55 protein-coding genes, 1 pseudogene and 1 other annotated feature (1 of these 57 running past the window's edge) are annotated in these 57,671 nt (G+C 47.6%); of the genes and pseudogenes, 16 read left to right on the top strand and 40 right to left on the bottom strand.

Features of this window, described 5'->3' with window-relative positions:
* Positions 1-60: 60 nt before the first annotated feature.
* On the top strand, positions 61-975 hold the full coding sequence (locus POF51_RS19820) for an NAD(P)/FAD-dependent oxidoreductase (RefSeq protein WP_069846110.1): 915 nt from the start codon (positions 61-63) through the stop codon (positions 973-975).
* Positions 976-1,082: 107 nt separating this feature from the next.
* Here POF51_RS19820 and POF51_RS19825 read toward each other — a convergent pair whose 3' ends face one another.
* The 4 genes from POF51_RS19825 to POF51_RS19840 form a co-directional block, all read right to left on the bottom strand.
* Complete coding sequence (locus POF51_RS19825; RefSeq protein ID WP_017250720.1) at positions 1,083-1,637, bottom strand: peroxiredoxin; 555 nt, start codon at positions 1,635-1,637, stop codon at positions 1,083-1,085.
* 36 nt (positions 1,638-1,673) lie between these two features.
* Positions 1,674-1,922: a glutaredoxin family protein gene (locus POF51_RS19830; protein ID WP_069846112.1), complete on the bottom strand. Its 249-nt coding sequence runs from the start codon at positions 1,920-1,922 to the stop codon at positions 1,674-1,676.
* 21 nt (positions 1,923-1,943) lie between these two features.
* Complete coding sequence (locus POF51_RS19835; protein ID WP_017250718.1) at positions 1,944-2,867, bottom strand: NAD(P)/FAD-dependent oxidoreductase; 924 nt, start codon at positions 2,865-2,867, stop codon at positions 1,944-1,946.
* Between the two features lie 204 nt (positions 2,868-3,071).
* The gene (locus POF51_RS19840; RefSeq protein ID WP_271755951.1) at positions 3,072-4,769 is read right to left on the bottom strand and encodes a hypothetical protein; all 1,698 of its coding nucleotides are present in this window, start codon (positions 4,767-4,769) and stop codon (positions 3,072-3,074) included.
* Between the two features lie 361 nt (positions 4,770-5,130).
* On the opposite strand from POF51_RS19840, the gene nhaC reads away from it, so the two are divergent.
* Positions 5,131-6,483 carry a Na+/H+ antiporter NhaC gene (gene nhaC, locus POF51_RS19845; RefSeq protein WP_017250716.1) on the top strand — a complete coding sequence of 451 codons (1,353 nt, stop codon included), beginning with the start codon at positions 5,131-5,133 and terminating at the stop codon, positions 6,481-6,483.
* Here the strand turns inward: nhaC and POF51_RS19850 are convergent.
* The 9 genes from POF51_RS19850 to POF51_RS19890 all read right to left on the bottom strand — a co-directional run bounded on the left by POF51_RS19850 (position 6,480) and on the right by POF51_RS19890 (position 15,676).
* Positions 6,480-7,694 (bottom strand): sensor domain-containing diguanylate cyclase, encoded by a 1,215-nt coding sequence (locus tag POF51_RS19850; protein WP_271755953.1) that lies wholly within the window; start codon positions 7,692-7,694, stop codon positions 6,480-6,482. The two genes, nhaC and POF51_RS19850, sit on opposite strands and share 4 nt — an antisense overlap.
* A gap of 27 nt (positions 7,695-7,721) precedes the next feature.
* A complete protein-coding gene (locus tag POF51_RS19855) occupies positions 7,722-8,036 on the bottom strand; it encodes a DUF3870 domain-containing protein (RefSeq protein ID WP_007725309.1) in 315 nt (104 codons plus the stop codon).
* Between the two features lie 12 nt (positions 8,037-8,048).
* Entirely contained in the window at positions 8,049-9,461 is a 1,413-nt protein-coding gene (locus tag POF51_RS19860; protein WP_271755956.1) for an ATP-binding protein, read from the bottom strand.
* A 127-nt stretch (positions 9,462-9,588) separates the two neighbouring features.
* The gene (locus POF51_RS19865; protein WP_271755957.1) at positions 9,589-10,569 is read right to left on the bottom strand and encodes an N-acetylglucosamine kinase; all 981 of its coding nucleotides are present in this window, start codon (positions 10,567-10,569) and stop codon (positions 9,589-9,591) included.
* Positions 10,556-11,380, bottom strand: coding sequence for a carbohydrate ABC transporter permease (locus POF51_RS19870; protein WP_069846125.1), 825 nt, complete (start codon positions 11,378-11,380; stop codon positions 10,556-10,558). The genes POF51_RS19865 and POF51_RS19870 overlap by 14 nt, the downstream gene beginning before the upstream one ends.
* Positions 11,381-11,413: 33 nt before the next feature.
* Positions 11,414-12,379, bottom strand: a complete 966-nt coding sequence (locus tag POF51_RS19875) for a carbohydrate ABC transporter permease (protein WP_271755958.1) — start codon at positions 12,377-12,379, stop codon at positions 11,414-11,416.
* Between the two features lie 66 nt (positions 12,380-12,445).
* Positions 12,446-13,729 carry an ABC transporter substrate-binding protein gene (locus tag POF51_RS19880; protein WP_271755960.1) on the bottom strand — a complete coding sequence of 428 codons (1,284 nt, stop codon included), beginning with the start codon at positions 13,727-13,729 and terminating at the stop codon, positions 12,446-12,448.
* Between the two features lie 25 nt (positions 13,730-13,754).
* A complete protein-coding gene (locus POF51_RS19885) occupies positions 13,755-14,792 on the bottom strand; it encodes a serine hydrolase domain-containing protein (RefSeq protein WP_069846130.1) in 1,038 nt (345 codons plus the stop codon).
* A 17-nt stretch (positions 14,793-14,809) separates the two neighbouring features.
* Positions 14,810-15,676 (bottom strand): MurR/RpiR family transcriptional regulator, encoded by an 867-nt coding sequence (locus POF51_RS19890; protein ID WP_017250708.1) that lies wholly within the window; start codon positions 15,674-15,676, stop codon positions 14,810-14,812.
* Positions 15,677-15,886: 210 nt separating this feature from the next.
* On the opposite strand from POF51_RS19890, the gene POF51_RS19895 reads away from it, so the two are divergent.
* Entirely contained in the window at positions 15,887-17,179 is a 1,293-nt protein-coding gene (locus POF51_RS19895) for an amidohydrolase (RefSeq protein WP_069846133.1), read from the top strand.
* Positions 17,180-17,191: 12 nt separating this feature from the next.
* Here POF51_RS19895 and POF51_RS19900 read toward each other — a convergent pair whose 3' ends face one another.
* From POF51_RS19900 to POF51_RS19910, 3 genes are all read right to left on the bottom strand, one after another.
* Positions 17,192-17,650: a TspO/MBR family protein gene (locus POF51_RS19900; RefSeq protein WP_271755961.1), complete on the bottom strand. Its 459-nt coding sequence runs from the start codon at positions 17,648-17,650 to the stop codon at positions 17,192-17,194.
* Positions 17,651-18,332: 682 nt separating this feature from the next.
* Positions 18,333-19,028: a metal-dependent hydrolase gene (locus tag POF51_RS19905; protein ID WP_017250705.1), complete on the bottom strand. Its 696-nt coding sequence runs from the start codon at positions 19,026-19,028 to the stop codon at positions 18,333-18,335.
* Between the two features lie 133 nt (positions 19,029-19,161).
* The gene (locus POF51_RS19910; RefSeq protein WP_007726095.1) at positions 19,162-19,359 is read right to left on the bottom strand and encodes a hypothetical protein; all 198 of its coding nucleotides are present in this window, start codon (positions 19,357-19,359) and stop codon (positions 19,162-19,164) included.
* Positions 19,360-19,628: 269 nt separating this feature from the next.
* On the opposite strand from POF51_RS19910, the gene POF51_RS19915 reads away from it, so the two are divergent.
* The 6 genes from POF51_RS19915 to POF51_RS19940 all read left to right on the top strand — a co-directional run bounded on the left by POF51_RS19915 (position 19,629) and on the right by POF51_RS19940 (position 24,328).
* The gene (locus tag POF51_RS19915; RefSeq protein WP_271755962.1) at positions 19,629-20,222 is read left to right on the top strand and encodes a hypothetical protein; all 594 of its coding nucleotides are present in this window, start codon (positions 19,629-19,631) and stop codon (positions 20,220-20,222) included.
* A gap of 307 nt (positions 20,223-20,529) precedes the next feature.
* Positions 20,530-21,531, top strand: coding sequence for a helical backbone metal receptor (locus POF51_RS19920; protein ID WP_069846140.1), 1,002 nt, complete (start codon positions 20,530-20,532; stop codon positions 21,529-21,531).
* A gap of 12 nt (positions 21,532-21,543) precedes the next feature.
* The gene (locus tag POF51_RS19925; protein WP_069846142.1) at positions 21,544-22,539 is read left to right on the top strand and encodes a FecCD family ABC transporter permease; all 996 of its coding nucleotides are present in this window, start codon (positions 21,544-21,546) and stop codon (positions 22,537-22,539) included.
* A gap of 1 nt (position 22,540) precedes the next feature.
* On the top strand, positions 22,541-23,320 hold the full coding sequence (locus tag POF51_RS19930) for an ABC transporter ATP-binding protein (protein ID WP_271755963.1): 780 nt from the start codon (positions 22,541-22,543) through the stop codon (positions 23,318-23,320).
* Positions 23,321-23,337: 17 nt separating this feature from the next.
* A complete protein-coding gene (locus POF51_RS19935) occupies positions 23,338-23,841 on the top strand; it encodes a HugZ family pyridoxamine 5'-phosphate oxidase (RefSeq protein ID WP_271755964.1) in 504 nt (167 codons plus the stop codon).
* A gap of 16 nt (positions 23,842-23,857) precedes the next feature.
* On the top strand, positions 23,858-24,328 hold the full coding sequence (locus tag POF51_RS19940; RefSeq protein WP_017250699.1) for a DinB family protein: 471 nt from the start codon (positions 23,858-23,860) through the stop codon (positions 24,326-24,328).
* Between the two features lie 83 nt (positions 24,329-24,411).
* Here the strand turns inward: POF51_RS19940 and POF51_RS19945 are convergent, their stop codons facing one another.
* The 10 genes and pseudogenes from POF51_RS19945 to POF51_RS19990 form a co-directional block, all read right to left on the bottom strand.
* Positions 24,412-25,596 carry a M20 family metallopeptidase gene (locus tag POF51_RS19945; RefSeq protein WP_271755965.1) on the bottom strand — a complete coding sequence of 395 codons (1,185 nt, stop codon included), beginning with the start codon at positions 25,594-25,596 and terminating at the stop codon, positions 24,412-24,414.
* A gap of 50 nt (positions 25,597-25,646) precedes the next feature.
* Entirely contained in the window at positions 25,647-26,870 is a 1,224-nt protein-coding gene (locus POF51_RS19950) for a Zn-dependent hydrolase (protein WP_069846155.1), read from the bottom strand.
* 137 nt (positions 26,871-27,007) lie between these two features.
* A complete protein-coding gene (locus POF51_RS19955; protein WP_334312670.1) occupies positions 27,008-27,427 on the bottom strand; it encodes a methyltransferase domain-containing protein in 420 nt (139 codons plus the stop codon).
* The gene (locus tag POF51_RS19960; protein ID WP_271755967.1) at positions 27,343-27,630 is read right to left on the bottom strand and encodes a class I SAM-dependent methyltransferase; all 288 of its coding nucleotides are present in this window, start codon (positions 27,628-27,630) and stop codon (positions 27,343-27,345) included. Before POF51_RS19960 ends, POF51_RS19955 begins: the two co-directional genes overlap by 85 nt.
* Positions 27,631-28,301: 671 nt before the next feature.
* Positions 28,302-29,240 (bottom strand): annotated as a pseudogene (locus POF51_RS19965) (aminoglycoside phosphotransferase family protein); the annotation flags it as partial.
* 137 nt (positions 29,241-29,377) lie between these two features.
* Positions 29,378-30,964: a M4 family metallopeptidase gene (locus POF51_RS19970; protein WP_271755968.1), complete on the bottom strand. Its 1,587-nt coding sequence runs from the start codon at positions 30,962-30,964 to the stop codon at positions 29,378-29,380.
* 244 nt (positions 30,965-31,208) lie between these two features.
* On the bottom strand, positions 31,209-32,795 hold the full coding sequence (locus POF51_RS19975; RefSeq protein ID WP_069846162.1) for a M4 family metallopeptidase: 1,587 nt from the start codon (positions 32,793-32,795) through the stop codon (positions 31,209-31,211).
* Between the two features lie 151 nt (positions 32,796-32,946).
* The gene (locus tag POF51_RS19980; protein WP_271755969.1) at positions 32,947-34,275 is read right to left on the bottom strand and encodes an ArsR family transcriptional regulator; all 1,329 of its coding nucleotides are present in this window, start codon (positions 34,273-34,275) and stop codon (positions 32,947-32,949) included.
* A 92-nt stretch (positions 34,276-34,367) separates the two neighbouring features.
* A complete protein-coding gene (locus POF51_RS19985; RefSeq protein WP_069846165.1) occupies positions 34,368-34,904 on the bottom strand; it encodes an HXXEE domain-containing protein in 537 nt (178 codons plus the stop codon).
* Between the two features lie 15 nt (positions 34,905-34,919).
* Positions 34,920-35,510, bottom strand: coding sequence for a TetR/AcrR family transcriptional regulator (locus POF51_RS19990; protein ID WP_069846167.1), 591 nt, complete (start codon positions 35,508-35,510; stop codon positions 34,920-34,922).
* A gap of 131 nt (positions 35,511-35,641) precedes the next feature.
* Positions 35,642-35,919, top strand: a binding site (T-box leader).
* Positions 35,920-36,167: 248 nt separating this feature from the next.
* On the opposite strand from POF51_RS19990, the gene trpS reads away from it, so the two are divergent.
* A complete protein-coding gene (gene trpS / locus POF51_RS19995) occupies positions 36,168-37,154 on the top strand; it encodes a tryptophan--tRNA ligase (protein WP_069846170.1) in 987 nt (328 codons plus the stop codon).
* A gap of 59 nt (positions 37,155-37,213) precedes the next feature.
* On the opposite strand, the gene POF51_RS20000 is transcribed toward trpS, so the two are convergent.
* The 4 genes from POF51_RS20000 to POF51_RS20015 form a co-directional block, all read right to left on the bottom strand.
* On the bottom strand, positions 37,214-42,691 hold the full coding sequence (locus tag POF51_RS20000; RefSeq protein WP_271755970.1) for a chitobiase/beta-hexosaminidase C-terminal domain-containing protein: 5,478 nt from the start codon (positions 42,689-42,691) through the stop codon (positions 37,214-37,216).
* A gap of 171 nt (positions 42,692-42,862) precedes the next feature.
* Positions 42,863-43,543: a queuosine precursor transporter gene (locus tag POF51_RS20005; protein ID WP_017247334.1), complete on the bottom strand. Its 681-nt coding sequence runs from the start codon at positions 43,541-43,543 to the stop codon at positions 42,863-42,865.
* Positions 43,544-43,612: 69 nt separating this feature from the next.
* Positions 43,613-44,248 (bottom strand): Crp/Fnr family transcriptional regulator, encoded by a 636-nt coding sequence (locus POF51_RS20010; protein ID WP_244521713.1) that lies wholly within the window; start codon positions 44,246-44,248, stop codon positions 43,613-43,615.
* Positions 44,249-44,388: 140 nt separating this feature from the next.
* The gene (locus tag POF51_RS20015; RefSeq protein ID WP_069846175.1) at positions 44,389-44,916 is read right to left on the bottom strand and encodes an HPP family protein; all 528 of its coding nucleotides are present in this window, start codon (positions 44,914-44,916) and stop codon (positions 44,389-44,391) included.
* Between the two features lie 138 nt (positions 44,917-45,054).
* On the opposite strand from POF51_RS20015, the gene POF51_RS20020 reads away from it, so the two are divergent.
* The gene (locus POF51_RS20020) at positions 45,055-46,011 is read left to right on the top strand and encodes a GntR family transcriptional regulator (protein WP_069846177.1); all 957 of its coding nucleotides are present in this window, start codon (positions 45,055-45,057) and stop codon (positions 46,009-46,011) included.
* Positions 46,012-46,172: 161 nt separating this feature from the next.
* Positions 46,173-47,243 carry a hypothetical protein gene (locus POF51_RS20025; RefSeq protein ID WP_069846179.1) on the top strand — a complete coding sequence of 357 codons (1,071 nt, stop codon included), beginning with the start codon at positions 46,173-46,175 and terminating at the stop codon, positions 47,241-47,243.
* Between the two features lie 83 nt (positions 47,244-47,326).
* Here POF51_RS20025 and POF51_RS20030 read toward each other — a convergent pair whose 3' ends face one another.
* Together POF51_RS20030 and POF51_RS20035 are read right to left on the bottom strand one after the other, a co-directional pair.
* Complete coding sequence (locus POF51_RS20030; protein ID WP_069846182.1) at positions 47,327-47,716, bottom strand: VOC family protein; 390 nt, start codon at positions 47,714-47,716, stop codon at positions 47,327-47,329.
* A 112-nt stretch (positions 47,717-47,828) separates the two neighbouring features.
* The gene (locus tag POF51_RS20035; RefSeq protein WP_442869604.1) at positions 47,829-49,109 is read right to left on the bottom strand and encodes an NCS2 family permease; all 1,281 of its coding nucleotides are present in this window, start codon (positions 49,107-49,109) and stop codon (positions 47,829-47,831) included.
* Between the two features lie 168 nt (positions 49,110-49,277).
* Between POF51_RS20035 and POF51_RS20040 the strand changes: the two genes are divergently transcribed.
* A complete protein-coding gene (locus tag POF51_RS20040; protein WP_069846187.1) occupies positions 49,278-50,150 on the top strand; it encodes a LysR family transcriptional regulator in 873 nt (290 codons plus the stop codon).
* A gap of 94 nt (positions 50,151-50,244) precedes the next feature.
* On the top strand, positions 50,245-51,768 hold the full coding sequence (locus POF51_RS20045) for a glycine betaine uptake BCCT transporter (protein ID WP_069846189.1): 1,524 nt from the start codon (positions 50,245-50,247) through the stop codon (positions 51,766-51,768).
* 45 nt (positions 51,769-51,813) lie between these two features.
* On the opposite strand, the gene POF51_RS20050 is transcribed toward POF51_RS20045, so the two are convergent.
* The 7 genes from POF51_RS20050 to POF51_RS20080 all read right to left on the bottom strand — a co-directional run bounded on the left by POF51_RS20050 (position 51,814) and on the right by POF51_RS20080 (position 56,141).
* Positions 51,814-52,266, bottom strand: a complete 453-nt coding sequence (locus tag POF51_RS20050; RefSeq protein WP_069846192.1) for a DUF523 domain-containing protein — start codon at positions 52,264-52,266, stop codon at positions 51,814-51,816.
* 24 nt (positions 52,267-52,290) lie between these two features.
* The gene (gene coaA / locus POF51_RS20055; RefSeq protein WP_238144679.1) at positions 52,291-53,229 is read right to left on the bottom strand and encodes a type I pantothenate kinase; all 939 of its coding nucleotides are present in this window, start codon (positions 53,227-53,229) and stop codon (positions 52,291-52,293) included.
* Between the two features lie 192 nt (positions 53,230-53,421).
* Complete coding sequence (locus POF51_RS20060) at positions 53,422-53,874, bottom strand: Dps family protein (RefSeq protein WP_271755971.1); 453 nt, start codon at positions 53,872-53,874, stop codon at positions 53,422-53,424.
* A gap of 262 nt (positions 53,875-54,136) precedes the next feature.
* Positions 54,137-54,520, bottom strand: coding sequence for a hypothetical protein (locus tag POF51_RS20065; RefSeq protein ID WP_217444873.1), 384 nt, complete (start codon positions 54,518-54,520; stop codon positions 54,137-54,139).
* Between the two features lie 15 nt (positions 54,521-54,535).
* Positions 54,536-55,135, bottom strand: a complete 600-nt coding sequence (locus POF51_RS20070) for a pentapeptide repeat-containing protein (protein WP_069846197.1) — start codon at positions 55,133-55,135, stop codon at positions 54,536-54,538.
* Positions 55,132-55,488, bottom strand: coding sequence for a hypothetical protein (locus POF51_RS20075; RefSeq protein ID WP_069846200.1), 357 nt, complete (start codon positions 55,486-55,488; stop codon positions 55,132-55,134). The genes POF51_RS20070 and POF51_RS20075 overlap by 4 nt, the downstream gene beginning before the upstream one ends.
* Before the next feature lie 236 nt (positions 55,489-55,724).
* A complete protein-coding gene (locus POF51_RS20080) occupies positions 55,725-56,141 on the bottom strand; it encodes a hypothetical protein (protein WP_271755972.1) in 417 nt (138 codons plus the stop codon).
* Positions 56,142-56,396: 255 nt separating this feature from the next.
* On the opposite strand from POF51_RS20080, the gene POF51_RS20085 reads away from it, so the two are divergent.
* Positions 56,397-56,822 carry a DUF1259 domain-containing protein gene (locus tag POF51_RS20085; protein WP_069846204.1) on the top strand — a complete coding sequence of 142 codons (426 nt, stop codon included), beginning with the start codon at positions 56,397-56,399 and terminating at the stop codon, positions 56,820-56,822.
* A 52-nt stretch (positions 56,823-56,874) separates the two neighbouring features.
* Positions 56,875-57,306, top strand: coding sequence for a DUF1259 domain-containing protein (locus POF51_RS20090; RefSeq protein ID WP_069846206.1), 432 nt, complete (start codon positions 56,875-56,877; stop codon positions 57,304-57,306).
* A gap of 184 nt (positions 57,307-57,490) precedes the next feature.
* Here the strand turns inward: POF51_RS20090 and POF51_RS20095 are convergent, their stop codons facing one another.
* On the bottom strand, positions 57,491-57,671 hold the 3' portion of the coding sequence (locus POF51_RS20095; protein ID WP_244521714.1) for a nucleotidyl transferase AbiEii/AbiGii toxin family protein. It continues 716 nt past the right edge of the window; 181 of the gene's 897 nt are visible here — the last part of the coding sequence; its start codon lies off the right edge, out of view; the stop codon is at positions 57,491-57,493.

Raw genomic sequence — 57,671 nt, forward strand, 5'->3', positions numbered from 1 at the left:
GACTCTTAAAAAGGTTTGTTTATTATAGATATAAAGGATCTATAAAGGTGGTATGTAAGCATGAATAAACTTATCGATGTAGGGATTATTGGCGGCGGACCAGCAGGTATGAGTGCCGCTCTCGCACTTGGCAGGGCAAGAAAAAGTGTGGTCGTTATCGATGAAGGCCGTCCACGCAATCGCGTTACACGGGAGTCGCATGGCTTTCTTACGAGAGACGGCATCACTCCGAGCGATTTTCGCCACATTGCAAGGGAGCAAATCAGCGCCTACCCCTCTGTCCATTTCGTGGAGGATACAGCTGTAACGATCACAGGACACGATGGTAGCTTTCTCATTACGACTGCACAGGGAACGACTTATCAAAGCAAAAAGCTGCTGTTCGCAGTGGGAATGAAGGATCTCCCTTTGCCTGTTAACGGATTAGCAGAAGTGTATGGAAAAAGTGCTTTTGTCTGCCCATATTGCGATGGATGGGAATTACGCGACCAGCCACTCGTCTTGATCGCCAACGGAGAAAAGGCATTGCATTTGGCAAAAATGCTGTCTGGTTGGACTAATCAATACACCATTTGCACCAATGGACCAGATGAATTCACAGAAGAACAAAGGTTGGAGCTGTTGCAGCATCGCGTTCCTGTCTTTGACTCCCCGATTGAATGCATTGACTCTGTCGATGGGATGGTGCAGCGTGTTGAGCTTACAGATGGCAATAGCATTTCGTGCACGGGGATCTTTTTTGCTCCCAAGCTCGTAGCTGGATCTGACTTGCCGAAAGCATTAGGTTGCCAGGTAACGGAAGCAGGAACGGTCATCGTCGACAGCTTTGGGAAAACGAGCGTACCGGGTGTCTACAGTGCAGGTGATGCAGCAACTACACAGTACCAGGTGATTACTGCCGCAGCTCTAGGCTCTGCGGCTGGAATGAGTATCAACAACGAACTGCTTTTAGAGGAATGGAATCGTCAACGTTAACTCCATCTCGACATGTTCCTTTCATAAAAAAAGGACAATCCCTCCGTCTGCATTGACGGGTGGGATTGTCCCTCTTCTTTATTATAGAAGCAATGGCTCCTTTATGATTACAACGTCTTCTGTCCTGGCTTCCAGTTCGCCGGGCACAGACCGCCAGCTTGCAGGGCTTGCAAAATACGAGTCGTCTCTGCAACGCTGCGGCCTACGTTCATGTCAGTTACCACTTGGTAGCGCAGAATGCCGTCTGGATCGATGATGAACAAGCCACGGTGAGCGGCACCAGTCTCTTCGTCCAAGACACCATAAGCTCGTGCCGTCTCTTTTTTGAAATCGCTCGCAAGCGGGAAGTTTACTTCACCGATGCCGTTTTCATCTCGTGGTGTTTTGATCCATGCCCGGTGCGTATGTACGCTATCCGTGGATACGCCCAGCACTTCGCAATCCAAATCTTCGAACTCTTCCATGTTGTCACTAAACGAAGTTACCTCTGTCGGGCAAACGAATGTGAAGTCAAACGGCCAGAAGAACAAAATCAGCCATTTTCCTTTGTAATCAGCCAGCGACACACGTTCTTCCAGTGTCTCGAGGTTTTTGGTCGTGAGCATGTGAAAGTCAGGTGCTGGTTTTCCTACTTGAAGTTGAATCGTTTGCTGTGTTGTCATGATAAATCTCTCCTTTTATATGGTTTCTGATGAAAATTACTTCGCAGCCTCTTCCAATGCTGTCAGTGCTTTTTTGATACGTGTTGGGTTGAAGCCCAAAATTTGCTTCTCGCCAATGAGTGTCAAGGGAACAGACATCATTCCTAAACGGCTCAGCTCATGGAAGTACTCTTCTTTTTCATCGATGTTTCGCTCTTCGAAAGAAATGTTTTGTTCTGTCAAATACGTCTTCAACTGCTTGCAGAAGTTGCAATTCGTGCTAGAGTATACGATTGCTTGTGCCATGATTGTTTCTCTCCGTTTCTTCTATTTATATTGAGGGACAACTTTGGAACGCTTGTTGATGTATTTGTCTACAGCCATAGCTGCGATAGCACCGTCTGCCGCAGCGACTACGGCTTGCTTCACAGGGGTTTTGCGCACTTCACCCGCTCCAAATACGCCTGGAACAGAAGACTGCATGAACTCATCTAGCATCATAAATCCTTCCTCATCGAGGGGAACTTGTCCATCCAAGAAATCGGTACCCGGCTTGCTGCCAGACAGGAAGACGAATACTCCATCTACGGACAGCATTTCTTCTGTTCCTTCTGCTGTGCGAATGCGCAACCCTTCGACCGACTTCTCTCCCACAATTTCCAACGGGCGTGTACGGAAATGTATTTCCGTGTTCGGCAGCTCAGGTAATTCTTCTACCCCTTGAAGATCAGCACGCGGCACCAAGAAAGTGATTTTTTCCGTAAATTTGGTCAGTGCATGCGCTTCTTCCAATGCTTCCTCCGTATCACCGATGACCGCAACATGCTTGCCTTCATAAAAAGCTCCGTCGCATGTCGCACAAGTGCTTACGCCTCGCCCGAGCAATTGCTCTTCTCCTGGAAGCATACGATTACGTCCTTTGGAACCAGTCGCTACGATCACGGCCTTCGCTTCAAAAGTACCATGCGCCGTGAAGATGCTTTTTTCCTCATCCTCTACATCTACCGCAGAAATCGTAGTCTGGATGAATTCTGCACCGAAGCCCTCCGCTTGTCTGCGCATTTTATCCAACAGTTCTTTTCCAGTCATCTCGCCTTCCACCCCTGGGTAGTTGGCGATTTTATGTGTCAGGGCAAGTGCCCCTGTTCCGGGTGCCTTATCGATGACGAGCGTCTTTAGATTTCCACGAGCTGTATAAATGGCAGCGGAAGCACCAGCTGGTCCTCCGCCGATGATGATGACATCATACATGAACGGCTCCCCCTTTCTTTATTATCAAATTATAATTATTATCAACTAGGAACAATTATCATTTTACTTGATATAATTTTAAAGTCAATATCTTTTTATAATAATTTTAAATAAGGTCTTATTATAAAGAAGCATATCAAAAAAGTCCGCCCCTCTTAGGAGGAGCGGACTTGACTGATCACTGCCGTTTAGGCAATCTAATTATTAATTTGTCTTTTGCTTTTTTTTGATCGCTTCTGTTGTGCCATCACTGTTCTTGAGTGTGCTATCACTGTTCACAGTTGCGCTACCACTTCTGGTTTTTTTACAGTACATAACGTATTTTCTTTTTTTCTTTTCCCCAATCACATTTTTTAGTTTTAGATGAACAGCATTCAACTGGCCTATTTTAGTTGTTGCATCAGCTATTTTATTATTTACTTTTTCATCCTTCGTCTCTGCCTTTTGAAATCTATCTACCTCAATATTTAATCTCTTGATTTTTTTATCAACTTTACTCAGGTACCCCTCATAAACGGTAATAATCTTTTCCATATCGTAGATGTTATCGTCTGATATTTCTTTGTGATCATCGAGGGCAGCATTGATATCCTTAATCAAAGTATCAACTTCCACTAAGTAACGTGTCCACTCGGCTTCGATCAAAGCTTCAGACGACTTACGAATTTGCTCTATCTCCTCTATGGAGATCGTTTTTCTTCCTCTAGTTACTGAGTTTAGCAGTTCTTTAAACATCTTCTTATTTTTAGGGAATATCGACATTTGTCGTTTCAATTCTTTATCGTAATTGGAATCGAGCGGATGCTTCAAAACCTGAGCTCCTCCACCTGTCTTGGCGCCAAGAAAGATACTATTATCCCCATTGTAAAACAACTCTTTCAGTGTAGTTATCTTCGTCGGTCCTATTTCTGGAGGCTCTTTCTCCGAAAGTTTGCTTGTATTCTGTATCAGTGTCTTCAAGCTCATTTTTATTAACGTTTCCGCTGAGTAAGGACTCTTCGAAGTTTTTTTGGTATGCTCATCCACTTTTTCGGCATCAAAACTTCGAGCAAGCTCTGAGATACCGGTAATACTCACAAATTTTTGCAGGGACTCAGTCATGTATGTTCGGCGCCATTTCATATAGGGAACCTCATGATTCAAGCAATAAAGCAAAATAACAGAGAGCTCGACATCTGATAATCTATCATTTTTAAATACCTGATCTTCTTCTTGTTTCGTATCTTCCTTTATCTCTTTCTCTATTGTTTCTCCAACTGCTTCTCTTTCATTTCCTGTTATTTTTCCTCCTGTCGCTAATTTGTAGATCATGATTGCAACTGGATCTTTAGCCCCTTCTTGCTTCATGCCCTCAATCAAATTATCATAATCAGCTGGCGGCTCCTTCATATTTTCGTCCCGCTTTGTCTTTTGCGAATGGAGCTGGTTTCCCCCAGCGGCTATGAAGTTGCCCCTCCCATTTTGTATGCTTAAATATTGATGTCCAATTTGAAATTTATTTGACTCTATATAATTTTGGGTTCTCCAGTTGGCAAATACTTTACGTTTATATGGATCATCTATATGATAAACTCCCTCTTCATTTGGAACTGGACGCGGACTTTTGTCCAGTATTTGCTTATTCTTATTGCCTACTTTCAGAATGATTTCCATCATTTCTCTCTCTGTTAAAGTTGTTTCTTCATCTCTTTCTTCGATTTCATCCCCTGAAAAATAAATCATAAGCTGTATGACAGTTCGATTTCCTAAAGTCTTTTGCAATTGTAGTGCCTTTTTCGGTGTTAGTGCAGCGCCACCGATTAATTGAGTACGTTCATTTAAGTCGGTATCCTTATTTGAGGGAAGTTTTCCGTTAGCTAGATTGCTTTGCGGCTTGGTAGTAAGCGCTTTGTTCCTAAACACCGATGATCACTCCTTGCACAACTTTTCTATCCATATCCTCTACATGAGTCAGAAGAATTACATTTGGTATGAAATAGGATATTTCCACAGAGTATGGATGGTGCAAAAGAATAGTATATTCTGAGTTCGCCGTATAACTTCCTGCTATTCAAAGTTACCTGGTCGATCCTAAAAACCCCACTACCCTGAATTATTTTACGATTCCGAATTCACCCGATTTCGTTGACGAAACAAGTAATTCAGGATAAAGTACCACTAACACTTGAACGCACAAAAGCAAAAAAGCAAGAAAGCACAAAAGTACGAAAGTAAAAATGTACCTTCTCACTGCTTCAGCCTGATTTAACAAGGAGTTGCCATTATGAACAAGCCATTATCTTTTTCGCAAAGCATTTGGGTGCTTGTCACCGTATTCGGAATCTTGTTTCCCGCCCTTTTCTGGGGCAAAGTTGAGCCGCATATGCCGCTCTTCCTCGCAACCATTGGAGCTGCCACTCTTCTCTTCCTGTTCGGCGTTCCGTGGAAGCAAATGGAGGAGGGCTTGATCAAAGGAATTCAAACCGCGATCGCCCCCATGCTGATTCTTTCCTTAATCGGAATTTTGATCGGGGTATGGATGATGAGTGGAACCGTTCCGATGATTCTGCACCTCGGCATTTCGATCATCTCACCGGAGTACTTCACACTCTCCGCCCTGTTTCTGACAGTAATCGTTTCTTCCGTTACAGGAAGCTCTTTTACCACGATTAGTACGGTAGGGGTCGCGATGATGGGGGTCTCGACTGCACTCGGACTTGATCCATTGATTACAGCCGGAGCCATTATTTGTGGAGCATGCTTCGGGGATAAAATGTCGCCGCTCTCTGACACGACCAACTTTGCAGCAGCCATTGCAGGCGTTTCCTTATCGGAGCACGTCAAGTTCATGTCACGCACTGCGATTCCTGCCCTTGTCATTACCGCTATTTTCTTCGGATTTCAAGGACAAAGTGCCAGTGTTAACCTAGACGCCATTCAAGAAATCCAGCTTGCTTTGGAACAAAACTTCTCGCTTGGCCTTTTATCGTTGCTGCCAGCATTCGTCGTCCTGTTATGTTCAGCGCTGCGAAAACCGATTTTACCTACATTGGTCTTCGGGATTTTGAGCGGGATTGTCACAGCTGCTCTTTCGGAAGGCGTTACCTCTCCCGTCGAATGGATGACTGTCATGCAAAAAGGCTTCGTCAGCAATATCGCCAATGAAGCCGTTGCATCAATTGTGGACCGCGGTGGACTGTTGTCAATGACCTGGTCCCTCGCCTTGATTTTGATTGCCTTGTCTTTAGGGGGCATCCTGCAATACAGCGGTGTGTTTCATTCACTCTTTTCCGGATTCATCAATCGAATCAAACGAGACGCTGAGATGGTCGGACTTGCCGGATCTTCTTCTATTCTCGTGAATCTGCTGACAGGAGAACAATATTTGTCCATCCTACTCCCTGGACAGATGTTCCGTGAAGCATTCGCAGCTCGCGGAATGGCGGGCAGACGACTGTCTCGTACTCTAGAAGACTGCGGGACACTCGTCAACCCACTCATTCCATGGGGGGTAAGTGGTGCATTCTTTACCGCTACCTTGCATGTATCCACACTGGAATACTTGCCTTATGTTATTTACCTGTGGATCTCGCCAATTTTGACGTTTCTATTCGCCATGCGTCGGCAGAAAGCTTAGCCGGCTGCATACACGGTCGTACAGTTTTTTCCTTTGCGCTTGGAGCGGTACAGTGCCTCATCTGCTGCCCGCTTCAAGCCATCTGCCGTGTTTGCGTCTTGAGGGTAGCGCGCAATGCCGACACTGACCGCAATCAAGATGCAGCAATCGTCCTGTGTTAAGGGGCGCAGGCGCAAATACTCCCGAATGGCATGCGCTTTTTCCTCCGCTATCTCTAGGGACGATCCTGGGCAGAGCAGCATGAACTCGTCTCCCGCATAACGATAGGCAGTATCCTCTGGTCCCGCCACTTCTTTCATCGCTTCGGCAATTTGCTTAATCAGTGCGTCCCCTGCATGATGACCGTAATGGTCGTTCACCGCTTTTAAGCTGTCTGAATCCAGCATGATCAAAGAGACAGACGCATCCTCTTCACTCAGCAACTTTTCCAAATCACGATGGAAAGCACGATAGTTCGCAATCCCTGTCAGCTCATCCTGAAACGACATCTGGTACATTCGCTCATACAAACGCGCCGTTTCGATAGCACTTGCTACCTGAAAACCAATGATTTTCAGTAGTTCCTCGTGCTCTTTTTTATAGGCGAATTCGCGATAAGACTGGGCAGAAACAACGCCCTTGATCTGATTCCCCAGCATGAGTGGAACGAAAATGCATGTATTCGTATCAATTTCCGGACTTCCCCAACGGATCATTTCTGGCTCACTTGGCTCGTCTTTCATCGTCTTGATGTGGATTGTTTCCCGTGTATCAATCACTTTGGACACCATTGCTTGCCCGTAGGGAATCGTGAGCGGACCGTAATTGACCCCATCATCGATGCTGATCGGAATTTTGATCTCACTGTCGCCTTCATCATAAAAGGCAATAAAGAAAGCATCTGCTCGCATCACACGCGAGACCAGCTCGAATGCTTTCCACAAAATTTTGCTTTCCTCAAACGTTTTCGCAAAAATGTGGCTAAGGTCGTGTAAAATCTTCATGTGCTCGGAGATCCACATCATTTCGGTTACCTTATTTCGCAGCTCCACAATCTGCTTCAGCAGCTCCGCATGCAAGACACTGTCCTGTTCCGACAGCATAACGTCTACCTCACGCGATAAAGCTTCAACCTCGCCAAGCTCGACTTCTTCTATGTTGCTGAGCCATTGGCTATAACGCTCCAACAACTGTCTTGCATACGCTTCTCTAACGTCGTGCTTCTCATGCATATTCAACCCTCCGGCTATTGGGTAGCTTTACGCTTTTTTTTCATGATATCGCTCAATAGCTGCACGGATGGCTTGCAAGACAGCTCCCTGACCAGGTGCTAAAAAACGTTCTTGGATCGCCTTTGTGATCTCCTGCATTCCATCTGCAACCGTCTTGCCTACAAGCAAGCTCACTAAAAACTCGCTCGTCTTGTCCATGACAAAGGTAAAGCTGGCATCGCAAATCACTTCGGCGTCTACATCAATGATGAGTACACAGCCTACCATGGTAGAAACCTCGTACAAGGTAGTTCCCTTGGGGATTTGGGCGAAGCCTGCTGTCAGTACCGTATTTTTGTTCATCCAGTCGTCCTCCTAGCTGCTGATCGGCAAGCATACCTCGACTGCCGTTCCGTTACCTGGAGTGCTTATCAACCGCAGAGTCCCCCGATGGTTCTCGATGATTTTGCGGCTCACCATCAATCCCAGGCCCGTCCCCGTTTCCTTCGTCGTGAAAAAAGCCTCTCCCAATCTCGCCAGCTGATGGGCCGGGATACCCACTCCATTGTCTTCAAACCGAATGACGACTCGGTCATCTTCACATCGCAGTCGAATCACAATTTCTCCATTCCCTGCGGTCGCTTCGATCCCATTTTTCAAAAAGTTAATGAAGGCTTGCTTCAACTGATTCTCATCGCAGTGGATCAAGGGGACTTCCGATTCGAAAACGACCTGAATCATGACCTTTTTCAAAATCGCCTCCGTCTCCAAGAGCGTCACCACATGCGTGATCAGGTTGGTCAGATCGCGGGCTTCAAACACCGCGGTATGCGGCTTCGCCAAGACCAACAGCTCTGAGACAATCATCTCGATCCGCGCCAATTCCGAGCTCATGATCGAAAAATACTCTGGCTTTCTCATGCCATCCTTTTGCATTAATTGCACAAAGCCTTTTAACGAGGTAAGCGGATTGCGTATTTCATGTGCGATCCCTGCCGCCAATTGCCCGACTAGCGCGAGTTTTTCCGAGTTTTGCAAAAATTCTTGCGCCCGTTTGCGTTCCGTAATATCTCGGATCAGTATGTACATAGAGGGCTTGTCCTGCATCGGCACGGATGTTCCACACACTTCTACCTCCGTCCGACTTCCATCCAAGCGGATCAGCTCAACCTCAATCGGCGCTGCCGTTTCCCCCTGCTCCAAAATGCGGAGGAGTCCCTTGATCTTCGGTACATCACGGGGATGGAAAAACGACTGAAAAGGATACCATAACAGTTCGTCCAAGCCGGAAGCCCCAACTAGTTGCATCCCTGCCTGGTTGACGTATTGAAGCTCCCCAGCATGGTAGATGAACGCACCTTCACCGGAAATATCCAATACTCTGCACCTTTTGGAACCATATCCGTCCCCAAACGCGGCCGGCAGCCTCTGCACCATCGCATAATACCCAATAGACGTGCCTTCCTCCCAAAAAGTTCCATATGTAATGTGCACAGGAATATTTGTCCCATCTTTATGACGAAAAGCGGTGTAAAAAGGTCTCGGATCGCCATTCATCGCAAATTGCGTTTGAAGGCGTACTATTTCCTGTTCTTCCGAAACAGCCAGCTTCCAAAATGAGGACCCTTCCCATTCTTCTACGGAGTAGCCATTCAACACTTGGCAGGCAGGATTGCCTTTAAAAACTCTACCAAATTGATCGAGCAGAAAAGTGGCCTGAATCATTTGATCAAAGAAGGAACGATAGAGATGACCACTTCTCCATCCACTGTCCAATAAGTTTTTCATCGTGCCCCTCCCTCCTGGGACGAGAAAACGGCTACTCCAAATTACGGAAATAGCCTGCAACGTTCTCAAATCCTATTCTCACCCAATTTTACCCTATTCGTTCTGTTGTTTCCATCCCCCGGAAAATTTAAATGTGCGATTTTTCCAGTACCGCTGCGCTCACACGCAGTTGCTCTGCCATTTTATCGTCAACAGCCAAGCCCAGCCTCGTAATTGCCGCGACCAGTGCACCGACGACAGGTGAAACCGTGGGAATCACTGTTTGAAACGAAGCTCTCGCAACCAGTTGTTCCCGAAGGTTTGTACCGGCAGTTAACAATCCCCCCGCCAAAACGACCGGTACAGGCTCCTGGACCTTTTGTAAGCAAGCATCGGCCAACTCTAGCAAATCCTCCACTGCTTGCATGATCAAAGCATTCGCCACCGCATCGCCTAGTGTTGCGGCTTGTTCCACGAGCTGACTCGTTTTTGCCAGCTCCATTCGCGGATTGCTTCCCCCGTAGATCAGGTTGATCAGCTCATCAGGACGTTCTACGCCATAGTGGTCCATAAACATACGCGTCAGTACTGTCGATTCACTGCGCCCATCGTATTCGCGCAATACAGCGATTGCCGCTTTTTTGCCCAAATCAAACCCGCTGCCCTCATCTCCTACCAAATACCCCCATCCGCCTACGCGGTGCCGCGCTCCGTCTTTTGAAAAGGCACAGGCAATCGAACCTGTACCGGCAAGGAGAACGACGCCTGGCTGCCCCCATGTTCCCGCATAAAGAGCTGCGATTACATCGTTATCAATCAGCAGCCGTTCTCCCCACTCTTCGGCAAAGGCATGTTGAATTCTTTCCTTAATCTGCGGACGATCTGCACCGCCAAGCCCGATAAACAGCCCGGCTACTTCCTCTTCTCTGGCACCTGCCTTTATTCTCACAGCATCAATGAGTTGGCGCAGAGTAGCTTCCACATCCCCCCAGCTCCTGGAGAGCGGGTTTGATGATTCCCCCACCACAATTACCCGTACCTCTCCCGTCTCATTGCAGATCGCTGCCCTGGTTTTGCTTCCGCCTCCATCGATCCCGATAAACCACTTTTCCGCATTACTTGACTGCACCTGCCGTCAACCCCTCCATAAACTGCCGCGATGCCATCAAAAATACGACGATCATCGGTAAGGCAGACAAAGTGAGCCCAGCAAACAACAGGCTCCAATCCGTTTCATATTCTCCAAACAGCACCATCATGCCTACCGGAATCGTCTTGAGCGCTTCCTCTTGAATGAAAATCAACGGGAAGAAAAAGTCGTTCCACGCATGGATGAAATTAATAATGATTACCGTAGCCAAGGCCGGACGAATCAGCGGCAAGAGCACGCGCCAAAACACCTGAAAATGGCTGCACCCATCAATCCGCGCCGCTTCCTCCAGCTCAATCGGCAACGTCCGAAAGAAGCCTGTCAAAATAAAAACAGAGATCGGGATACCACTCGCCGTATAAATCAGAATCAGCGACCACAATGAATTCAAGAGCCCGAGATTCTTCATCAGCAAAAACAAAGGAACGATCCCCAGCTTGATCGGAATCATCAGGCCAATAATGAAAAAGAAGTATAGCCCCCCTGTCCATTTAAAAGAAAATCGCGACAAGTAAAAAGCCGCCATCGCTGAAAAAACCGTAATCAACATGACAGACATGCCACTGACGAATACACTGTTCCATAAAAAATCAGCAAAAGGCACGGCTTCCCACAGCTTTTTATACGTATCCAGGCTAAACGTCTTCGGAAGCGAGAGCGGACTCGCAAATATCTCCATATTTGTTTTCAAGGAAGAAGAAATCATCAGTACGATCGGATATAGTGCGATTAACGCAAATAAATACGCAAGCACATAAGATACAGCTCTCCCACCCACAGTCATCTTCACATCGCATCCTCCTTTCCACTCAGGAATACGCAACTAGTGTTGGACTTCTCGTTTCCTCATCAAATAGAGTGACAGCGCCGACACAGATCCCACGATAAAAAACAACACGACAGCCAACGCCGAACCGAGTCCAAGTGTGACATCCCCAGCTCCGCTGCTAAATGCCATGCGATAAAAGTAAACCGCCAGCGTATCCGTCGAATAAAACGGCTCACCCATCGAGCCTTGCATGGCGTAGACGAGCTCGAATGCTTCAAACGCCTGAATGAACGTAAATATCGTCATAATCGTGATCGCTGGCATGCACAGCGGCAAAATCATTTTCCACAGCATCCGCCAGCCTGTTGCCCCATCCAACCTTGCCGCCTCGATCAAATCCTCCGGGATCGACTGAAGTCCCGCCAAAAAGATCAGCATGGCAAAGCCTATACCAAACCAGCAGTTAATCAAAATAATCGCGAGAAGCGCTGTATCCGGGTCACCGAGCCATGGTCTGGCCCACTCTTCTAGACCAATTTTTCCCAAAAACGTATTGAGTGCACCGTAATTCGGATTTAAGATTAACTTCCATAAAAACCCAATGACAATAACAGACAACAGCCTTGGCATGAAATAAGCGATCTTGAGGAACCCGGAACCTCGTATTTTGCGATAGATGAGAAAAGCCAGTCCGAAAGCTATCCCATTTTGCACAATCATTTCGACCACAAAGTAGAAGACGTTATGCCGAAAAGCATTCCAGAACATTTCGTTCAAAGGCTCTACTGTAAACAGCGTAATGAAATTTTGCAGTCCGACAAAAACCCCGCGCTTGATGCCATTCCAGTCGTACAAGCTGTATAAGAATGCCGAAAAGATCGGGTACACGACAAACAACGTATAAATAACAAGCGCAGGCAACGGAAACAAGTGAATCAGCCACCGCACTTGCCCCTTTGTTCGAATGCTTTTCCTATTTACCGTCTCGATGATACCCCACCCCTTTTTTACGAAAATCATCGCGGTCTATTCAGAAGCCGGGAGTGAACCCAACTCAGGTCCACTCCCCTTTCCATCTGCTACTTTCTACTTTTTAAAGGGAGGAAACCAGGTAGCTGCCGACTTTTGTACTTCTTCTACGACCTGTTTAGGGGTGAGCTTGCCTAAATACATGCCTTGGAGGGCGTTTTCCAATGTTTGCTTCGTAGTCGGTTTTCCTTCCGCGAAGTTGACGACCATCAAATAAGGTGTGGCGCTTGTTTGGGACAGCTCTGCCATCTTGTTTACCAACGGATCGTCAGTCGATACACCTGGCACCGCGCTGATTCGTTTGAACTGATTTGCGAATAGCTCCCCGAACTTTTTCGTCGCCATGAATTCCATGAATTTTAATGCCTCTGCTTTATGTTTGGACTTGGCATTGACGGCATAGGAACCATCGACCCAGGTTGTCAGGACTTGTTTTCCGTCATCGGTTGGCATCGGGAAGAAATCAAGTGGCAAATCGGGGTTGAGCTTTTTGATTCCTTCCAGTTCAAAGCTGCCATTGATAAACATCGCTGCTTTTTCCGTGGCGAACAACGTCCGCATATCATTCAATTCGAGACCCACATAATTTTCCGGGAAATAAGGGATAAGTGCTTGCATACGCTGCACGGATTGGAGGAACTCGGCGCTTTTCAGGTCACTTTCTCCTTTCAGCAGCTTGTCGAGATAGTCCGTTCCGTTGTAGCTAGCTGGAGCAATCACACCATGACTGAGAGAGAGGAGCCAGCCTTCCTTTGCTCCGAAAGAAATCGGGACGATTCCTTTCTCTTTCAATGTTTTGGCTGTCGCGATCAGCTCATCCCAGCTTTTCGGTGCCTGAAGGCCATTTTGCTCGAAGATTTTCTTGTTGTAGTAAAATTGGGTGGAGTTCAGGGATAGTGGGACACCGTAGACTTTCCCATCTTTACCTGTGGCCGCTGCGAGGACGTCTTTTGGTATGGTAGATATTCCTGGTACATTGTCGAGAGGCTCCAGATGTCCAGCTTCAGCTAGGGTAATCCCTGGAGCGTAAGGACGCAGTTGCAAAATATCTGGACCACTGTCGCTTTGGAGCGCTGTGTTCAGAATGGTATTGTACTCCGTTGCTTTGGATGGTTTGAAGTCGATCTTGATATTCGGATTGTCTGCCTCAAAAGCTTTGATGATGGCTTTGTAGCCCTCCGTGTCTTCTACACGCCAGCTATGCATCGAGAGTGTTACCTGCTGTCCTCCACTCTGCCCGCCGCCAGACTCTGTTTCGGTTCCTCTACTGCTACATCCTGTCACCACCATAACTGCAGCCAACACCATTGAAGCTACATAGCGCAAACGAAATTGCTTCATGCGAAACCCTCCCCTTTTTCTTCTCTTAGGTCTGCAAAAGCTGGGCCGTAATAGCATCGTGCAAAATCGGACGTAATTGCCGAAGCTGATGATTGCGGCCTAGATGAACGGCGTTAGTGAGAAAGATGACAGCAAACTGTTGCTCCGGGTCGATCCACATACTGGTTCCAGTAAAGCCCGTATGCCCGAAGCTCTTACGATGCAAGCCGCTTCCACAGCTCAAGGTGGTGTGTGCTTGATTGAGCTCCCAGCCATACCCTCTACTCCCCCATGCTTGCTCCGTATGATTGCGAATCGCCAGTTCGTACCATTCGCTCGCAAGTATTCGAGGATCTTGGTACAACCAGCTCATCGCGTATCGGCACAGATCGTCAGCCGTTGAAAATAGTCCAGCATGTCCGGCAACCCCTCCCATCGCAAATGCTTTCTCATCATGAACCTCGCCTGTAATGTAGGCGTTGGTGAGTCTGCAATGCTCAGTAGACGCAATATTCCGATAAATTTGTCGATTTGGACAGTAGACGGTATGTACCATGCCCAATGGGGTGAAGATGCGTCGGGTAACAAACTGGTCCAAGCGCTCTCCGGTTACTTGCTCGATAACGAGGCCCAACCAGATCATGCCCAAATCACTGTAAACTACTTGGGTCCCTGGCTCGTGAATCAATTCTTGCGCATACAACAACTCTGGCAAATCGATCGCGCTATCGCGTCTTCTCTCTGCCAAATCTGCTGGCATTCCTGAGGTATGCGCAAGCAGTTGCGCGAGTGTGATCCGCTTTTTATCAGCGGGACAATCGGGAAAAAATCGGCCAATCTGATCATCTAGCGCTACCACTCCCTCCTGCACGAGCAAGAGGATAGCAGGCAGCGTCGCTGTCACTTTGGTGAGCGACGCCAGGTCAAACATGGTATCCGGCGTCACCCGCTGGTCTTTGGTGATACTCGTCGTTCCGACATCATACGCATACCAGATACGATGATCACGTATGATTCGCAAGGCAGCTCCCGGCAGCAAACCGTTGTCCACCCATCCTTGCAATAGCAGCTCCAGATCGTCCATGTATTCCCTCCCTTCTCCTACGTCGATGAGCGTTTCGTCCGACTGACAGCAAGCCTTGATTTTTCCAACAGGGGAATGACTTGCTCTTGCATCCTGCTGATCATGGTAATAAACAAAATATCGATGACGTTCAATTGGGCAATGCGTGAAGCCATGGCTCCGCTGCGAATGCTTTTTTCTACCGAGCTGGTGAACAGACGGATGTTGGCTAGTTCGGCTACTGGCGAGGGTCCGAATTTGGTCAGGGTAATGATGGTCGCTCCCTGCTGCTTGGCCTCCGTCAACGATTGAATAATGTCTTCGGTCTGTCCTGAATAAGATATGCCGATAACCACGTCTTTTTCCGTTAAAGTGACTGCCGACGTCAATTGTGCGTGAAAATCCGAATAAGCCTCACACCACAAGTTAATCCGCGAAAATTTTTGCCGGATATCGTCAGCGATGACTGCCGATGCACCGACGCCGTAGACATCGATCTTCCTGGCTACTGACAGCACGTCGACTGCTTTCTTTACTTCTTCGTTGGACAAGACAGAGAGCGTATCTTGGATGGATTGAATGTTGTTCCAGCTGACCGCTTGCATAATCGATTCAACTGAACCCTCCATCATAATCTCCTGATAACTGCCCATCGCCGTCTGTTTCGTCAAATCTCCTGCGACGCGCAGCTTTAGCTCCTGATATCCCTTCATATTTAGAGAGCGAGCCAAACGGATAATCGTCGCCTCAGAAACCCCACTCAATTCCGCCAATTTTTGGACAGAAAGCTTCACGACATCTTCCGGGTGAGCCAGGATATAATCAGCGACTTTTCGCTCCGAAGGCTTCAATTGATCCAAGATTGCTTGTAGGCTGACAAGCCCTCCATTTAACATATGTGACATCGCTTTCTTCCCCCAAATCTTATCTACATTTTATGTAGCATTATTTCTCTCGTCAATTGTTATCTAATAAACAATATTTCAAAACCACGAAGCTCAGCACAACTCTTCTGAATTTGTTCTCTCTTTTTCTAAAAATTCCCTCCTTGACTTTCTCGTGGCGTCAGGCTTTACGCTTGCATCGCTAACAGGAATAAAAAGGAGGATTTTTCCATGAAAACGTTATTGATTAAAGACTGCATGATATTGACGATGGTTGAGGGAGAGAAGCCATTTCTCGGGGATATTTGGATCGTGGATGGTCGAATCGCCAAAATCGGACCATCCCTTGAAGAGGAAGCAGACCGTGTCATACTAGCTAAAAATAGAGTCGCGATGCCCGGTCTCATCAACGCGCACAACCATGCCAGCATGTCCTTGCTGCGTGCTTTTTCAGATGATCTCAAGCTGATGGATTGGTTGGACAAAAAGATGCTCCCGGCTGAAGCCCGAATGACAAGAGAAGATGTCTACTGGGGAACGACACTTGGAATCGCGGAAATGATCGCTTCTGGCACGACCGCTTTTGCCGATATGTACGTGCATATGGATGCTGTTGCCCAAGCCGTACTTGATTCCGGTATACGCGCTTCCTTGACTCGCGGCATGGTCTTTTTCGAGGATGACGGAGGACGACGAATGGCCGAAGCCTTAGACCTCATCGACAACTGGACGGGGGCTGGCGATGGCAGAATCACGACGATGCTCGGTCCGCACGCTCCTTATACGTGCCCTCCGAAGCCTTTGCAAGGAGTCATCGAGCTTGCCCGCAAGCGCCAAATCCCGCTCCACATCCATCTGGCTGAAACGATTGAGGAAGGAGAGAAAATCCGGGCCAAGTACAATCAGACTCCCACGGAGTATTTGCATGAACTGGGCATGTTCCACGACACGCACGTCTTGCTCGCGCATGCTGTTCATTTGAATGACTCCGATGTCGCACTTCTTCACGGGATGAGAGGCGGGGTCGCACATAATCCTGTCAGCAATTTGAAGCTCGGCTGCGGCATCGCCCCTGTCAGAGAGCTGATCGAGGCTGGGGTCACTGTCGGGATGGGAACAGACGGTGCTGGCAGTGCTACGACTCTCGATATGTTTGCCGAGATTAAAGCCGCGACTTGGATGCAAAAGCTCAAGCACGGTGATCCGACGGTACTTCCTGCCGAAGCAGCCTTGCGCATGGCTACCATCGAAAGTGCGAAGCTGCTTGCGATCGATCACGAGGTCGGAACTCTGGAAGCTGGGAAGAGAGCTGATCTCATCCTGATCGATCTGGATAAACCGCACCTCCAGCCTGTCCATGACATTCCTGCCCTTCTCGCATACAGCGCGACGGGAGCCGATGTGGATACAACCATTGTGAATGGAGAAATCTTGATGCATCAGCGCCAATTCCAAGCCTTCCATTGGGAGGAAATAAAGAGAGAAGCGACAGCACGAGCCAGCCGACTCGTCGAGGGTCTGTAATTGCTTTTGTGCTCACAGGTTGAGTAGGCAGAAGCCAATCGCGAGACACATGGTAAACACGCTCCACATGAAATAGGGAATGAGCAGCGAGGATGCGATTTTATGGTGGGGACGAATGGCGCGAATGAGCACCCATGTCGAATACATCACCAGAATGGTATCCAGCGCAGCCAACACGAGCAGTTGATAACCGATAAACAAGACGAAAAAAAGTTGATGAAAAAACCAATTGATTCCATATAGAAGCAAAAGCTCGCGGTCTATTTGCTTCGTTTGAATCAAGATCAGTAACGACCATGCTATGAGTGCGTATAAAATGAACCAGATGATACGAAACAAGTAGAGTGGCGGTGTTCCATCGGGCTTGGCAAGGGAAGCATACCAGGCCCCACCGTCTGGAAAAGCAAGACCACCAAGTGAATAAACGACCACTCCTGCAAGAAATAGAAGAATATTGTGCACCAATCTCATCCAGGAAGTCACCCTTTCCTCTTCTTTCTTTTCTATATCTATGAGTGGGTCTTCTCTTTTCATGCTAGTTTCAGAGATTTCTTTTTCTTATGGGAAAAAGACTTGGTACGTTGCTGTAGTGCCGGGGGAGGAAACAGGAGAAAACGCTCAGCTTCTTGTCCCACCCGCTGGGGGATTGACTGTCCGACTCCATGAAAAAAAGCGAAACCCGCGTCCAAAGTGGTCCATTCAGGGGGCGTCTCAGAGGTGGACGCTAAGAGCTTGTTTCTCTTTTTTTCATTGCGTCTCGGTCGGTGTACCAAAGATCTTCGCTTATTTCTCCTGTTTCCTCTACGAGCTTTCCGTGTTAAACGGATCTTAAATGCCTTAAAAGATTGAAGAATGTGCTCAGTTACGACAGAGAAGAATATTTCCAGACGTAGCGACTTGTGGAGTCCTACCGAGCGGAGAAGGGATTTGCGGGCAAAAGAAACGCAACGTGCCCCTACGTCGAAGCGGCTACCACTTTTGCGTTTCCCCGCAAATCCCTTCGGAGCGGGCAATCTTGGCCCCCAGCAGGACGGAGCCTGGAGCTTAGACTGGAAATATTCTTCTCCCCACCGCAGCCACATACATAGCAACTCCATAAAAAACCGCTAATCTGATCCTCTACAGATTAGCGGTTCTATGTATCAAGATCGAGTTATGGCAAACGCAATGTTTCGCCTGGTTTCAATGCCTTGCCTCTGATGTCTTTCTCAGCCAGCTCGGCTACGAATGCTTCCCCATCCTGCTTGATCGGCGGGAATGTATCGTAATGAATGGGCACAACAAAATCGGCTTGTACCCACTCGGCAGCCACGAGTGCATCCTCAGGTCCCATTGTGAACACATCTCCAATCGGCAGGAACGCCAAATCGATGTTATGACGCTCTCCGATTAGCTTCATGTCACCGAACAGTCCTGTATCCCCTGCGTGATAGAGCGTTTTTCCTCCCAGCTCGATCACAAAGCCCCCTGGCATTCCCATGTACACGATTTGTTTCTCATCATCCAGTACGACACCGGAGCTGTGGAACGCCTGTGTCATTTTCACTTTTCCAAATGGCAGTTTGACAGAGCCTCCCAGATTCATCGAGATGGTCTTGACTCCCTGCCAGCTCAAATAGGTAGCAAGCTCATGGGTTGCAACGATTGTCGCATCGTTTTTCTTGGCCAGCTCTACCGCATCCAGAATATGATCTTGGTGTCCATGTGTCAGAAGGATGTACTGAACAGAGATGTCTTCCAGCTTGGTTGCTGCCACTGGGCTTCCTGATATAAATGGATCAATCATGATTGAATGCCCTTCACTTGTAACCTGCACGGAAGAATGTCCGTGAAACCGAATATCCAACATAGTGGTACCCCCTCTATTCGCAGCGTTTTTTCAGTCCCTTTTATGTTACCATGCCGCAGGGTGTAAAGAATAGGAAAGGCCGTCGATCACTCGACAGCCTGAGAAACAAATCCTAATTTTCTACAATCAGTACCTAGCAATCGTCGCCGTCATGCTCTGTAACGGCAATAATTTTCGAATCACGAATAATGGTGCGACGATTACCATTGCGCTCTTCCAAAATAATGGTGGTCGATTTTACTTGTACCAGACGACCGAAAAAAGTACCTTCTACAGTGGCAACCCTAACATTTCTGCCTTCGAATTTTTTTACCTGGTCTTTGAATGCCATGGTTAATCCCTCCTTCTCATGCATCCTATGAACATTTGGCATAGCCCTACTGAGCAAAAGCGGAGTCAAAGAGAAAATGTACTTGTACCCGTCCGTCATTTGTCCCCATTTTCAACAACTTTGTCGTCTGGTGACAAATTGACGCCAAAACAGCCATCCGTTTACGAACACTGTGAGATTTTGTCGCACGATTCCACAAGGAAAACCATTTTCACGTACAGAAACCGTATAGCAAGAGATGAGCGGACTTTTGTAGAGGAGGGATTTCCATGGGAGAGGTTATCGAATTATTGGCGCGGGAGAGAACGTACAGTGGCAGAGATGTTGCGGGTCTGCTAGGTATTGGGGCGAGCACCTTGCGCAAGTGGAGCATGCTCTTAGAACAGCACGGCTACTGGTTTTTGCGGGATAGTCAGAATCGTCGGGAGTACAGGCAGGTAGATATTACGTGCCTTCAGCGGTTTTACAGCTTAACAAAGGATCAACTCATTCCACAAGATGAAGCTGCCCGAATGGTTGCTACGCAAAGCTCACCTGAACCTGCCCGAAAGGAAACGGCCGTTGCGGTTGCATTTCCCCCTGTTTCCTCATATCCGGCTTTAAACCATACTGCTGCCCTTGAAGAGCTGGATGTAAAGCTACATGCCTTGGCTTCCCATGTCCAGCAACAAGACGCCGCCTACTTAGCGCTGTTAGCGCGTGTAGAAAAGCAAGAAACCTATATTACCAAAAACCTGAAAGAACGTGATCGCCGCTTGACCAAGGCAATGAATGACATTATGGATGCCAAAATCGAGTTAGCCAAAATCAGAGACGCTGAACGGAAAACATCGATCTGGCAGAAGCTTTTTCGGATTCGCTAAACGGCTGCAAGATTTATATGATCGCTATCTTTTTTCTCACTGCCAGCTGACTTAGGATGCCCGGACGTCTCGCTTACGAAATAACCAGATCATCATGCTATACGCTCCATCCAGTTGCTCCGGGCAGCCTTCGCTCTTATCACACCCCCCTCTACTTTTCCTCTTTTTTCCGCGGTTTTTCTCCTGTTTTCGCCATTCTTTTCTATGGAAATTTCTTATTGATAATAGTAATCATTCTCTATATAATCATAATCAATTCAAAAGAGATTGATTCTCATTATCATAAATTTTCAGGAGGCTACGTACATTGAAACACGCAGGATGGAAAACCGGGATGATTGCTTTACTACTGACAGGTGTAGTTGGATGCAGCAATTCCACGTCCCCCGAAGCTGCCACACCAACACAACAATCTGCTACCAGCTCACAGTCGGACTCGTCGACATCAAGTCAACAAGCCGTTCATACAATCAGCGCAGATGAAAAGAAAGTAGAGGAGCTACTTTCCCAATTCAAAACCCAGCCACCTACAAAAGTCGTGACCGTTTCCGTAGCGATTACCGAGATACTAAACGAACTGGGTGTCACTCCCGTAGGTGTACCGACGACAAGCAGCAAGCTGCCAGCCTCCCTCGACAATGTTCCGCGTATCGGCACTTCTCACCAGCCTGATTTGGAGCAAGTCGCGAAGCTTCAGCCTGACGTCATTCTCGGCCCTACCTCCATCCAAGCGAGCATCGATAAAAAATTCAAGCCCGCCGCGCTACCTACTGCTTACTTGCCTGTAGACTCAATCGACGAGCTCAAACTGTCTACCGTCGTACTCGGACGCCTGTTCAAGCAGGAAGAGAAAGCAACAGCGTTTCTCCAATCCATCATAGAAAAGGAAAAAACCATCATCGACGCAACCAAAGGGAAATCCACTCCCAAAGTATTGTTCTTGTTCGGTTCAGCCGAGGCCCTTATGGTCATGAATGAAAATACGTTTGTCGGAAGCCTTGCCCGCAATCTCGGCGCATCCAACGTCGCTTCCGATGTCCTGAAACAAACCGATACATACGTGCCGCTCAATATGGAATCGATCGTAGCTGCCAATCCCGATGTCATTTTACTGGTAGCGCATGGCGATCCGAGCGTAGTGACCAAAAAATTCGAAGAAGACGTGAAGAAAAACGGCGCATGGGAAAAACTGAGCGCATTCAAAAATGGCAAAATGAAAGCACTCGATTACAGCACATTTGGGATCGCTTCCCTGGTAAAAGTCCCGGCTGCCTACGAGGAGCTCGCGAACATCCTGTATAACAAATAAGGAGTTTTTCCAGTGACCCAGAACATTCCGAGCAAGAAAGCAGCTCTCTTGGTGACAGCTTGCATCATGCTCGTTGTAGCTGCACTGCTCTCCATTGGTCTGGGGAGCGTGCGCCTCTCTCTTGCCGAAACGATAGAAGCCATACTCGGACACGGCGATGCCGCCAGTCAAACCATTCTGTGGGATATCCGGATTCCGCGTATTTTTCTCGCACTATTGATTGGAGCGAATCTCGCTGCATCGGGTGCCCTCTTGCAAGCAGTCATGCAAAATCCGCTGGCCGATCCTGGTTTGACTGGCGTATCCAGCGGGGCAGCCGTTACGGTGCTGTTCATCATGCTGGTCGTGCCCGACTATTCTTACCTGGTACCCCTAGCTGCCATCATTGGCGGCGGAGTAGCAGCAGGCATGGTCTACTCCATGGCTTGGAAAAAACAGGGCGGATTAACCCCTGTCCGCATCATTTTATCGGGGGTTGCCGTCAATGCTGCCTTCGGTGGAGCAATCGGGTTATTATCCATCTTGTACAGTGACAAGCTACCGGGTGCGCTGCAATGGATGAATGGCAGTCTGTCCGGAAAAGGCATGGGCGATGTCATGGTGATGCTTCCCTACTCGCTCGTCGGATGGATCGTAGCGCTATTATCGATCAGGCAGGCAAACATTTTACGCCTCGGAGAACAAGTCGCTCACAATTTAGGGCAGAACTTGCATCGCTTGCGCCTCTCTCTTTCTATCATCGCGGTCTATCTGGCAGCTGTTTCGGTATCGACTGTCGGCCTTGTTGGATTTATCGGACTCGTCGTGCCGCACATGGCTCGCATGCTCGTCGGCTCTGATTACCGTCTGAGCTTGCCGTTTAGCCTCGTGCTTGGCTCTCTTGTCTTGCTTGTAGCCGATACGTTTGGTCGAACTGCATTCGCTCCTTTGGAGATTCCTGCCGGGATTGTCATGGCAATCGTGGGAGGACCTTATTTCCTTTACTTGATGCGAAAAGGGGGCATGTGACATGTTACAGGTGCAATCGTTGAACATCAGCTACGGTCCGAAGTCGATCGTCCATGACTTTTCCCTCGATATCCAAGAAGGAGAGGTTGTTTCGATCATTGGGCCAAACGGTTCAGGAAAATCATCGATTCTCAAAGCGATTTCACGTCTGATTCCTTGTAAAAGCGGCCGTGTATGTATTGCGGATCAAGAATTGAACAGCCTGAGTATGAAGCAAATCTCTCGCATCATGTGCATGCTTTGCCAATCCAACACGTGCCCGTCAGACGTGACTGTAGGAGAGCTGGTCGGATACGGTCGCGTTCCCCATAAAAAATGGTTTGAGCGCCTGAGTGGCGAAGACTATGAGATCGTCACGTGGGCTTTGGAACAAACCGGTTTGCTCAGCTACAAGGACCGCTACCTCGTCTCACTGTCTGGCGGGGAAGCACAGCGTGCATGGATCGCGATGGCTTTGGCTCAACGACCGAAAATCTTGTTGCTCGATGAGCCAACTACCTATTTGGACATCGCCCATCAACTGGATGTGCTTGAGCTCGTTCGCAAGCTGAATCAGGATTTGAAACTGACGGTTGTCATGGTGCTGCATGATTTGAATCACGCCAGCGCCTACAGCGATAAAATTTGTGTGATCAAAGACGGAAGCCTGCGTGTTTTTGGAAAACCTCAAGATGTGCTTACGATGGAGCTAATTCGCAAAGTGTACGGCGTCGAAACCGAAATTCAGTACTCGCCAGACAGCTCTAGCCCCAGGATTCACATACTGAAAAAAGCAAACTAAACAAGTGAGGTGCTCGTATGAAAGCGATGGATAAGGAAGCGATGAAGGCCCAGTACCAATCGTTTGCTGCGAACATGAAGACACTCATGTTAAGCACAGTCGACGAGCATGGAAAACCGTTTCTCTCCTACGCCCCGTTCGTCAAATACGATGGAAAGTTTTACATCTACATTAGTAAAATAGCGAACCACTATCGCTACATGGAAGAACATCCGGCAGTCGATGTCATGCTCATTGAAGACGAGTCGAAAGCGACCAATCTGTTTGCTCGCCAGCGCGCCCGCTTCGTGTGTTCGGCCCTGAATTTGGGTAATGCGGGTTACGATGAGATTTTCGAGCTGTTTGCACAGTCATTTGGAAAAAACATGATGGATATGCTGCGTGGCCTTGATTTTTCCTTGTTCGAATTAACACCATCAGAGGGACGCTATGTAGCTGGGTTCGGTCAGGCTTACGACATTGACCTGACAGCCGATAAATTTGTCCACGTCAACCGAGATGGCCACACATCCAAAAAATAACGGAGGGGCATCATTCATGACCTATTCAACCGCATTGACACTTTGGCTCACCATCCAGGAACGTTTTCACAAGACTGCGAAAAGCTTGCCCGAACAAGATTTGCGGTTGAGCATGAATGCAGTCTCCATCGGGTATATGCTGCGCCATAGCGCTGAGGTCGAGTACATGTTTGCCGAATGGTTTTTCGGTCGGAGCATCCCAGCGGACGTAGAGCTATTGACGAAAAGCGGTCCTGCCGGAACCAAAGTTGCATTTACCAACGTGCAAGAGCTCGCTGATTTCATGACCGCTTCCAACCAACACTTGATCGATGCGATGCGTGACTTACCTGAGGAAGCTTGGCACAAACCCGTTGAAACGCCATTGGGGTCTTCTACTCCTTTAGAAGCATTGGGTCGCCTCATGTATCACACGGGTATCCATGCCGGACAAATTTCGCAGATTCAAAAATCATTTCACACCAAAGAAAAAGAACTCACCCACTAACGTCTGATACCGACTTTCGCACGCCAAAAAGAGCTTCCCGTCTCTCTTGACTGGAAGCTCTTTTTGCATGTGTGCCACTCTCGTTACATCACGATTTTTCTTGCCGCGTTGACGAACATTTTCACGCCGACTTCGAGCGCCTCCTCGTCGATTGTAAAACGTGGATGGTGGTGCGGATAAGTGATACCTTTTTCTTTGTTTCCGGCAGCGACGTAGAAGAAGCAGCCTGGCGCTTTTTGTTGGAAGGCGGAGAAATCCTCACCACCCATGGTTGGGCGCATATGCTCTACCCATTCTGCTCCCAGTGATTCTTCGACGACCTCTTCCATCAATTTCGTCACTTCGGCATCGTTGATAACTGGGCGATAGCCAAATTCGTACTTGAACTTGTACCCCGCGCCGTGTGCTTCTGTAATGCCTTTGATCACGCGTTCCATGAGTCCAGGAACGGACTCGCGCAGATTTTTGTCAAAGCTGCGGACTGTCCCGCAAATCTCTACAGCACCCGGAATGACGTTATGTGTCGTTCCCCCCACAAATTGTGTGACAGAGAGAACAAGATTATCGAGCGGATCCGCATTGCGGGATACGATGTGCTGGAGGTTAGTCACCACTTGTGATGCAATCGCGATGCTGTCGATCGTTTCATGCGGAAGCGCCGCATGTCCGCCTTTACCAAGAACGGTGATCCAGAATGTATCAGGAGCTGCCATCATTGGACCTGGGCAGATACCCACTGTCCCAAACTCCATCGTCGACCACAGATGCGTACCAATCACCATGTCTACGCCGTCCATGACACCTGCCTGTACCATTTCCTCCGCTCCGCCTGGGTATACTTCCTCTGCGTGCTGAAAGAAGAAACGAACCTCTCCCTTGATCTGATCCTTCATCCCGGACAGCAGCTTTGCCGTTCCGAGCAGCATGGAAGTATGTCCATCGTGTCCGCACGCATGCATGACGCCAGGATTTTTCGATACGAATTCAAACGTATTCTCTTCCGTAATCGGCAATGCGTCCATGTCAGCGCGCATGGCGAGCACTTTTCCGGGCTCGGAACCGATTAATCTGGCCATCACACTATTTTTCGTCGGTCTAGACACTTCCAGATTGCCAAAGGTAAGCAGTGTCTCGTATACAAACTGTGCTGTTTTTTCTTCATGGAAGGATAATTCAGGGTTCTCGTGCAAATAGCGTCTCCACGCGATTACCTTATCCTTGATTTCTTCGACCGCCTTATTAAGCGTTACCACTGCCGTTGCTGTCATGCCGCTCTCCTCCTGATTTACGTGGCTCCCCCACTTACTATTTCTTATGCCTATTTTGCTAAGGATAAAACGGTGCGGTACAGTACTTGAGCTCCGTTCGCACAATCCTCTTTTGTCGTGAACTCTGCCGGGTTGTGGCTAATGCCGTCCTTGGAACGAGCGAAAATCATGCCAACCGGGCACAGCTCAACTAGTTGCATGCAATCATGCCCTGCGCCACTCGGTAGTCTAAATGCTTCCAAGCCTTCTGCCGCACACGCTTTGGCTACAGCATTCTGGATATCGTCCGAGCATACAGCAGGAGCTATGCGTTGCAGCAGCTCTACTTTCAATGTCACATTGCGCTCAGCACAGATCGCTTTTGCCTGTTCGTAAATGCGCTGCTCCACTTCATCGCGGATCGCTTCATCCACGTCGCGCAGATCAAGCGAAAACTCGACGCGTCCAGGAATGACATTCACTCCGCCTGGAAATGCTTGCAGCCTTCCAACCGTCCCGACACTGGTACCAGTCCGTCCCGCTTCTTCCTCGATAGCAAGCATCACCTGAGCGGCTGCTGCCATCGGATCACGACGCAAATTCATTGGCGTTGCCCCAGCATGACCGGCTTCTCCCTCTAGCACGAAATTCAACCAGAGCGGACCCGCCACTCCTGTCACGATCCCGACAGATAGCCCGCGGCTCTCTAGAACCTTGCCTTGCTCGATATGTAGCTCCACATACGCTTTCACACTTCCGGGAGTTCTCGCCGCGAGACTGGTGCGGTCCGGATCAAGCCCCGTTTTCCGCATTGCTTCAGCAATCGTGACCCCATTCTTGTCTGCTTGTTCCAGCTCGTCTCGCTTGATCAGACCCGCGATACCGCGGCTACCGATCATCCCGTAACCAAAACGCGTTCCTTCTTCATCCGTGAACGCGGTGACTTCGATCGGATGCTCTGTTTCGATCCCCTGTTCCTGCATCGTCTGTAAAACTTCTACGCCAGCCAGTACGCCAAGTGGACCGTCATAATCGCCGCCATTTGGTACGGAGTCGATATGCGAGCCAATCAAAACGACAGGAGCGGCCGGATTTTTCCCTTCTTTCCGCCCAATCAAGTTCCCAACCTCGTCTTCGCGAACGGTGAGACCTGCTTCCTTCATAAAGCCTGTGACGAGGTCTTTTGCCGCACGTTCCTCAGGCGTAAAAGACAACCGCGTGATGCCGCCCGCCTCTTGCTTCCCAATGTTGCCAAGCTGTCCCAAACGATCCCACAATCGATCCGAATTGATCATGACGCGCCACTCCTCCTTCTATACAGAGCCAATAACGGTTGATTAACGGTTATGTCCTTAATTGTATAATAGTCTGTCTATTTTGAAAAGGCGGTAGCCATGGACCTCGAAATAAAGTCCTAGACTCCCGCCGCCATTCATTCCGCATGGCAAATCCATCCCCCAAAAAGTCCCGTAGAATGAAACCTGCCTATATTCGTAAAGCCAGCTTCTCGCAATAGCTGTTCGATTTTAGGTTCAGATAGAAAAGAAACTTTTGTCATGATGGTGTTTCCCATCTCTTCTACTTCCGCTGATTCGTATCCCACATCTAAAAAAAAGCTTTTCCATATGTTTAATCTGTTTCGAAGTTCGGCATCATGGCGGTCTCCGTACGCACTAACAAGTACGAAGGGAGCTCCCGGTTTCAAATGCTCCTTAATGGCCCTGAGCAGCTTCAGCTTCTCCTGCTCATCGTTAATGACGTGCAAAACTAATATACAACTCGCCGCATCGTACTTCGAGTCTGCGCCATTGCAAGCATCTCGGCAGAAGGATCGACTCCAGTGAACGTCCATTTTGGGTTAGACGGTCCCCATGCAGAAAGTTCATTTCCCCCGCCCGCACCAATGACGAGCAGTGATGCCGCTTTTTCTCCCAATTGAGCTCGAAAATAGGATTGGACCATCGTGAATAAAAGATCATAGGTGGGAATCGAGATTCGCGTGTTAGCATCGTACGCAAGAACCATTTTGGCGTTGAATGTAATTTCTTCGTTCATAGGTAACCTCCATTGTTTCATTATGTGATACACGAAAAGTATTTCATATAAAGTTTTTATAGATATATAATGTCCGTAATTTTGAAAAAATTGGCGCTGTCCTATCCAATGACTAGGACTCCGTTAGAGTCTGGGGGATACGTTCAGATCAAAGACTTTAGGTGTCCACAATAACCTCCTGGATGCAACTTGTCAAGAAGCTGTCCCACCCCCACCTTTCTTCCTTATTTTCCTTATGGAGATTCTTCTACGTTATAATTGATTTCCTCCAACGCTTCCGCGGCAGTTTGCCTAATATATTCAGTAGGAGAATGTAAGTACGGCTCCATTACTTTTATAAATTTTCGATTTTTTGAACAACCAATGATGGCTAATGCATAAACGAGGATAGCGTCGTCTAGTGTAGGCAGAACGTTTGCTAATGGATCCCATTCTACATTTCTTGCGATTCCTTGAAAGGTTACTGCAATCATAAGTAGATGAAACAAACTTTCTTTTACAACAAAGTTTTCTTCTGCAATTGCAAGGTCTAAGGCATACTCTGTAAATGTTATAACGTCATTCGGGTTATGGGTTCCATACTCCAGCAAATCACCAATATCACCCAATCTGAGATGTAAATCTTCCCTTCTATTTAGGAATAATCTTTTCAGGTAAGTAACGTCAATCATGTTAACCTTCCTCAATTCCCCTTCCAAATGCCGGATCGTCTCTACTCGGTCCTGTTCCTCTTGCTCATCAAACAAGAGCTGCTCTAGCAGTTCATATATATCTTCCCATATACGTCGAATTTGATAGAACTCCAGCGCTTTCCGATTAATCACATAATTTGTATGTGTCTTTCGATAGGTAGCCATAAACTCTTCAAAAAAAGGCTGATCTACCAAAAACATCAGATCGGCTTCTACTGGAGCCAGCTTCAATCCTTCCCAGTCTATGAGTATGAGCTGTTGACCAGAATGCATCAGGTTCCAGTTGTGAATGTCCGTATGGCAAAGTTTCATTTTTACCTCACTGCCTCGCAATTCCTCTGCAATCATCTCCAAATTATTCATGTTGGTAGCCAGTATGTTGGTAAAAGGTTTGACGATTTCATCCACATCATCAGGCAGAAGGTGGATATCTTCGTTCAGCATTTCTCTAAACTGCTTGGCAAATGGGATACGGAAGTCTTCCTTGATGGCGGCCGTACTGACCGGGATTTCTTCTCCGTACAAATGCAACTCCGCTATGATTTCTGCTAGCTGGCGAACTTGCAACGAGTTTAACGCTTGGTTCCCAATGGTTTTCCCCTCAATATAGGCAAACAGTTGATAGATGCCCATGTCGTCTTCATGTTTATACGCTGCGGTTCTAGTCAGCAGTGGAACTGGAATTTTGCCTTGTAGTCTGGTTTGGCGTGATAGCCACTGGATAATGGGAACATACTTGTCGATCAGCGCTGTCCACTTGGGCGTAGATGCTCTGCTTTTTTCATAGACCTTCAAAAAATAGGATTGCTGGTCGCTGATGACTTTATAAGCAAGCGCCGACCATCCTCCTTGCTGAGGGGTAACATCAACAGCGTCTATATCATAATGGTGTCTCAATATGGTTTTGAAATGATCCATGTGGTACTCCTTTCTAACTTCGTATACACCCGCGACTAATTATCACCAACATACAAAAAATTGCCTTGCCCCACAATAGGAGCAAGGCAATTTTTAATAGTATGACAAATATTTCGTATCACAAAATATTTTAGTGATTATTGCACACCAATTGCATCATACGCATCTCTTACTGATTCTACTTGTTGGGAATTATCACCGAATAGAACTGTCGCGGATTGAATCGCTGCTTGTCGCATAGCTGAGAAGTTAGAGTTTGGATTGAGGTAGTTTGTTAGTGCGTAGTAGTAGATTTTTGCTGTGTCATCTCGTCCAATCCCTGTGACCGTTACACCGAAGTGTGTGCCACCCTCTGCCAGGAGATATGCCGCTTTGTTGTTGATTCCGCTGTTAATGTGTACGCCTCCCTTGTCATTTGGACCCATGTATCGATTGCTGTAGTGGTCAGGATCGCCAGCAATGGTTGGATCTTCGAGAGAGCGTAGTGCGTCTCCAGGCGTTCCTGGTGTGTATACATCTTCACCTATTAGCCAATCGTCATTATCAACCATCGCCCCGAAGATATCAGACATGGATTCGTTCAGTGCTCCTGACTCGTTTTCATAGATCAGACCGGCTGTTCGTTCTGTGACACCGTGAGTTAATTCATGAGCAACGACATCCAAGCCAGCGGACAATGAGCCGAATCTGCGTCCATCTCCATCCCCGTATGTCATTTGCACACCGTTCCAGAATGCGCGGTTATCGTTTCTACCATAATGGACTGTGGAGATGATTTTCGCACCCTTGTTGTCAAAGCTGTTGCGGTTATGTGCGTTTTTGTAGTAATCGTAGGTTGCCTGAGCATAAGCATGAGCGTCGACTAGTGCTCCATCTGTCCAGTTGTTATCCGAGTCAGAACCTAGAGTACCAGGTTGGGTATATCTGTTTTGTGCATTGTACGTCTCAATTCCCTTGCCGCGCGTCGTATCTTTCGCCGTATAGTTGGTATTGCTTACTTTCGTTACTTCAAACGATTTGGTGTCACCTAGTACTCCTGTACCCGTCCCTGTAATCTCATGGAGCATATTGTATTTGTTAATCACATCACCCGAATGCGCATCGATGAAATACTTCCAACGGCCTGGTAGCGGATCGAGGAAATTCAGTTCCACTTCATAAGCCAAATACGATTCATCTTCGTGGATGTAGATATAGAGGTTTCCTTTTGGCTTTACCTCGAACTTCTCCACTTTTTCGTCAATCTCATCCTCCAAATCCTTAATAGCCTCTTTTACTGCCTTATCTGCCTTGAGCTTTGGTTTTTTCGTCAGCTTATCGTTATCTGCCAAGTTAGGTGCGTAATTCCCGAGGAATGCCGTTACATTTCCATCCTCGTTTACGTGAATCGTCTGCTGATAACCATAGACCGGGATACCTTCGTACATTTCTTGTACGCGGTAGTGAGTCATGTCTGTCTCTCTGTCTGTCACTTCATCTAGCACTTTAAAGTGGTCTCTCACTTCTCCGTCAATGCGGAAGGAATCTTGATGTTGCTCTAGGAATCCCCAAACTTTGTCTTCGCCATCCAGATCTTCTGCCTCGAACTCTTCTCCGATAAATTCGGGGGTATCCCACTCAGCGCTAAAGACGATACTTTCGGATTCGGCCTGCGCAGCTAGCGGTAGGAAGGTGGATGTACCTAATGCGAAGCTGAGTGTTACTGCAAATACCGATTTTTTCATACTTGTTAAACCCCTTCTTGGAAAATATTGTTTTTTATGTAAATTCATAGCTTTTTATATCTTTTATTATTTATCATAATTCTGAATTTGAAAACTATTTTTTGTGAATTTATTACAATTACATTTCCCTGCGTAGATGCACTGCTGTCTCAACATACAAAAAACTGCCTTGCCCCACAATAGGAGCAAAGCAATTTTTCAAATAGTATGACAAATATTTCGTGTAACAAAATACTTTATTTGATTATTGCACTCCAATTGCATCATACGCATCTTTTACTGATTCTACTTGTTGGGAATTAGCACCGAAAAGAACTGTTGCGGATTGAATAGCTGCTTGTCGCATAGCGGAGAAATTAGAGTTTGGATTGAGGTAGTTTGTTAGGGCGTAGTAGTAGATTTTTGCTGTGTCATTGCGACCAATGCCTGTGACTGTTACACCGTGGTGTGAACCACCCTCTGCGAGGAGATATGCTGCTTTGTTATTGATACCGCTGTTAGTGTGTACGCCTCCGTTGTCATTTGGACCTGTGTAGCGATCGCTATAGTGGTCAGGATCACCAGCAACTGTTGGATCTTCGAGAGAGCGCAGTGCGTCTCCAGGCGTTCCTGGTGTGTATACATCTTCACCCATGAGCCAATCATCGTTGTCAATCATTGCCCCGAAGATGTCAGAGATGGATTCATTTAACGCACCGGACTCATTTTGATAGATCAGATTAGCTGTTTTTTCTGTAACGGCATGTGTCAATTCATGTGCGACGACATCCAAGCCAGCAGACAATGGGCGGAATACGCTGCCATCTCCATCCCCGTATACCATTTGCACGCCGTTCCAGAATGCGTTGTTGTAGTTGCTACCGTAATGGACAGTAGAAATCAATTTCGCACCGTTGTTGTCATAGCTGTTGCGGTTATGTGCACTTTTGTAGTAATCGTAGGTTTTCTGTGCATAGGCATGCGCGTCTACAAGTGCTCCATCTGTCCATTTGTTATCGGTATCAGAGCCAAGCGTGCCTGGGAGGGTGTATCTGTTCCGTGCATTGTACGTCTCAATTCCCTTACCGCGAGTCGTATCTTTCGCCGTGTAGTTTGTATTGCTTACTTTCGTTACTTCGAAGGACTTAGAGTCACCAAGTACCCCCGTACCCGTTCCTGTAATCTCATGGAGCATATTGTATTTGTTAATCACGTCACCAGTGTTTGCATCGATGAAATACTTCCAACGCCCTGGCTGCGGATCGAGGAAATTCAGCTCCACTTCGTAAGCCAAATACGATTCATCTTCGTGGATGTAGATATAGAGGTTCCCTTTTGGCTTCACCTCGAACTTCTTCACTTCTTTGTCAATCTCATCCTCCAAATCCTTGATGGCCTCTTTGACCGCTTTATCTGCTTTGAGTTTTGGTTTTTTCGTCAGCTTATCGTTATCTGCCAAGTTAGGTGCGTAGTTTCCGAGGAATGCCGTTACATTTCCATCCTCGTTTACGTGAATCGTCTGCTGATAACCATAGACGGGGATGCCTTCGTACATTTCTTGTACGCGGTAGTGAGTCATGTCTGTCTCTCTGTCTGTCACTTCATCAAGCACTTTAAAGTGATCTCTCACTTCTCCGTCAATGCGGAAGGAATCTTGATGTTGCTCCAGGAATCCCCAAACTTTGTCTTCGCCATCCAGATCTTCTGCCTCGAACTCTTCTCCGATAAATTCGGGGGTATCCCACTCAGCGCTATAGACGATGCTTTCGGATTCGGCCTGCGCAGCTAGCGGCAGGAATGTAGAACTACCTAATGCGAAGCTGAGTGTTACTGCAAAAACCGATTTTTTCATACTTGTTAACTCCTCCTTGGAAAATATTGTTTTTTATGTAAGTTCATAGTTGTTTACATCTCTTATTATTTGTCATAAATGTGAATTTGAGAACAATTTTTTAACGACAAAAAAATCATTTCCCGAAAGAAATGATTAATTGGTAAATTTATTACAATTGCGCTTGCCATACGATCCGATACACCTTGCGCGGTCTGCCCCGCGGGTGCGGGTTTTCTTCCCTGATCACCTGCGCGAGTCCCTTTGACTCCAGTTCAATCAGGATGCGTCTGGCGCTTCGTGGCAAAATTTGTAGATACGAGGCTAATTCTGTCGCATGAATTTCCTGAGAGCCTCGCTTTTTGAGTATGGAGTAGAGCTTGGCGAGCGTCATGACACTGAGAGAGGTAAGCTGGCTGAGCTCTTGCAGCTTTTCTGAGTCGTACCGATAGGTGATCTGTTCCGCACGACCAAGCGGCCCTACGACACTTTTGTCATCAAAGAAGACCATCCAGTTTCCTGTACCGCGCTCTTTGGCGTGCAGCAAAGCCGCGCCACCGTGGATTTCTGCTTCATAAGCGGTCTTACCGATCCCGATTCCGCACGTCACCAGATCAGCACGAATGCCGAACAGCTCTTCCAAATCCGGCATGGTCGCATAGTCACGAGTCACTTCTTGCAGGTTACCCCGCGTTGTAAAAATGACGTATCGCCCGGGACCTGCTGTCTTCAGTGAGCCTTGCAAATACTTCGCGTAGCGCAACAGCTTTTCCATCGTCTTGATCTCAGCATTTTGCCATTCATCTGTGGAAAAGTTGCCACCGGCAAGCTCACGAAATGGATCGATCTCCATCATCTGCACGGCAATTTGGGTATCTTTGAAGTGAAGCATTTCGTGCGTACGCAAAAGCATGTGAATAACCGAAATCACGCCTGCACGTGTCGGCACGACCCGTTGTACAGGGACATCTCTACGAGCCAGCTCTACATCTGCTGTCCGCAAACAGGTGACAGCCACCTTTGTTTTGCCTGCCCTCCAAAGCTGTTCGTGGTAATCGGCCAGTTCATCGGCTGAGATTGCTCCCTCATAATGCTTGAGCCATTTGTAACCACCAGCGATACCCGCTTCGTCCATAAAATGCTCCAGTTCTTCTGGTGAAAATGTATCAAAGCTCACTTCATCCACTCGAATTCCCAATTGATGGGACAGATGAAGCAAGGTTCTGTACAAGCTCGCACCAAGATGAGGCACATAAGCCATCGGCACTTGGACCTTGCCTGACTCGCTCACCATGGCATAAGGGACCTGTCCGGAGAAAAGCCACATATCCACCTCATCCACATGCGGCAAGATCAGATCGAGGATTTCTTCTTCTTTCCAATAGACAATCGGCAAGTATTCAATTTCGGGAAACTCTCGCATGACTGATTCGATGATGACAAGTGAATCATCCGCGCCTATTACGCCTAGTCGCAGCTTCAACAAAATTCCCTCTTTCACACCAATCTCTTCCTACTTGTGGACTGCTTCTGTGATCAATAAACAACTTTTTAAACAACCACTACTAGGATAACATACTCCCTTTCTTTTTCTCATCGGGGGATCACTTTACCTGCTGCCTCCCCAATTCGGTGTGCCGCGTATAAAACAGGGATGATCAGCAAGCTGTACGGCAACGTGCTCCATATCAACGGCCACGACGCAAGCCCAGCCTCAAGCAATCGATCATACGTATACAAACTATATGGCAAAACGAAGGCCACAGCCGTCACCACACCAGGTGTGTACGTGCGAAAGACAACGGTATGACCAACATGCATGAAAACATGGAGAAACATCACATGCAGACAAACTAGAAAAAACGGGAGGTACGTTCCAGTCGAAAGCGTCGTGACAGTCAGGATCACCGCTACCGATAAAACGGCGAAAATACAAGAGACTGCGACCGCAAATTGCGCTGTACTCATCGAAAGCGAAGGCTCCATCATCTTCATTAGCCGTTCTGGCACTGTCTGTCTAATGAGGTCTTTTTTTACTCGCACCCAACCTTCTACCATCACGATCTCCTCGAAATCATGAACCATGAAAACGACTAAAAACAGCCAAATCAGATGTGACAGCTCCAGCATACAAGCACCCTCTTCCTATTCGTTTGCCTGCAAAATTCCATATGCCAAAAAAGATACTGCGTCGTCCGCAAGCTGCTCCGCTGTTTTCTCGCCCGTCAGCAAATACCGCGTCGTCATACGGTCTACGACTGCGATCATTGCCTCTGCCGCCACCTCCACAGACAACTCGACACGGACGTGCCCAGCACTCTGATTTTTTCGCAGGTTGACAGCAACAATTGAAGCCAGCTTACGATGCAGCTCTTCGCCCTCTTCCGCCTGATACAGTACGATCCGGGTCAAATCAGGCTGCTCATGAAAAAATCGGAACAAGGCGAGCAGATTCTCCCGTACTTGACCGAGGACATCTGCCTTCGTCAAGACCGTTACCTTCTGACCGCTGTCCGCCAATTCCCACAGCTTGGTGGTAAATGTGTCCGTCAACTGCTGATACAAGCCTTCCTTGCTGTCGAAATACTGGTAAAACGACGCCTGTGTCAGGCCTGCTGCTTTCACGATGTCACTCACCCGTGTACGATGGAAGCCTTTTGCCGCGAACTCAGAAGCTGCCGCCGCAAGTAACCGACCGCGACTCTGCTCCCCTTTCGACAATTTGTCATTGGTCATTTTCTCACCCCAAAAGTAACTCAAAAGTTATATAACTCTTAAGTTACTTTTACATCTTTTGGATTTTCTTGTCAATACCCACTTGCTTTTTTATTCCACTCTATGTAAAATGTTTGCTCAAAGGGTATCATTTGATGGCAATGAGGAAGAAGAGTAGTCATTTTTCGAGACTTCAGAGAGCTGATGGTTGGTGCGAATCAGTGTTAAGGAAATGATGAATGGGCTTCCGAGCTCCAAACCGAACCCGCTCTCATGGCGGCAGTAGGCTTTGGCGTTACGTCCGTACGTTACAATGGACACCGTATCAAGCTGTCTGACACAGAAACGGTACGGGTTAAAGAGATTTTGCGTATAGATGATTCTGTACGTGAAATAACAAGGGTGGCACCACGGTTCATTCGTCCCTGTCCAGGGCGGATGGACCTTTTTGTATTCTAAAGCGGACATTCAAAAAATCGACTTTTGATCACGAAGTAGTCCTGAAAGCTTATGCGGCATCGAAAATGGCGTTCACCTTCGAAGTCCGGTGCTCATGTAGGTCTCCTACATTCCGCTCCTCCTTCTTCAGCTTCTCGCCATTTTCTCGGTGCTGAAAAGTCGACTTTTTGAACTCAACTTTCTAAACTCGCATCTAACATTGAAAGGAGCAACTTTCCCATGAAAACCATCTTTTCCGGCATTCAACCGAGCGGCATTTTGACACTCGGCAACTACTTGGGCGCGATGAAGCACTTCGTTCCGCTTCAAGATCAGTTCAACTGCTTTTACTGCATCGTAGACCAGCATGCGATCACCGTTCCACAGGAGCCTGCTGTCCTGCGCGAAAACATCCGTCGTCTCGCGGCTCTCTATTTGTCCGTTGGCCTCGATCCGAACAAAATGACGCTGTTCGTCCAATCGGAAGTACCGGCTCATGCCAAGCTCGGCTGGATCATGCTGTGTACCTCTTACTTGGGTGAATTGGAGCGCATGACCCAATTCAAGGACAAATCCGATGGACGCGGCGAATCCATTCCAGGCGGTCTGCTGGCTTATCCTCCATTGATGGCTGCTGATATTTTGCTGTACGGCACTGATTTCGTCCCTGTGGGCGAGGACCAGAAGCAGCATCTGGAGCTGACTCGTGATTTAGCCGCTCGTTTTAATAACCGTTATGGTGACATTTTCACCATTCCAGAAGTTCGCCTGCCGGAGACTGGCGCACGCATCATGTCCCTTGCTGAAGGCACCAAGAAAATGAGTAAATCCGATCCAAACCAAGGCGCCTTCATCTCCATGCTGGATGATGCAGACACCATCACGAAAAAAATCAAGCGCGCGCAAACGGATTCCGACAGCGTTGTGCGTTATGACAAAGCAGAAAAGCCTGCTGTCTCTAACCTCATGACCATCTACTCCCTCTGCTCCGGAAAAACTCTGGATGAGATCGAAGCGATGTACGAGGGTAAGGGTTACGGCGCATTCAAAACCGAGCTGGCAGAAGTTGTCGTAGAAACATTGCGTCCGATTCAAGAACGCTTCGAGCAGCTGTTCCACTCCTCTGAGCTGGATGATATCCTGACTGCCGGGGCAGACAAAGCGAATAAGGTCGCGAACGAGATGCTGTACAAAGTTGAAAAAGTGATGGGGATGGCACGTATCTAATCCATTTCCACAACAAAAAACGGGCTGGGAAGCTATCTCCCAACCCGTTTTTTCTCTTGCTACTTAACCGCAACGGTTACATTGGCTGTCTTGCCAGCATAGCTGATCGTGATGGTTACTCTCGTCTTTGGTTTGGCATCCTCCAAAACGAGAATCCGACCTGTTTCATCCACCTCTACCTGATCGGGCTTGCTCGATTTGAACTCGATTCCTTTTGCATCCGTAACGTCTTCTTCTGCATCGTTCCCGAGAATAGCTGTAACCTCGAGCTGTGCTTCCTCACCCTGTGCTAGTTTGAGAGACTTCGGTTTGATCTCGATCCTTTTCAGGGCAGTCTCACCGACTACATAAGAGGAAGCCGTCACTACTGTAAAGATCCCTACATCGCCTTCTTTTACCACTTTGACTGGTTTTCCTTTCAGTCCTATAGCTGGCCTCCACATATTACTTCGGTACGAGTAGGCTTGGAGCTTTTCGCTTGCATCTTCAGCGATTGCTAGCCCGAGTGTAAAGCCTGTTTTTCCGAGGCTTGTCAGCTTTTTACCCTTGCTCCACGCTTGCAATTGATAAGCTTCACCCGGGTTCGGCACGCCCTTCCAGCCGTTTTCATTTGCTTTTGTCAGAGAGAGGGCAAACTCTCGTGCACGCTCAGCAGCAAAGTATGCCCCCGGCACCTCTACCCATGCTTCGCTGTCCAAAGTTACACGGATGCCTACCTCTTTTTTCTTCAATTGTTCAACCAGCTGCTGTTCCAGCGTCACCGTCGGATCAGATTCTTCCTTGCGAGAACGCGTGTCGCTCGCATCGTCATCGCTTTCTTCCACCTGAATGAACAACACCGGAACAAAGCCGATTTTTTCTTTCACGGACTCGATTGCTTTCATGAATTCCCCGAGTATGTCCAAAAGTTCATCTACTTGTTCGTCATCTGCCTTGATCTCATCCCCATCTTCAATGACGACAGTGCCAAGCTTTTTCAAAAGCTTTTCTGCCAGTGTACGGACATGCTTGGCTACCTCTTTGGAATTATCCTTTTCATCGAGCGGCTCCAGCGCTGTTTTCGCCAAGCTCGTCAAGGAGGCAAGTGCCAGACGGGCAATCTCTTCATCCTCGATGCCCTCTTCTGTGAGCGGGTCAAATGCTTTGTCCAAAAAGCTCTTCGTCACATCTTGGAGTGCCTCTTCGCTGATGGTTCCTCGCTCGGCCTGCTCAGCCACTGCCTCGAGTACAGTCGCGATCGTATCAGTGACTGTCTCCCATTTCTCAGTCTGCGTCCACTGCTGGGCATCTAGAAGTTTTTCCAGATGGCTGAGTACTTGATCCACCTGTCCTAAAATGGCGTTCTCCTCGTTACTTGCAGAGATGACCTGAGCTGCTTGCTTATTCAAATCTCGCTGCGAGTCCGGTGTCGGCGTTCTGTCCGGCGGTGTAACTGGCGGTGGTGAGTCCGGCTTGGCTGGAACCTGCACCGTCAATGCTTTCGTCACTGCTGTCGATTGGTCGGATGTTCGTGTGACCTCCAAAATCAGGTCTACATTCGTCTGGCGATTTGGCGGCGTAATTTTGCCGTCCTGCGCAATGATCGCTGGATCACTAGACGACTTGATCGCGATGGTAAAGCCTGAAGGTACTTCTGGCAGCTTCAAGCGCGTCTCACCCGCTGCTGGCTGTGTGAGCTGCGTGATGCTTTCTGCCACTTCTTGTGCTGTTCTTTCCGGCGTGCCACGATCCTTCAAGTCCAGCTGTACAAGGACAGGATTATGATCACTCACGCGTCCCTCTCTCTCAGTCAAGCCAGCGTTGATGTGAACGATATCAACCTTCGTGTCGTCCTCCAAATGGTTGCTGACCAAAATTTGATCCAAGACTTGGGAGTTCCCTTGGTACACGTACGTATACTGCTCACCCTTTGGCAGTGTCTCCACCATATTGGTCAAAACGCCATCTGCCAATTCCTGCACCGGATTCGAAAACGGGAAATCGTTGAGATCACCCAGCACCACAACATTTGCTTTCGCTTCCGCCGCATGGATTTCTTTTACAAAGTTGTTTAACACACGGGCAATTTTCATGCGTTGTACTTCACTCACCAACTGTGGCGGCTGATCTTTTCCAAACAGCGCTTGATCTCCACCCTTGGAGTTGAAATGGTTGGCGATGACAATGACAGGCTCGCCTTGGAAAACGAATTCCGCAGCCAGTGGCTTACGGCTCGAAGCAAACGCCTCGTTGGTCGGATCTACCCGCCCTGGATTGAGAGAAAGATGCGCCACGCCATCTCTTTTCTCGATTTGCACCGCATCTGTCGCACTTCCTGGCGTTCCTTCTGCCAGCTGTACCCGTTCTGGATTGTAGAAGAAACCAACACGGATGTTTCCTCCTGGCTGTCCACCATCTTGATTGTTCTGTGGCGCAATATCGGTGTATCGGTAAGTCGGGCCGTTTTTGCTTTCAATTGCTTTGATCAATGCGTCCGCAGACTGTGTAGCATCTGTTTGCCCATTGTCCGTTGGCCCATTATTGTCCTGCATTTCCACCACACCGATGATATCCGGTCCCTTCATGTTGTCCACAATCGTCTCGGCGATGCGATTGATTTTGGCAGAATCGGTATTAGCCGAAAAATTCTCGATGTTGTACGAAGCGATTGTCAGCTTGTCTTCCTTTGGGGAAATACTCGTCACTGGCTGCTCGTAATGGCTTGCCTGTACCGTAAATGGTTTTGTATGGAACAGCTTGTAATTCGCAAAGCTGTAGTCAATGATGCCTACCAGTGGGCCGTCAAATTTGTCGCCGACTTTTACCTCTCCGGCAATCGATTCGAGTTTATCCGATACCGTGATACGCTCAGGGTGAAAATCATTTGCCGCTAGCACCACTCCACCGGCTGGTGTACGTGGCTGACTCGGATGGGCTTGATCATCGATGACGACAAATTCCGTTGCACGTGGATTGGTAAATGTCTTGGTTTCGCCAACTACGATTGGATTGTCAATCTGCACCAGCATGCCTTCGAGACTTTCCCAGAAGTCGATGCCGTCTTGGTCTGGATCGAATTTACCGAGACTATCGTTGTCAATGATTCCTTTCGGATATTCATAGTTGTCCTTGCCCAGGATGAGTGGGTCTGGGAGTGCCTTTCTAGCGCCGATCACAACGTTGGTCGCATCAATTTGCGTCTGCGTGAGGTCTGTACCCGCTCTGTTCGATGGCACGTATTCCTTGACGGTTCCGCTAACGGTTACTTCATCGCCCGGGCTGACCGCTGCTTTTGGCTCGTAAACATAAATACCTTCCGAGGTAAATGGATCTGCGTCCGGTTGCGGGTCTTGCATATAAAAGCCTTGTACATTGCTGCCGCTTCTGACGATAGCCGTTACGATTCCCGGAACATTATTCACTGTTCCATCGGCCATCGATGATCGGTGCGACGTTCCTTGAATGTCATGAATGCGAATGTTTTCTTTTTGAATGACATAGTGGAAGGTCGCTACATTGCTGTCTGTGTAACCATCCTTGACGGCTATGGCTAAAAGGGACGTATCCGCATCAATCTGGATCGGTCCCGTATACTTGATGCTTCCTCTGCTCGGCGTTGAACCATCTATCGTATAGAAGATCGTGGCGTCAGCCATCGTCGTTGAAAGCGTGACTTTTGTTCCTTGTGTCACCATAGGACCTGCTGGGCTCGCTGTAACCATAGGGACTTTATTCTCGTCCTCTACGAGATCAGCGGCAGTGCGCGGAACCAGCTTGTATTCATTGCGATCGTAGTTGACCACGCCTGTAATAGCGGCATAGCTCTTGTTCACTGGAAGCGGAAGAGTGGCAGCAGGACGAGACACAAACTTGCCGTACTGATCCTCCAGCGTATAATTGCCGCTCGTTACTGATTTGACGGTGACTACTTTTACCGTCACCAGCTTACCTTCCAAAGCCTCTCCTGTAGCAGCCGCAAAATCAGTAGAAGTCACCAGTTGCGGGTTAGGCACGCCAGCCTGCTTCTGCACAATTTCCACGTTGCTAGTAGCTGCTTCGAGCTGTGCCAGCCCATTATAGTCATTCATTTTTCCGGTAGCGCGAATCTTGTCACCTACTTCAATTTTGCCAGTCAATCCTGGCGCACGAAGGACGAGTCCCGCCGTATCGTCTTGGAAATAGACGTTGTTTTGTCCGCCCGCCTCAAACATCGCCGTCACCGTTCCGACGACAATCACGTTCGTTCCTACAGGGGTGTTTCTTGCTTCAGCAATCGTCGTCGAACCCAAAGCTGACTTGGTGATGTTGACTTCCGGGCTCTCAAACGACTTGCCATATTCCCCAGCTATTTGCTGCGTTACGAGAATATGATCCAGCTGATCGATGTTTGGAATTGTAAAGGAAAATGACCCGTTTGCCTGTGCGATTCCTGTTTCTTTATTACTAAGCAAAAGCGGTTGTTTTTGCGGATCGTATGCGCGCAGTATCGCATTCCCTGCTGCCGCTCCAGCTTCTCCTCGCAGCTCGCCCACACCATTCACGGCTTGCAGGCTGACTTTTCCCTGGATCAAAGCTGTGCTGGCTACCGCTGGCCTCAGCTCGATGCTCGTGCTCTCTTTCTTACTCCCTTCCGTTGCAGTCAGATAGACTCCCTGCGCATTTGGATCGGGATTGGTAAAAGTCAGCTCGATTAACCCGGAAGCATCCGAATCTTGTTGTGCCAAAGGAGTGTCGCTACCTGTTCCTGTAGGCTGACTCGCATAAACCTTTATAGTCCGCCCTTGACCGACATAGCCGCGAATTGTTGCTTGTATAGGATCAGTATGATCAAAAATAAGTTCTGTAGCGTTCAGCTTTTCGGTTACATCTGTTGGTAGCGGCGGTTCTACTGGGCTTTGTGCGTTTTTCGGGGTAGGTGCTCCAGTGATAAAATCGTTACCGTTGTTATTGGTATCCCAGCCATTTCCTCCGTTCGGTACGATACCGCTGGCGTCACTTATGCGTTGGGCGCTGGTCGAGTTTGAAGTAGCTGGTGCAGGAGAGTTGCCCTCATATGCATTTGCTCCTCCGTATCCGACCATATCTACAACACCTGGTTGAGAGGATACATCCGCCCCGGTTAAAGGCGTAGCATGGCTAACCAATGCGACCTTTCCTTGTGCTCCAGCCATTGCAAGCGTTCCCGTAACCTCAGGGGCAGGGAGGTCTGCTACACCGCCCGTTCCTGCTGCTTGCTGAATCAAATAAAACCCATAGGGAGCTATGCTTCCTGTCAAATCGGTCTTGTTCCAGCTGGGTCCAGTAGCAGCAGCATACTGAACAGACCACCCTACAAGCGAAACAGCCGTGTCTGTCGGGTTGTACAGCTCAATGAAATCGTTCTTGTAATGGGCGCCAGAATTTCCACCACCCCCATACACCTCACTGATCACCACATGATCAGCTCGCGCGGCTTTTGCCTGTGGCATCCACCCGGTCGGTAAAACAGTTCCCATCATGACCGCGGCTATTAGCGCCAGCTTCGGCCATCTGGAAGCATTTCCTCTTTTTTTCAACATTCTTGCATCATTCCTCCTCACATCATTCGGAAGTATCTACTATGAAATGGTAAACGTATAACCTGAACCTTATGTAAATTTGATGTAAAGTTTGTATAATCCTTCTAAACTTGTAAAAACAAAAACCGCCAAGCTCCATCGTCCTTGGCGGTTTTTCTGTATTTCTGTCAATTAGCTTTCGTCCACTTTCATACTGCGTGCGATATAAAGAACCGGCGTCGAAGCTGCCGATACGACAAACTTGATCAGGTAGGTAGTCAACAGAATTTGCCACCATACGTCCATCGGGAATTCTCCCAAAAAGGCAATCGTACAAAAGGTGACCGAGTCGAGCAATTGACTGAAGAGCGTGCTTCCATTATTGCGAATCCAGAGCTGATTACGGCCTGGACATTTTTTCTTCAGCCACGAATAGATTTTCACGTCGACAAATTGGCTGACAAAATACGCACACAAGCTACCCAATGCCACTCTTGGCATCAAGCCAAAAATCGTCTCTAAGGAACCCTGGGCAATATCTGTTTCCTGTGGTTCAAACACCAGCACGAGCTGCATGATGATCGTTGCCGCAATTAAGGTAAAGAAGCCGAACCATACGGCTTTTTTCGCTTCTCTTTCCCCATACTTCTCGTTCAATAGATCGCTTACCAAATAAATAGAAGCATAAATCGTATTGCCGAGCGTCATGACCAAGCCGAACATCTCGATTGTTTTGACCACCTGGATGTTGGCTAGTACGGTAGCCATCCCGATCCACGCGTACAGTCCCATTCTGCCGAACAGTCGGTAGCAGAGCAGGAACAGCCCGAAGTTCACCAGAGCAAAAAGCACTCCGATCCAAAAATTAAACATATGATTTCCTCCTAGTTTTGATAACGCGGGAGTTTACGAACCGCGGCCCGTTTTGAGCATTCAATCATTTTACTTGCATTCTTTTAATTTATCAACCATTCTCGATGCATGCACAGCAATCGACATTCGAGACACCAACACAATTCCCTCATCGACCAAACTGGCTAATGCTAATGAAACGGTTTCTCTGGTCGCTCCCACCATGTTGGCAATTTCCTGATGGGAGAGGGATACGGTCAATTTCCAAAACGGCTCTTCTACTTTTCCAAATCTCTGACACAACTGAACCAACAGATGGAGTACTCGATCCCTCACCGATTCCAAGGCCAGCTTTTCCATCCTCTCCTCTTGTTCACCCAATCGTTTGGACAACTGCAACATCATTTCTTTCAAGCTAGGTGGACATGCTTGCAGCATTTCTTCCATCCGAGTCGCACTCCAATGACTAAGGGTCGTTTTTTGCATCGCTTCAATGTAGACAGCGCGTGACCCTAGCACCATTTCGTCAATCTCGCCGAAAACAGCTCCAGGTCCCAGCAATCCCACGGTAAAGGCCTTTCCATCCTCGTTCAACCGAGAGAGACGCAAGAGTCCCTTTTGAATGAAGAAAATGCCCATTCGAGTGTCAGTCGGTGTCTGAAACACCGTTTTCTTGGCTAGAACGATTTGCTCCCCCATTCTCTCATGCTTGATCGGCTCATTCATGATACATCCCTCACAACTTAAATACCTAGTTACCTATACTTTTGTATATTTCGATTCATTTGTCAATCACCCTCCCCTCTTTCTTCTACATGAAAAAATGACCACCTAATAAAAGGCGGCCATTTCTTACCTTGATACTGCTATACCCAAAACACAGGATACGCACGTTTCTTATGCATGTTATTGACGAACAGAGCAATCAGCACAACCACTACTGCACCTATGAGTACCGGAGACAATAAAAACTCCCACCCCTTGCCGTCCATGACAATGACGATCGGATTGGCTCCCGCAGGAGGATGCGTCGTTTTCGTCACATGCATGGTGACAATCGCAAGACCGACACTAACTGCTACGACCCACAGCTGCGATCCGCCTATTTGATAGAGCAGCACGCCAACCAGGCTGGTGAAAAAATGCCCCCCGATGATATTGCGCGGCTGAGATAACGGCGAATCCCAGGCCACAAAAGCAAGCACACAGCTTGCTCCAAATGAAGCCATCAACCAGACAGCGGTAGTCAATTCCGTCAGCATGCCCAGTACCCCTATTGTCACTAATCCGCCAAGGCCCCCAATCAAAGCAACCGAGCCAGATATTTTCAAGGGCGTTCTGCTTCTCCCCTTCATTTTGGCTACAAATTCCTTTATGCTCCATCCCCCACTCATCACAGCCACCTCCTACTCACATCGTAGCAAGTGACCCTTCCTTGTTCTGTAAGGTATCTTACAAAAACACAAATAATAGCTAGTTACCTAGATATTTAGTAAAATGAATACAAACACCAAACTGTGAGGCGAATAACCATGGCTCAATCACTTGTGCGGCTACATGCGGACTTTCCAATCCCGATCCACGTACAAATCAAAGAACAATTGAAGCTTCTCATTGGCCTAGGCCACCTTCAACCGGGCGAAATGCTTCCACCAGCTGCCCAATTAGCGGATCAGCTGCAAGTGAACCGCAACACCATCAATGCCGTATACACGCAGCTACGGGATGAAGGTCTCGTCCATATGCAAAAGGGCCGCGGTACTTCTATCGCCGACAAACCTGCGATTACTACCTTTCGCATACGCCAGCAATCGCTTTATGATCACGCCAAAACAGTCATGACCGAAGCACAGCAGCTTCCGTTTTCGCTGGATGAGCTTATGCTTGCTTCCATTGCTTACGGACATTTGTTTCTTTCCCGGTCCAAAAAAGAAGCCCGCTGGCTCTTAGTGGAATGTCACGAGCATGATCATCCTTTTTATCGTAGAAAAATAGAAGAGATCATCGGCCAGCCCATTCAGGTTGCCTATCTTGAAAACCATTCAGATGTCCTCTCTGCCTTACAAGATGCAGACCAAATTGTCACCACCGTCAACCATGCAGATGAAGTAAAAGAATTAGCTGCTCGTTATCACAAATCGGTCCTCATCATTGGAGCAAATGCCCAGACGAGCACGATTCTGGAGATCGCTCGCTTGGAGGCAGGCCGTGCAGTTGGATTTGTTTGTCTCGGAAAAAAAGGCGGGGAATGGATGGCGGGACGTGTACAAGAGGCAGGTATCGAACAGATTCAACATATGACCGCAGGATTCGCTGATGAACGCTCCTTGCAGCAGATTATCCATGATTCTGACTTGCTCTATGCCTCTGCTTCGGTATATGATCAACTCCTCGCGTTAGCTCCAGACAAAACACGTCTCTATCCCATGCTGTTGGAGCAGAGCAGCGAAGCACTGCTAAAAGAAGCGAGCAACCTCCTGGCCCACTAACATTTACCTGTTACTGATTTGTAGGATTTATGTCGATAGTCTGTAACCAATGCATCCACACTATCGTACATAATGAACGTGTAGCAAGGACAAGCACACGATACAGCACACTACACATTACATCATGATCAGTCAGCAAGACTGGGGAGGAGATTCATCACATGAAGCACATGAAACACTTGAACAAACTCGTAACAGGAACTGTACTTACTTCCGTACTTTTCACTGGAGGGTATGCAATTACAGCAGATGCAAGCAACACAACTGCTACACCAAAAGGCTTGCAAGAGATTACGAAAAAAACAGCAGACGTAACGGGTGACAAGACCGCAGACACAGTCGTTCTGTACGGGAAAAAAGAGAAAAACAGCCCATACGTGAAGGACCTCACTATCAAAGTAACAGATGGCAAAACGAAGAAATCTTTTAACATCGACGTGAAGGACGACGGCTACGAGCCGAAGCTCTCCGTTCAAGATTTCACTTACGATAAAAAAGGCGAGATCATGGTTACTGCAAGCACTGGCGGAAGCGGTGGCTACACAACCAATCACATCTACAACATTAAGGATGGAAAAGCGAAAGAACTCGGTCTGCCAGGTCTGGATAAAAACAAAGCAGGTGTAGTCGGAGCGGACTTCGTAGAACTGAAACCAATCGATCTCAACAAAAATGGTCTCTACGTACTGGAAGGCACAGAGCGTCTGACTGGTGATTACAATGCAGATGTTCGCGGCTACCTGAAATCCAAATGGAAGTGGAACCAAACCAAATGGGAATTGATGAGTGCCAACTTCGAACCAGCTGTAAAACCACTCGAAGTCTATCATGATACTTTCAAAAGCCAAGACTCTGCCTTTGCTTTTAAAGGTCCAAAATCTTGGAACGGCAACATCTTAGTTGAAGAAAAAACTGGCCCAAATGCAGACGAATACTTGCCAGAAGCAAAGAGTGTAACCCGCTTCATCTTCAATGCTGAGAAAGCTGAAGATCGTACACCTGTTGTGGTTATCACCGCGTTTGACCTGAATGACTGGAAAAAACTGAACAACCCGGATGAGCCACCAGTCGGCTACGAAATTGCACGTAACCAAGCAACCAACACGGTATATGTAGCAAGCTTGCCACAAGACACAGTATTTGACCCAGCAAGCAAAGAAGGGAAGAAATTCATCCCTCTGATGATGTCTCTGGACCAAGTAAAACAAGCGTTTACGTTTGTAAAACGATAATCAATCCACATCTCTCCACAAAAAGTCCCTTTGCCGCTCTCATTGGCAAGGGACTTTTTCATTGTTTTTGAGGTTTTACTTTACTATAGCTTCGCAAGCCTTTTTAACTTTTCCTCTTTTTCAGTAGGATCCAAGTACTCGAAAAGACCAATGCGATTCCCCCATGGATCGGCAAACGTCCCCCACTTGACCGGTACTTCTTCCCGTTGGAAAATTTCAAACGGTTCGATTTGCAGCTCTTTGATCAGTCTTTCTCTTTCCGTCTCGATATCGACCACGGCAAATCGCACGGGACCGCTTCCTTCCGCTGGCGTCCCCTCTGCCAGCTGCAGCCAACAACCAGGCAGGACTTCCCACTCAGCAAATCCTTCATGAGGAACAAAATCCGGCTCTCTTTGCAAAAAGCTCTGGTACCAGGCTAGTCCTTTGGCGAAATCAGTAGTACGTAATTGAAACGTCATTTCATGGATCATGGAAGAGCCTCCTGTTCTATAACCTTCCATCCATTATTTCACATTACTTGCATCACTTTCTAGAGAACAGAACAAAAAAACCCCCGACCGAAGTCGAGGGAAAACTACTCTTTTATGCGAATATCGGCAGCATGAGATTCAGCAAGAACAATCCCGCGATAACGTACATGAGCGCAGGCACTTCGCGACGTTTGCCCAATGCGAGCTTCATGAGCGGATACGCCACGAAGCCAAACGCAATTCCATCTACAATGCTATAGGACAACGGGATAATCACGATGATCAAAAAGGCAGGGAAGCCTTCCGAGAAGTCCTTCAGATTGATATTCTGTACATTTTGCAGCATCAGTGCGCCGATGATGATGAGCACTGGCGCAATGGCTCCATCCGGAATCATTTTAATGACAGGCAGCAAACCGAGTGAGAGCAGAAACAAGGTGCCTGTTACAAGTGCGGTCAGTCCCGTCCGTCCTCCTGCTGCGATTCCTGCCGCGGTCTCCACCGTCGAAACTGTCGGACTGGATCCCAAAATGCCAGAGATGGCAGCCGACAACGCATTGGCTTGCAGCGAACGGCCGAACTTCTGCGGCTGTCCAAGCATCGAGGTATGCCCATGAATCAAGCCAATATTTTCAAAGACGATGACCATCGCCAATGAGAAGGTCGCGATCCAAAATGGCAACGCCCAAATAGCAGAAAAGGAAAAACCCGCAAATACGCTTCCGTAATCCGCGAACGAAAACGTTCCTCCCCCTCCTGGCTCGACAATCCCGAACAAAAAGCCAAGTCCTGTACCAACCGCAATTCCGATCAAGAAGTTGCCTGGCACATTGCGAACAAACAAAATCAACGTAACAATCAAAGTAATCAGCGTGACGATCACATGCGGGCTGGACAAGTCACCCAGCGCAACAAATGTAGATGGATTCATGACGATCAGCCCGCCTTTTTGCAGACCGATGAAGGTCAAGAACAACCCAATCCCTACGGTAATCGCTTCTTTTAGCGAAGAGGGAATCGCATTGGACAATATCGTTGCGGCCTTGGTAAAGGCAATCACAGTAAAAATCAGACCAGAAACAAAAACAGCAGCCAATGCTTCCTGCCAAGTGAGGCCCATCGATTGGCATAACGTATACGTAAACAGGGCGTTGATCCCCATACCGGGAACCAGAATAATAGGAGCATTTGCCCAAAAGGCCATAAGAAGTGACCCGATAAATGCCGTCAATACAGTCGCCAGAATGCCTGCTTCCATCGGTATTCCAGCATCATTTAAAATCGAAGCGTTTACGGCAACAATGTAGACAATGGTGACAAAGCCAATGAATCCGGCGATGAGTTCCCTTTGAAACGTCGTGTCGTAAGCGCGCAAGTGAAATAGCTTTTCCATCCACGTACGCACGGATTTCCCCTTCTTTCCTTTATGTCTTTTCCATGAAGTGAAGATTCACAGAAAACATGCTATCATAGCTTCATCAATATGAAAAATATCCATAAAATCTAATTTTCATATCATTTTCATATGGATCCATTCTCGTAAGGAAAGAAGGCATTGCGCGTGGATATTCGGCAACTGCGTTACTTTATCGCCATAGCAGAGGAAGGTCAGATAACAGGAGCGGCTAAAAGACTGAATATGGCCCAGCCGCCTTTGAGTCAGCAACTGAAACAAATGGAGGAAGAGCTCGGGGTCATGCTCATTGAACGCTCGGGCAAACAAATGGTCCTGACAGAAGCAGGCGTCACCCTCTATAAGCAGGCGCTCAATATCGTTCATCAAATGGAGGAAGCTCTCTCCGAGGTCAAAGAAACAGGCGAAGGCATTCGGGGGACGTTGTCCATCGGTGTCAGTGCACTTTCGGCCTATCGCTTGCCAGAACAAATTCGTGTGTTTCAGCAAAAATATCCGCTCATTACGTATAAAATCTGGAAAGGCGATACGCAGCTCCTTAATCAGTGGCTGGAGCGCAGAACCATAGAAGTCGCTATCGTACGCCTCCCCCACTCCTTGAACAACTGCACAATGATTCCGTTGGAGGAAGAGGATTTTGTGCTCATTGTTCCTGCCACCTCCCCCTATGCCGATCGCAAGGAAATCGAAATGCGCGAGATCGCCGAGCTTCCACTCATCATGCCGAGCACACCAGGATTGGGCATCTACGACTTGATTATCAAGGAATTCTCCCGTCTAGGCGTGGAACCGCACGTGATCTGCGAGTGCCCGGACATCTCTCTCATCGTCAGCATGGTCGCCTCCTCGGTCGGTTCCTCCATCGTCCCTATCTCGGCATGGGAAACTCATCAGAGCGAACAAATTCGCGGGATTCGACTCTCCGGAACTTCCATTTATTCCTCCGCTGCTGTCGTCTGGCAGTCTGGACGCCATCTGTCCAAAGCGGCGAATCGGTTTATCGAGACGTTTTCATCGTAACTCCATTCAGGGGCGGTCACATCCGGAATAATCTTAGAAATCCCGCGGGATGATAAACTATTACCATTTCTTGTAGATTCCCGGGAGGATAAAGATGACTTTCCTGATATCCTTGGTCATTGTATTTGTCATTGTGCTGTTCGGCGCGATTTCTCCTGAGCTTTTCGCCTCTGCGGCTTCCCATGTACTGAAAGTGACCACGACGAATTTTGGCTGGTTTTATTTAATCGTGACTTTCGGTTTTCTGATCTTTTGTATCTTTCTTGCCTTTAGCAGATACGGCCAAATCCCTTTGGGGAGCGATGATGACGAGCCGGAATATTCGCTCCCCACCTGGTTTGCTATGTTGTTTTCTGCTGGGATGGGAATTGGTCTTGTCTTTTGGGGAGTGGCGGAGCCCGTCTCTCATTACTTCTCTCCACCAGCAGGTGTGACTGGACAAACGACCGAAGCCGCACAAACCGCTCTGCGTTATGCATTTTTTCACTGGGGCCTGCATCCTTGGGGGATCTACGCTCTCATCGCTCTCGCTCTCGCGTATTTTCAATTTCGCAAAGGAGCGAAGGGCTTGATCTCCTCCACCTTTGGCCCGCTGCTCGGTGAGCGCATACACGGACCGCTCGGAAAAGGGATCGATATTTTGGCTGTCATCGCCACAGCATTCGGTGTCGCAACCTCACTTGGCCTCGGAACTCTGCAAATAAACGGAGGTTTGTCTCACCTCTTTGGATTGCCGTCCAACACCACCGTGCAAATCGTGATCATTTCCATTATTACAGTGCTATTTCTGCTCTCGGCTACGACAGGACTGGATCGGGGAATCAAGTATTTGAGCAATACGAATCTGGTACTGGCCTTGTTGCTCCTCCTGCTGACGCTCGTATTGGGACCAACCTCGTTTATTTTTGACGCCTTCACCAGCACGCTCGGCAGTTATTTGAACAATCTCATCTCGATGAGCTTGCGGCTGACCCCTTTTACACAAGGGACATGGGTAGCCAACTGGACGCTGTTTTACTGGTCGTGGTGGATTGCCTGGGCGCCGTTCGTCGGCATGTTTATCGCACGCGTCTCCAAAGGTCGCACGATCAAGGAGTTCGTCATTTGCGTGATGCTCGTTCCGAGTTTGTTGAGCTTCATCTGGTTTTCGGTGTTTGGCGGGACTGCGCTTCACCTCGAAATTTTTGATCAAGCGCCTATAGGGGCAGCGGTACAACGTGACATCTCGACTGCGCTATTCCTCGCACTGGAGCAGTTGCCTATGGGATACATTCTCGCTGTCGTTGCGGTTCTGTTGATCATCACGTTTTTTATCACATCGGCGGATTCAGCTATTTTCGTGCTCGGCATGCTGTCTTCTGATGGCAACCTGGACCCGTCGAATCGGGTAAAAATCACCTGGGGCATCCTCCAATCCGCAATCGCAATCGTTCTTTTGTTAAGTGGCGGCTTAGAAGGCCTGCAAACAGCCTCCATTGTGGCAGCGCTGCCTTTTACCGTCATCATGGTCCTGATGTGCTATTCCCTTGTACTGGCACTGCAAGAAGAAGACCGCATTGCGAAGAAAAAACGGAAAGAACAGCAGAAGAAGATGGAGAGGTTGTTAAAGGAGTTGTAAAACGTAGTTACGAAAAGAGGGACGCTTCCATCGCGTCCCCCCTTTTTATTCATTGGATACGATTGATTCAGAGATTACCTCAATCCCATTTCTGCGAAACAGCGCCGCCGTCAGCCCGACACCCGGCACTTTTTTCCCGGAAAAGCTGCCATCGTAAACGAAGGAGCTTCCACAGGACGGACTGTTTTCTTTTAAGATGGCAGATGTGGCTCCAACCGTTTTCGCCAGCTTCAGTGCTTGGTTCGCCCCCATCAAAAATTCCTCGGTGACGTCTCGGCCAGTGTTGTCTATGATGCGTGCTTTGCCATCCAGAACATCTTCTCCAGTCCCCCCGATGATTTCTGCTGGCGGTCGTGGTGTTGGCAAGCCTCCCAGCTGTTCAGGACAGACGGGTATAGCCTTTCCTTCCCGGAGCAATTGCTCCAGCTCTTGGTCTAAGCATGACTTCTGATCGTAACGGCATTCACAGCCGATCAAACAGGCACTAATCACTTTCATGACAACCGTCTCCCACCTTTTTATCTACAGCTTGCGCAGCTTCACGCTTTGTATCATATGATCCTGCCCCTTGTCCAAAATCAATTGAGCGCGAACACGCGTCGGCAAAATGTTTTGGCGCAGGTTGGCTCCGTTAATCTCCGTCCAAATACCGGTGGCTACCTCAGTCGCCTCCTCGTCAGACAGACTTGCGTAACGCTTGAAATACGAGGATGGGTCGGAGAACGCGGTCTGACGCAGCAGCTTGAACCGCTCTACATACCATTTCAGGATGTGCTTCTCTTCCGCGTGCACGTAGATCGTGAAGTCAAAGAAATCAGAAACAATGACCTCGGAAATACGAGCATCGTTTTCGTCACCTATAGGCGGTTGCAGCACATTCAAGCCTTCGACAATCAAAATGTCAGGCTGTCTGACGGTCTGCCATTCATCTGGCACGATGTCATACACAAGGTGGGAATAAACGGGCGCTTTCACTTCAGGCAAACCCGATTTTACATCGGATAAAAAATTGATAAAGCGCCGCAAATCATAGCTCTCCGGGAATCCCTTGCGCTTCATGATTCCTCTATCTTCTAGAACCTTGTTCGGATACAGGAATCCATCTGTCGTTACCAAATCGACCTTCGGATGATTCGGCCAGCGAGACAGCAGCGTCTGCAAAATGCGAGCCGTTGTGCTTTTGCCTACAGCCACACTACCTGCAATACCGATAATGAATGGAACCTTACCATCCTGGTTCCCTAAAAAAGTGTGAGTCGCCTGGTACAGCTCCTGCGTGCCCCCGACATACAAATTCAGCAGACGGGACAACGGCAAGTAAATGTCGGAGACTTCTGTCATGGACATTTTCTCGTTCAAGCCCTGCAAAAGGGAAAGCTCGTTATCAGATATGGTCAACGGCGTGGAAGCCCGCAGAGCACTCCACTGCTCGCGATTAAATGTAACATAGGGTGATGCCATGGGAATGTACATCCTTTCCATCATGAAAGTGCTTTCTTTATTTCACACAAGGTTAGTTTACACCAGCATGTCTTTCTTGGGAACAAGGGGGTTGTCCCAAATCAGACTAGCCCTGCACTTTTGCCTTCATGAGCACATAGAAAAAAAGCCGATACCCCATGGCATCAGCTTTGCTTGCAAAAGAATTTATCCTTATTTTCCCAAGTGAGCTTGCAGCATCCATACATGCTTTTGCAAGCTGTCCATGATCCCCAAGAACATATCCCCAGTCGCTTCATCGTCCCCTGCTTCCGCGGCTGTAATGCCCTCTTGGAGCTCCTTAATCAGGAGTGTAAAATCACTCACGACCGCTTCAACCATTTGATCCGCAGACTCTCCACCTGTCGCTTCCTTAATGGAAGCCTGCTCCAAACAGTCCTTCAACGTCGAAACAGGCTTGCCCCCAACCGTTAACAGCCGCTCCGCCAGCTCATCTACATTTTTGGCTGCCTCGTTGTATAGCTCCTCAAATTTTTCATGCAGGGTAAAAAAATTCGGGCCTTTGACAAACCAGTGAAAATGATGCAGCTTCATATACAGCACAGACCAGTTGGCAACCTGTTTATTAAGTACGTCGGTCACGGGCCGACTCATTGTCATACTCATCCGGACGCTCCACCTCTCATGGTATAGATATAGCGTTTGTAGTATGTGGTGGATCGGTCGGTTCTATACCAGACGCCGTCTCGTTCATCATTTCTCGAGGAACTTCTAGCCTGCTTGGTATCATTTTTTCATGAGCTCATCTACTGAATATGTGATGCTGGCTCCGTATGTAATTTGTATAATCATTCACTTGAATATAGCAAAATCACAGTTGCTCCCGGAGTAAGAAAGCAAGCTTACTCTCCATTCCTGAGGCGCAGTTTCATAACTGACTCACACTCCCATTACTCCTCAACTCATTTCTTGCTTTTGCTAGTGCCTGTAAAATTTCTTCCTTCGCAGCTTCCTCGTACTTGTCCATGACTTCTTCCAAACCACATTCGATTAAGTTCAAGTACTCGCCATATGTTACATAGGCCACCTCCTCTGGAAACCCGTGGAATCGCATACTCAGGACAACTTCGTCAATCGCACATCGCTCAGGATCATCGGTATCGAAATTACCGTATGTCGCAATCATGCAAACTTCATCAAATACAACACCTTCTCTTGTAAGGATGATCGTTATGCTTTTCAATATTCTAGATTGATTGATGAAAACGCCTCTGATGAAATGATGCTTCCAGTCATTATTTATCTTTTTCAAGTGTTGTACCACCTTCTAGATACTCCTTCGGCTGCCCTCAGGCCATTTGGTTTTATCATTGTAAATCACCCTGGTGAAATCTACATTTTTAATCGTAGCGTTTGTAAAATCTGCATTAGAAAGGTCTGCACTGGTAAAATCAACGTTTTGCAGGCTTGCATTACGAAAGGAAGCCCACGTTAAATCGCAATTGATAAACTTTACATTTTTCAGAGTTGCATCCGTAAAGCATACCTTTATCATATCTGAATTGGAAAAATCAACTCCTTCCACTTCTGCTTCACAAAAGGTCGCTCTAATTAATTTCGAAGAAGTCACATCACAATTTTTTACTATGGAGTAATCCAGATTTGATTTTGTCAGAATAACCCCACTCATTCTCACTTCTAAAAAAATGACTGACGCAAGGTTGGAATAATAAAAGTCTGTATTGGCTAATGTGCATTTCTTTATTGTTGATCCTGCCAACATGACATCGATTAAGAATCTATCAGCTACGTTTAGTTCTAAGAAAATGCCATCCTCAACATATAGCTGTACACCCTTCGTTTTCTCCCCACTAAGCCATAATTCATGCTTATCAATCATCTGATTGATTTCTTTTTTGGTTATCATCTTTCGTCAGTCCTTTTTTCCTCGTATTTCTGACGAACGAGCGAAAGATACTCTTCTACATATTCCGTTTCATCCTCAGACAACATTGGCCGATAATCCATCTCTTTTGCCAAACGTAAGACCCTTAGCATATCCTCTCGATCACTTTCGGATAGTGGTACGTCATGCCTTACCATTAATTTGGTTAGTAATGATACAGCTACGATACTTAGAATCGTATCGGAATAGATGTATTGATCGAAAGCGAGATGACAAATACCCGCAGCTTGTCCGTAAGTACGTCCATTCACGCATACCTCGGTATAGAAGCTGTCTGCTATCAAATATTGAAGCTCGAAAAAATTCATTTCCATTCGTATTCCGCTTGCGAGATAAAGAACGCTAGCAGAATCTTCCTTCCCTTCTTTTCACTTCCCATACAGACATGGCTGTATTCAACAGGGAAACTCCGTTCAATCCCTCTAATTGCACTTCCTCGGCCTATTTCCACTGCATTCCCTATACAAAAAAATAAAGCATTGACAAGAATATTCCCTGTACTGCTAAATACAGCTCTCCGTAATTTAGCAGCTCAAGTAATGAAACTAACTTAGCCATGTATTTTCACAAGAAAATCCTCTAATACTCTCCTAGTCGCAACGCCAGCTCTGGGAAGCAATTCATTTACGCGAACGAGCATGGCAGGATTGTCACGTATCATTTGTTTCGCTTCTAGAGTCGTATAGCTTCTCAACGTATCTACACAGATCACGAAGAGTTCCTCATCATCCGTATCCAGCAACGATAGTAGAATGTTCAGTTCATGCTCGTTACAAGAACTGTCCATACAGTACGCGAGTTTTCGCTGCCATTCTAACGGTTTCATCAGCACATGACTGGACAGGTCTTCCCAATCCTTTTGGCTAAACTTCGCTAGCATGTCAGACGCTAGTATGCAGCCATAGTCATACCAATAATCAACAGTATTTTGGCAGCCTGTTATGAAAACATCTAATTCTTTGTACATGCTGGTCACCTCCATTCAATATTCAAGTTTTACGTAATCAACGATGATTGTCTCACTCCGAAACAATACTGCATCGTCATGATATTTATCCGATATACTCCTCTACGAGAAAATCTTCAGAAGCTTGGTTAGGGAAAATAACTAGAACCTAGAATGAAATCTGTATCTTTTTCATGTAAAAAAGCCACAGATTACTCATTTCCCTTTTTTCTGTCAATCATAAGATATTTCTAGATTGACAAAAGGAGAATTACTATGGCGAATAAAGCAAAAGCGAAGGTTAGCCCACAATTCAAAAGGCTCTGTACCCGATTTGGAAGAATATTAGGGGGCGAGTCGGAAGTTGAAAATGGGCCGGTTTGTTTTGTCATGCGGCTTACAAATCTTCGAGAAACAATCTTGGGAAGACGAACGCTTTCCCCTTTAGTTCGAGCTCAAATGTTTTCGTTTGAATCCCTTGATAGATCGGGTCGTGCCCTTTGTTTGGGCGAGACTGCTGTTCACCAAAATCAGGTGAACCGTTTGATGTCGAATCTCCGCAAACGTGGGATTAAAGTGACGTCACTTCACAACCACTGGCTAAAAGAAAACCCGCGCTTAATGTATATGCATTGGGAAGCCATCGAGAATCCTATCGTATTTGCCAGGAAAACCAAAGAGTCCATCGCCTTCCTGGGTTAACATGGTGGAGCCATGAAGTTTTATTTTCATCATAATCGAAAGGATGACGGATATGGGCAAAGTAAAGGCAAAAGCAAAGGCAAGTCCCCAGTTTAGAAGACTGTGTAACCGATTTTCAGCTATTTTAGGTGGAACAGAGCATGAAATTACGAGAGGTCCCGTTTGTTTCGTCTCCAGAAATAGAATATTCAATGCGTCCATTTTAGGCAGAAGAACCACATCCCCATTGGTCCGTTACCAGCTGTTCTCGTTCGAATCCTTGAACAGTTCAGGACGTGCCCTATGTTTAGGGGAAACGGCTCTCTTCCAAAACCAGGTAAACCGTTTGCTGTCAAACCTTCGCAAAAACGGGATAAAGGTAACAGCAGTCCATAATCACTGGCTCTTTGAAAACCCGCGTCTTATGTATATTCATTGGGAGTCAATTGATAATCCCATTGCATTCGCAAGGAAAGTGAAGCGTTCTATTGCTTTTTTGGGTTAATCAACCAATAACAGAAAACAGCGGCAGCTAAAGACGTGGTAGTACTATCAGATTTTCTTTTCAGGTCTTAGGTAGCCGCTGTTTCATTTAGTAAGGGTCGGTCTATTCATCTCTGATATTTATTAAAAAAGGCTCATTCCTTCTACGACGTCAGATGGAACAAGCTTTTTTACTTACTATCCTGTTACAATTTTTTCGGTGTTGGACTTGGCAAATTTTCAAACGCATACCCATTAATCCCTGCAAAATCCATCTTTTTACGCAACTCACTGACAAACTGTGTAAAATAAAGGCTACGATCCATGCTGCCAGCATATTTTCTCAGTTCGTAATCGTAGGATAATGAATCGTATATGGGCTGTAAA

The organism is Brevibacillus sp. AG, assembly GCF_028369215.1.
Taxonomy (GTDB): Bacteria; Bacillota; Bacilli; order Brevibacillales; family Brevibacillaceae; genus Brevibacillus; species Brevibacillus porteri.

Excerpts from the sequence above, each read along its gene's own strand:
- POF51_RS19895 (WP_069846133.1), top strand. The coding sequence starts at position 15,887 with ATGAAAACGTTATTGATTAAAGACTGCATGATATTGACGATGGTTGAG.
- trpS (WP_069846170.1), top strand. The coding sequence starts at position 36,168 with ATGAAAACCATCTTTTCCGGCATTCAACCGAGCGGCATTTTGACACTC.
- POF51_RS19915 (WP_271755962.1), top strand. The coding sequence starts at position 19,629 with ATGGGAGAGGTTATCGAATTATTGGCGCGGGAGAGAACGTACAGTGGC.
- POF51_RS20030 (WP_069846182.1), bottom strand. The coding sequence starts at position 47,716 with ATGATCCATGAAATGACGTTTCAATTACGTACTACTGATTTCGCCAAA.
- POF51_RS20005 (WP_017247334.1), bottom strand. The coding sequence starts at position 43,543 with ATGTTTAATTTTTGGATCGGAGTGCTTTTTGCTCTGGTGAACTTCGGG.
- POF51_RS19960 (WP_271755967.1), bottom strand. The coding sequence starts at position 27,630 with ATGAACGAAGAAATTACATTCAACGCCAAAATGGTTCTTGCGTACGAT.
- POF51_RS20060 (WP_271755971.1), bottom strand. The coding sequence starts at position 53,874 with ATGAGTATGACAATGAGTCGGCCCGTGACCGACGTACTTAATAAACAG.
- POF51_RS19875 (WP_271755958.1), bottom strand. The coding sequence starts at position 12,379 with ATGATTTTCGTAAAAAAGGGGTGGGGTATCATCGAGACGGTAAATAGG.
- POF51_RS20035 (WP_442869604.1), bottom strand. The coding sequence starts at position 49,109 with ATGGAAAAGCTATTTCACTTGCGCGCTTACGACACGACGTTTCAAAGG.
- POF51_RS20010 (WP_244521713.1), bottom strand. The coding sequence starts at position 44,248 with ATGAATGAGCCGATCAAGCATGAGAGAATGGGGGAGCAAATCGTTCTA.
- POF51_RS19825 (WP_017250720.1), bottom strand. The coding sequence starts at position 1,637 with ATGACAACACAGCAAACGATTCAACTTCAAGTAGGAAAACCAGCACCT.
- POF51_RS19890 (WP_017250708.1), bottom strand. The coding sequence starts at position 15,676 with ATGTCACATATGTTAAATGGAGGGCTTGTCAGCCTACAAGCAATCTTG.
- POF51_RS19950 (WP_069846155.1), bottom strand. The coding sequence starts at position 26,870 with ATGATCAATTCGGATCGATTGTGGGATCGTTTGGGACAGCTTGGCAAC.
- POF51_RS19955 (WP_334312670.1), bottom strand. The coding sequence starts at position 27,427 with ATGGACGTTCACTGGAGTCGATCCTTCTGCCGAGATGCTTGCAATGGC.
- POF51_RS20000 (WP_271755970.1), bottom strand. The coding sequence starts at position 42,691 with ATGTTGAAAAAAAGAGGAAATGCTTCCAGATGGCCGAAGCTGGCGCTA.
- POF51_RS19910 (WP_007726095.1), bottom strand. The coding sequence starts at position 19,359 with ATGGCATTCAAAGACCAGGTAAAAAAATTCGAAGGCAGAAATGTTAGG.
- POF51_RS19850 (WP_271755953.1), bottom strand. The coding sequence starts at position 7,694 with ATGCATGAGAAGCACGACGTTAGAGAAGCGTATGCAAGACAGTTGTTG.
- POF51_RS20025 (WP_069846179.1), top strand. The coding sequence starts at position 46,173 with ATGAAGCACATGAAACACTTGAACAAACTCGTAACAGGAACTGTACTT.
- POF51_RS19935 (WP_271755964.1), top strand. The coding sequence starts at position 23,338 with ATGAAAGCGATGGATAAGGAAGCGATGAAGGCCCAGTACCAATCGTTT.
- POF51_RS20070 (WP_069846197.1), bottom strand. The coding sequence starts at position 55,135 with ATGATAACCAAAAAAGAAATCAATCAGATGATTGATAAGCATGAATTA.
- POF51_RS19900 (WP_271755961.1), bottom strand. The coding sequence starts at position 17,650 with ATGAGATTGGTGCACAATATTCTTCTATTTCTTGCAGGAGTGGTCGTT.
- POF51_RS19820 (WP_069846110.1), top strand. The coding sequence starts at position 61 with ATGAATAAACTTATCGATGTAGGGATTATTGGCGGCGGACCAGCAGGT.
- POF51_RS19985 (WP_069846165.1), bottom strand. The coding sequence starts at position 34,904 with ATGCTGGAGCTGTCACATCTGATTTGGCTGTTTTTAGTCGTTTTCATG.
- POF51_RS20085 (WP_069846204.1), top strand. The coding sequence starts at position 56,397 with ATGGCGAATAAAGCAAAAGCGAAGGTTAGCCCACAATTCAAAAGGCTC.
- POF51_RS20020 (WP_069846177.1), top strand. The coding sequence starts at position 45,055 with ATGGCTCAATCACTTGTGCGGCTACATGCGGACTTTCCAATCCCGATC.
- POF51_RS20090 (WP_069846206.1), top strand. The coding sequence starts at position 56,875 with ATGGGCAAAGTAAAGGCAAAAGCAAAGGCAAGTCCCCAGTTTAGAAGA.
- POF51_RS19990 (WP_069846167.1), bottom strand. The coding sequence starts at position 35,510 with ATGACCAATGACAAATTGTCGAAAGGGGAGCAGAGTCGCGGTCGGTTA.
- POF51_RS19860 (WP_271755956.1), bottom strand. The coding sequence starts at position 9,461 with ATGAAAAACTTATTGGACAGTGGATGGAGAAGTGGTCATCTCTATCGT.
- POF51_RS20050 (WP_069846192.1), bottom strand. The coding sequence starts at position 52,266 with ATGAAAGTGATTAGTGCCTGTTTGATCGGCTGTGAATGCCGTTACGAT.
- POF51_RS19830 (WP_069846112.1), bottom strand. The coding sequence starts at position 1,922 with ATGGCACAAGCAATCGTATACTCTAGCACGAATTGCAACTTCTGCAAG.
- POF51_RS19880 (WP_271755960.1), bottom strand. The coding sequence starts at position 13,729 with ATGAAGCAATTTCGTTTGCGCTATGTAGCTTCAATGGTGTTGGCTGCA.
- POF51_RS19930 (WP_271755963.1), top strand. The coding sequence starts at position 22,541 with ATGTTACAGGTGCAATCGTTGAACATCAGCTACGGTCCGAAGTCGATC.
- POF51_RS19975 (WP_069846162.1), bottom strand. The coding sequence starts at position 32,795 with ATGAAAAAATCGGTTTTTGCAGTAACACTCAGCTTCGCATTAGGTAGT.
- POF51_RS20080 (WP_271755972.1), bottom strand. The coding sequence starts at position 56,141 with ATGTACAAAGAATTAGATGTTTTCATAACAGGCTGCCAAAATACTGTT.
- POF51_RS20075 (WP_069846200.1), bottom strand. The coding sequence starts at position 55,488 with ATGGAAATGAATTTTTTCGAGCTTCAATATTTGATAGCAGACAGCTTC.
- POF51_RS20045 (WP_069846189.1), top strand. The coding sequence starts at position 50,245 with ATGACTTTCCTGATATCCTTGGTCATTGTATTTGTCATTGTGCTGTTC.
- POF51_RS19970 (WP_271755968.1), bottom strand. The coding sequence starts at position 30,964 with ATGAAAAAATCGGTATTTGCAGTAACACTCAGCTTCGCATTAGGTACA.
- POF51_RS19835 (WP_017250718.1), bottom strand. The coding sequence starts at position 2,867 with ATGTATGATGTCATCATCATCGGCGGAGGACCAGCTGGTGCTTCCGCT.
- nhaC (WP_017250716.1), top strand. The coding sequence starts at position 5,131 with ATGAACAAGCCATTATCTTTTTCGCAAAGCATTTGGGTGCTTGTCACC.
- POF51_RS19855 (WP_007725309.1), bottom strand. The coding sequence starts at position 8,036 with ATGAACAAAAATACGGTACTGACAGCAGGCTTCGCCCAAATCCCCAAG.
- POF51_RS19905 (WP_017250705.1), bottom strand. The coding sequence starts at position 19,028 with ATGTTGGATATTCGGTTTCACGGACATTCTTCCGTGCAGGTTACAAGT.
- POF51_RS20015 (WP_069846175.1), bottom strand. The coding sequence starts at position 44,916 with ATGAGTGGGGGATGGAGCATAAAGGAATTTGTAGCCAAAATGAAGGGG.
- coaA (WP_238144679.1), bottom strand. The coding sequence starts at position 53,229 with ATGGCATCACCCTATGTTACATTTAATCGCGAGCAGTGGAGTGCTCTG.
- POF51_RS19940 (WP_017250699.1), top strand. The coding sequence starts at position 23,858 with ATGACCTATTCAACCGCATTGACACTTTGGCTCACCATCCAGGAACGT.
- POF51_RS19945 (WP_271755965.1), bottom strand. The coding sequence starts at position 25,596 with ATGACAGCAACGGCAGTGGTAACGCTTAATAAGGCGGTCGAAGAAATC.
- POF51_RS19885 (WP_069846130.1), bottom strand. The coding sequence starts at position 14,792 with ATGGACGATCTGGAGCTGCTATTGCAAGGATGGGTGGACAACGGTTTG.